Here is a 57,671-nt window from a genome sequence, read left to right as displayed (position 1 = left end):
CGCCTTGCGTCGTTCCTCGCGCACTTTTTCCTCGGCCAGCCAGCCGGCGACATCCGGTGTCTTGCTGCCGGGGTCGTAGAGACCGCAGCCGCTAATCAAGGCCAGCGCGACTTCACCTCGACGCACGAAAATCTGCGCTGCCGCCGGATTGATGCGGCGCAAGGTCTGGCTGAGCTGGTCGATTTCTGACCGTTCCGCCAGATCGCACTTGCTGAGCAGCAAACGGTCGGCCATCGCCACCTGCTTGACTGCCTCGGGGTGCTGCGCCAGTTGTCCGGCCGCATGGGTCGCATCGACGACGGTAACGACGCCATCGATACGAAAGCGCTCGGCAATGAAGAAATCTTCCATCAGCGTGAAGATCACTGGTGCTGGATCGGCCAGCCCGGTGGTTTCGATCACCACACGATTGATCGGAACGATTTTCCGCTGCAGGCTGCGCATGAACAGATCGGTCAGGCTGCGTGTCAGATCGCCGCGCACGGTACAGCAGATGCAACCGGAGTCGAGCATGATCAGGTCTTCGTCGATTTTGGTCACCAGATGGTGGTCGACCGCAACACTGCCGAATTCATTGATCAACACGGCTGCATTGGCCATTTCGGGCTGGCTGAGCAGGTGATTGAGCAGCGTCGTCTTGCCGGCGCCGAGAAAGCCGGTGAGGAGAGTGACCGGGATGCGTCGGTCAGTATCCTGGGAAAACATGATTCAGTCCTCCTCGCCTTCTTCGATTGACCACTGCGGGAACGGATCTTCATAACGCACCCATGCTTCCGGCCCCGCCGCCAGTTCGGCATCATTCAGCAGACAGGCATCGAAGGCCTGGCGCAAAGCGGCTTCATCCATCTCGATGCCGATCATCACCAGTTCCTGCTGAGCATCGCCATAGGGTTCCACCCAGCGATTCAGGATGATCCGACGGTTTCCCTCGTCCTGCGGCCATTGCGCTTCGGGTACGGCCACCCACCACAAACCGCCCAGTTCGTGTCGGATTACCGGGCCGGCCTGCGACCAGCTACCAACCAGACCGGGGCGTGAAGCCAGCCAGAAATAACCTTTCGAGCGGATGACGCCAGGCCATTCCTGATTGATCAAATGATGGAAACGCGCCGGATGAAAAGGCCGGCGAGCGTGGTAAACGAAGCTCGAAATGCCGTATTCCTCGGTTTCCGGAATGTGTTCGCCACGAAGTTCACGTAACCAGCCGGCCGCTTCTGCCGCCTGCTCGAAATCGAAGAGACCCGTACTGAGGATACGTTCCAGCGGCACCTGGCCGAACCGGGCATGGACGATGTCGGCCCGGGGGTTCAGCGTTTGCAGGATCGCTTCGAGGCGGGCAACGTCCTCCTGCGGTAGAAGGTCGGTCTTGTTGAGGACGATGACGTCGCAGAACTCGACCTGTTCGACCAGCAGATTGACCACCGTGCGCTGGTCGTCCTCGCCCAGGCTTTCACCGCGATCGGCGATGTAGTCCTGCGAACTGTAGTCGCGCAGGAAGTTGAAGCCGTCCACTACCGTGACCATGGTATCCAGCCGGGAGACGTCCGACAGGCTGGTGCCGTCCTCGTCACGGAAGGTAAAGGTCTCGGCCACCGGCAATGGCTCGGCGATGCCGGTTGATTCGATGAGCAGGTAATCGAAGCGCTTTTCCTTGGCCAGCCGGGCGATTTCGACCAGGAGGTCTTCACGCAGCGTGCAGCAGATGCAGCCGTTGCTCATCTCGACCATCTTCTCCTCGGCGCGCGACAACTCGGCGCCGCCTTCGGCGACCAGGCGGGCGTCGATGTTGACCTCGGACATGTCATTGACGATGACCGCAACGTGCAGGCCCTGCCGGTTGTTCAGGACATGGTTGAGCAGCGTGGTCTTGCCGGCACCGAGAAAGCCTGACAAGACAGTGACAGGGAGACGGGAATCGTTCTTGTTGGGTTGGTTGGTCATGTTTGGTTCTGATGAATGGGCAGTGGAATCGGGGCGCAGATGACTTCGATGCGGTCGCCCTTGACCGCGTTGTAGAAGCAGCTGCTCCGCCCGGTATGGCAGGCACCGCCGAGTTGGTCGACGAGCAGCAGGATGGCGTCGCCATCACAATCAAAGCGTGTTTCGACCACGCGTTGCCGGCAACCGGATGTTTCGCCTTTGCGCCACAAGGTCTGGCGCGAACGCGACCAGTAGCAGGCAAAACCTGAAGCCAGTGTTTCATCGATGGCGGTGCGATTCATCCAGGCCAGCATCAACAACTCCCGTGTATCGAACTGCTGGGCAACGGCGGCAATCAGACCTTGCCGATCGAATGGCAATTCGGCCAGCACTTCGGAAAGCGGCAAGCCTGCGCCGATGGGCGCGTCTTCAAGTCGGGTTAACATAGGGTCTTTTGAATACAACAAATGCAATGTTATAACATTACATTTGTCCCACCAAGAGCAAACGAATGAAAACCTCAATTTCCGACGTTCAATGTCCGCCACCTCAAGGCGATAATACCGACGCCCTCGATCGGGCCGAAGCCGCTTGCCGGGCGCGGGGCGCCAGTCTGACGGCGATCCGTCGCGATGTGCTGGCACTGCTTTACCGCAGCCCTACCGGCGTCAAGGCTTATGATCTTCTGGCCCAGATCAAGGAAGCCCGGCCCGGCGCTTCACCGCCGACGGTCTATCGCGCGCTAGATTTTCTGATTGAGCAGGGCCTGGCACACAAAATCGGGCGCATGAATCTTTTCGTTGCCTGCCGGCATGCTTCCCATCAAACCCCCAGTCTGTTTCTGGTCTGTCCGAAATGCAGCGGAGTTACGGAATTGCAGGAGCAATCGGTGATGAGTGCCCTGTCGAACAGTCTGGCCGCTACCGGACATCGCCTGGAAAGTCCTGAGGTGGAAATCAGCGCGCTTTGCCCGAAATGTGTCGGCGTGCGACAGGAATACAGCTCCACCTGAAATCTGACTGAATTAAACTACCCGCTTCCTCACTCTTCACCGCGCCCGGCGCGGATCGCCATGCGCCAGTCATCCGTGGTCATCGACTCGAAGCTGCCCCAGGTGGGGACCACCATCTTTACCGTCATGTCGAAACTCGCCGCCGACTGCGGCGCGATCAATCTCTCGCAGGGCTTTCCCGATTTCCAGGCCGATTCCTCGTTGTTCGACGCGACCGCGCGCGCGATGCGCGAAGGTCGCAATCAATATCCGCCGATGGCCGGGGTTCCCGAGTTGCGCTCGGCGATCGCCGACAAGGTGGCCGCGCTGTATGGGGCGAGCTACGATGCCGATAGCGAAATCACCGTCACCGCCGGCGCGACACAGGCAATCTTCACCGCGATCGCGGCCTTTGTGCGTGCGGGTGACGAGGTCATCATCTTCGAGCCGGTCTATGACAGCTATGTGCCGGCGATCGAAACGGTTGGTGGCAAGGCGGTGTATGCTGCGCTCGGCTTCCCCGATTACCGGCCGGACTGGCAGCAGGTGCGTTCGCTGATCGGTCCGCAGACGCGCATGATCCTCATCAATTCGCCGCACAATCCGACTGGCAGCCTGCTGGCCGCCGATGACCTCGATCAGTTGGCGGCGCTGACCCGCGATACCGACATCGTGGTGCTTTCCGACGAGGTCTACGAACACATCGTTTTCGATGGCGTGCAGCATCAAAGCGTTGCTGCGCATCCGGAACTGGCGGCGCGAGGGATCGTCGTTTCGTCGTTCGGCAAGACCTATCACATCACCGGCTGGAAGGTCGGTTACGTTCTTGGGGCTGCTGCGCTGATGGCCGAATTCCGAAAGGTGCATCAGTTCAACGTGTTTACGGTGAATACGCCCTGCCAGCTCGGAATCGCCGAATACATGTGCGATGCTTCGCGCCATCTCGGTCTGGCGGCGTTCTACGCAGGTAAACGCGAGTACTTTCGCAGCCAGTTGCAGGGCTCGCGCTTCGAACTGCTGCCTTGCCGCGGCAGCTATTTTCAACTGGCGCGTTATGGCGCGATCAGCGACCTGCCGGACCGCGAGTTTGCCCGCTGGCTGACCTGCGAGGCGGGAGTGGCTGCGATCCCGGTATCGGCTTTTCATCACGACGGTCGCGACGAGCGCGTCGTGCGTTTCTGCTTCGCCAAGCAGGAAGCCACCCTGGCTGCCGCCGGAGAAAGGCTGCGCGCGCTGTAAGGGCTGTTCACAGGCGCTGGCCATTCCCCCTATAATCGCCCGCCGAGTCGGGGTAGCGGGCTCGGAATTTCCAGAACCCTCCAGAACCAACTTGAAGGAGACGCCATGAGCATGGTGCAGGAGTTCAAAGAGTTTGCCATGAAGGGCAACGTCATGGATCTCGCCGTCGGCGTGATCATTGGCGGGGCTTTTGGCAAGATTGTCGATTCGGTGGTGGCTGATCTGATCATGCCTTTCGTTGCCTGGATCATGGGGGGCAAGCTCGACTTCTCGGGCATGTTCCTGGTGCTCGGCACCATCCCGGAGGGGACCGCGAGGACCCTGGATGCACTCAAGAAGGCGCAGGTTCCGGTGTTCGCTTACGGCAGCTTCCTCACCATCCTGGTGAATTTCATCATTTTGGCCTTCATCATCTTCGTGATGATCAAGCAGATGAATCGCCTGAAGCGGAGCGAGCCGCCTGCTGCGGTCGCGCCACCGCCCGAGCCGGCCGAGGAAGTGCTGTTGTTGCGCGAGATTCGCGACAGCCTCAAGAAGTAGGCGGCTGTCGACAGGAGGGATGACGTCGCCTGTCGTGCGCTCACCCTTCCTTGTTCACCTCGTCACCGCGGCGCTTCCTTCAGTTGGCAAGGCCTTTGCGGGTATCGCCGGCGATGACCAGCGTCAGTTGCTCGGGGTCGATGTATTTGCGGAAGGCGGCGTTGACTTCCGCCGGGGTGACGGCCATCAGCCTGGCCTCGAAGTCTTTCGAGAACTGCCAGTTGCGGTTGAGATCGAGAAAGGACTGCCAGCGAGAAGCGACTGCATTGTCCTGCGAGCGGGCAACGGCACGCGCCTGGATGATGCCCTTTCTGGCCGCGGCAACCTCTGTCGTGCTGAAACCGTCGCGGCGTGCTCGCTGTAGTTCTTCGAGAAAGGCCTGTTCGGCGCGGGCCGCGTTCTGCGGAGCCACCATCACCGCAACGGCCCAGATCGACAGTGGCTGGCGGCTGCCCATCGACAGGTTCGATCCGACGCTGTAGCTGAGGCCTTCCTTCTGGCGCAGGCGATCAGCCAGACGGCTCGACAGACCGGAATGGCCACCGAAGATATCATTCGCCACATAAAGGGCTGCAGCGTCGGGATCATCGTCGCGCAGCGGAATGTCGATGCGTGCGCGCAGGAAGGCATTTTCCTTGTCGGGCGTATCGATCACGATCCGTTGCGGTGGCACACGGCGGTATTCCCGATCGAGGCGCTGATAAGGCGATCTTGAGATATGCCCTGGGAACAGCTGCAGCAGTTTGTCATGGATCACCTGTTCATCGAAATCGCCAACGATGGCGATTTCGCCGCGAGCGGTCCCGATGAGATCGCGCTGATAGCGGATGACATCATCCAGGGTTACCTGGCGCAACTGTTCGATTCGTTCCTGCAGTGGGCTATGGTAACGGGGATCACCTGGCGGATAGGTATTGAAATGCGCGTTCAGGGCATCGCTCGATAGCGTGTCCGGGTTGTCGAGCTGGGATTGCAGTGTGGTCAATGTTTCCCGGCGGAGTTCCTCGAACTCGTCTGGCGGGAAACTGGGATCCTGGAGTAGTTGCGCGACCAGTTCCAGCGCTTCGGGCAGCTTGTCGCGGGTCGTTTCAAAGTGCGTCAGGCGGCCCTGGACTTTCAGACGGGTGAGTTGGTCGGCAATCTGCTGGCGGTTCAGGCGGCTGGTGCCGCGGGCGAGCATGGCAATTGCCAGCGTGCCGGCGATGTTGCGGTCCTGCAGCGAGTTTTCGTCACCCCATCGGAAACTCATCGCCACGTTCACGGTCCGTCCCCGGTTCCTTTTTGGCAACAGCGCAAGCTTCAGGTCACCGAAGGTCTGACGCCGGGTGCGTCGATCAAGGTTCTCGTATGAAGGATCGAAAGCTTCTCCGGCGTCGCCGTTTTTCTGCGGTTTGAAATTGGCCAACAGCATGGCGGCGCTCGGCGCCTGGGGAACCACGGCGCGCTGCGGCAAATCGTCGGGGATGAAGGTGCCAAGGACGCGGTTGTCACGAACGAAATACTTGGCGGCTGCCGCATCGAGCTGCGTCGTCCTGATCTGGTCGAGTTGATCGCGGCCGTAAAAGAAAAGCCGCCAATCGCCGAGCGCAATGTATTCGGAAAGCATCACCGCGAAGGCTTCGGGATCGGCCAGCGCCCGTTCGTAGGCGGTGCGTGACTGCTCGACCGCGCGCCCGAGTTCGGCAGTGGTCACGGCTTCCTTGGCGAAGCCGCCCTCGATTACCTCGATCATTTTGTCGCGCACACGATCGATCGCTTCGCTCTTGTTGACCAGTGCGCCGAAGACTACAAAGCCAGGTTCGCGAGCATCGATGCCGTAGGCAAACACCTCTGTTGCCAGTCCGGTCGGCACCAGAGCCCGGTACAGGCGACCATTTGGGGTATCACCGAGTACTTCGGTGGCCATGCTGACGGCCTCGGATTCAGGATGCAGGCTGGAAGGCGTGCGGTAGGCGAGGGCCACGAGCTGAACCTCGCCCTTGCGGCGAATCGTGAATTGACGCTCGCCATCGGCCGTCGGTTCGACTGTCCATGGTTTTGGCAGTACGCGTGTCGGTCTCGGTAGCTTGCCAAAGCTGGCGGCAATCATGCTGAGGGCCTGGCGCTCGTCGAACTTGCCGGCTACCGTCAGAACGGCGTTGTCGGGCTGGTAATATCTGCGGTAGAAGGCCTGCAGGTTTTCTATTTTGACGTTCTCGATGTCACTGCGCGCACCGATCGTGCTGTTCCCGTAATTGTGCCAGTCAAAGAGCATTGACTGCATGCGCTTCAACATCACGCTGGACGGATTGTTTTCACCCATCTCGAATTCATTGCGCACGACGCTCATTTCGCTGTCGAGGTCTTTCCGGGCGATGAACGAGTTGACCATCGCATCGGCACTCCAGGCGAGGGCCCAGTTGAGGTTATCTTCGCTAGCCGGAAAGGTGAGATAGTAATTCGTCCGATCGAGCCAGGTGCTGCCATTGATCTCGAAGCCACGCGCCTTGAATTGCCGGGCCGGATCGACGAAATTCTTCGATCCCTTGAAGATCAGATGTTCGAGCAGATGCGCCATGCCGGTCTCGCCATAGTTCTCCTGGTGCGAGCCGACCAGATAGGTCACGTTGACGGTGGTCGTGGGTTTGGTCGCATCTGGAAAGAGGATGCAGCGCAGGCCATTGACCAGCCGGTACTCGCTGATACCTTCGACAGTGGTCAGTTTCTCGACGCCTGGCGGCAGAGGGATCGAGGCGGATTGCCTGGCATCAACGGTGGGTGGCAGCATGCTCAGCGACAGCAGGCATACCAGAATTCTCATCCATTGATTCATCAGTCACTCCAAGAGATGCGCAGATTGCCGCCTGCGGCCTGGCGGGAAGCGATTATAGCTTGGCTGGCCAGAACGAAAACGGCCCGCTCAGAGGGAGGGCTGGGCGGGCCGGGTACAACGATCACTGTCACGCGGGGGGGGGGAGGGAAGGCATGACAGCGACGAAACGAAGAATAGCGAATGCAAGCCCGCTAATCTGTAGTTCCTCTGTCCCTGTTGTGTAACGGGATGTGATCTGCCTGCCAGCGATTGCAGTGGCTGACTCAGGACTCTGTCTCTCGATCGAGTGCGGAAGATCATCGTGTGCTGCTATTACCCGTTGCTCTTGCCTTTTCCCCACTGAAACTGGCATTATCCTAGCATAAGTCGCGGCGTGATGCCTGCGCGGGTGGTCGCCGGCGAGTCGCACGGCGGTTGAGGTAAAAACAAACCAACAAGGAGCGGGCAATGACTCAGGAACAGGATGACATCGGTGTGGTGACAGTGGTGCTGGAGCGCCTGGAAAAAGAGCGTCTGCCCAGAGCACTCGATCTGAAGGCCAAGGTGGATGCGGGTGAGCGCCTTGATGACATGGACATCGCTTTCCTGGAGCGTGTATTTGCAGATTCCGAAGAAGCGAAACCTTTTCTCGATCGGCACCCCGAATATCAGGATCTGGCGGCAAGAATGGCCAGTCTGTACGAAGAGATCACCGCCAAGGCGCTTGAGAACGAGAAGTCGGCCTGATTGTCGTTGAGGCAGCAAGGGGCGCTTCACCGAACTGCGATAGCGGAGGAGGAAGCAGCAAGGATATCGGGAAAGCGGGGAAATCGGGGAAAGCGGGAAGAACTCTGCTCGGTGCCCGGAATCGATCTTTGTCACAATTCCTTACAAATCGTCCCGGAGCCTCGTCATCGCCTGGCGCTTCCGGGCGTTATTCGTCCCATGAAGACGACAATTACCCCACTCTGCATCGCACTCAGCTTCGCGCTGGGTTGTTCAACTCCTGCTCTGGCCGACCCTGGCGACTACCGCGGTGGCTATCGGGGCGATTACCGCGGTGACTATCGCGGCCACTATTCGCCGCCACAGCATGATCATCATCGTGGCCATTCGAGTAGATACGGCTGGGTTGCGCCGGCTGCCGTGCTGGCCATTGCCGGGATCGCCGCAGGGGTTGCGGCCTCTAGCTATTACGCACCGCGTTCGGCGTATGTGGCGCCAGCGGAGCCGGTCTATGTCACCCCAGCACAGCCGGTCTATGTCGAGCCGCCGAGTGCTTTCTGGAACTACTGCGGATCACTTGGGCAGTATTACCCGAACGTTCGCCACTGTCCCGAAGGCTGGCAGTTGGTTCCCGCACGATAGGCTTCAGGGGTGCATGCACTGATTCGCGTTGCCTGACGGTGACGGAACGTTCGGGGATTCCCGGAAGGTCCGGCACGAAGCCAGACCCTTCAGTGTCCGGTTGAAGCGGCTTATCGGCTGACATCAACGACAACCCGCCCACGTACCTTTCCGTCGAGCAACTCGCGAGCGACGGCGATGGCTTCGGAAAGACCTATCTCACGCGTGATCGCGTCGAGCCGGGCGATTTCGAGATCCTTGCCAAGACGCGCCCAGGCCTCCTTGCGCACCGCTAGCGGCGCCATGACGCTGTCGATGCCGTAGAGGGTGACGCCGCGCAGGATGAAAGGCGCCACCGTTGCCGGAAAGTCCATGCCGCCGGCCAGCCCACAGGCAGCCACTGCGCCGTGATAACGGGTGGTCGCACAGGCATTGACAAGGGTATGGCTGCCGACCGTGTCGATGACGCCAGCCCAGTGTTCCTTGCCGATCGGTTTGCCCGGCGTGGCCAGCTCCTGGCGATCGATGACCGCTGCTGCACCGAGTCCTTTCAGATGCGCGGCTTCAGAGCTTCGGCCAGTCGATGCCGTCACCTGGTAGCCGAGCTTTGCGAGCAGGGCGATGGCCACGCTACCGACGCCGCCGTTGGCCCCTGTGACGAGAATTTCGCCGTCTTCTGGCCGGACGCCGTGCTTTTCCAGCGCGAGCACACAGAGCATCGCCGTGTAACCGGCGGTGCCAATGGCCATTGCCTGGCGTGCCGTGAAACTACCCGGCAGTGCCACCAGCCATTCGCCCTGGACGCGTGCCAGCTCGGCCAGTCCGCCACAATGCGTTTCGCCGACTCCCCAGCCATTGAGGAGCACACGCTCGCCCACCGGCCAGGCCAGGTTGCTGCTTGTCGTAACCGTGCCGGCAAAGTCGATTCCCGGAACCATCGGGAAGCGGCGAACGACCGGCGCCTTGCCAGTGATGGCCAGAGCATCCTTGTAATTGAGCGTACTCCACTCAACACGCACGGTGACATCGCCTGACGGCAATACGGCATCGTCGATCTGCTGGACTTCGGCCTGGTAAGTGGCGTTGTCCCTGGTGATCAGGATTCCCTTGAACATCGTGATTCTCTCCTTTGTTGTCGAGTTGAATTGGGCCGTGCCACGACAAAGTAGCAAAAAATGGCGGGCCAGGAGTGGCTTGCTGAAAGAAATATCAAAATTGATTCTCCACTGATGAACGACACGCAATCCACAGACCCCCTCCCGGTTTTCCACAATCCCGCCAGACTACTGTACGCCTGTAGACAGTCTATGCAGATAGTGCCTGCATGGGCTGTCAACTCTTCTCCTGTGCATCATTTCTCGGCGCATTTTGCGCAGAGCGCGGCATTCCTGTCCTACTCTTGGTATAATTTAAGGTTATGTGTCTAGGAACATGATTTGCCGTTGTTTTTGTTGATTTACCCGCCCTTGGAGAATGACGCATGGCCATCGAACGTACTCTTTCCATCATCAAACCCGACGCAGTTGCCAAGAATGTGATCGGCAAGATTTACTCCCGTTTTGAGACGAATGGCCTGAAGGTCATTGCCGCCAAACTGGCTTGGTTGTCGCCGCAGGAAGCGGGCGCCTTTTACGCCGTTCATAAGGAGCGCCCCTTCTTCAACGATCTGGTTTCCTTCATGATTTCCGGCCCGGTGATGATTCAGGTTCTTGAGGGCGAGAACGCTATCGCCAAGAACCGCGAACTGATGGGCGCAACCGATCCGAAAAAGGCCGATCCGGGAACGATTCGCGCTGATTTCGCCGAGTCGATCGACGCCAACGCAGTGCATGGTTCCGACGGAGAGGAAACAGCGAAGGTGGAAATCGCTTTCTTCTTCCCGGCGATGAACGTCTATTCCGGCCGCTAGGTCAGAGCCATTCGCCCAGATGACGGTCAATCTGCTCGACCTCGATGCCGCCAGACTGACGGCCTTTCTGGCCGATAACGGTGAAAAGCCTTTTCGTGCCAGACAGGTGCTGCGCTGGCTGCATCGTTTTGGGCAGCGTGATTTCGATGCCATGACCGACATTGCCAAGAGTCTGCGCGAGAAACTCAAGGCCCTGGCGGTGGTGGTGCCGCCAGGGCTCCTCGCCGATCGGGTCTCGGACGACGGAACGCGCAAGTTCCTGTTCGATGTCGGTGGCGGTAACGTCATCGAATCGGTCTTCATCCCCGAGCTTGATCGGGGAACGCTGTGCATTTCAACGCAGGCCGGCTGCGCGCTCGACTGTTCGTTCTGCTCGACCGGAAAACAGGGATTCAACCGCAATCTGACAGTGGCCGAGATCGTCGGTCAGTTATGGCAGGCCAGGCAGGCGCTGGGTGCTTGCCAGGAGCAGAAGGGGCAGTCCGAACGGGTGATCAGCAATGTCGTACTGATGGGCATGGGCGAGCCGCTGGCCAACCTCGACAATACGGTGACAGCACTGCGCCTGATGCTTGACGACCATGCCTATGGCTTGTCGCGCCGCCGGGTCACGGTATCCACCTCGGGTCTGGTGCCGGCGATGGATCGTCTGCGCGACGAATGTGCGGTGGCGCTGGCAGTCTCTTTGCACGCTCCAAACGACCGCTTGCGTGATGAACTGGTGCCGATCAACCGGAAATACCCCCTGCGTGAGTTGCTGGCCGCCTGCCTGCGCTATCTCGAGAAAGCGCCACGTGACTTCGTGACCTTCGAGTATGTGATGCTCGACGGGGTCAATGACACCGATGCGCTGGCGCGCGAATTGCTGGCCCTGACGCGCGACGTGCCGTGCAAATTCAACCTGATCCCCTTCAATCCCTTTCCGGGCTCGCGCTATCGGCGTTCGCCAGCGACGCGCATCCGGCGTTTCGTCGAGCTTCTGAGCGATGCCGGAGTGGTGACCACCACTCGCAAGACACGTGGCGAGGACATCGCTGCTGCCTGTGGCCAACTGGCCGGACAGGTTCTCGACAGAACGCAGCGGACGGGTCGGCGAAGCTTTGTTCTCCACCTTGATCGTCAGGAGGTCTGCACTTGAGGAGGAAGGCGTGCTGGGCGATCCTTGCCTGTCTGTGCATCGCGGCCTGCTCGTCGTCAGGCGTATTGCAGACGACGAAGCAGAAGGAAGTCGATGAGGCAGCAGATTCGCGTACCCCGACCAAACCTCGAGACGCCCGCACGCGCGCCAAACTGCATACCGAACTGGGTTCGCTCTATCTCCAGGATGGCAATCTGGCGGTGGCTCTTGAAGAACTGACCATTGCCATCGACATCGACCCCGACTACGCCAAGGCCTACGCGACGCGGGGACTGGCGGGCTTCCGGGTGCGCGAGATGCAGTCCGCCGACCAGGACTTTCGGCGAGCCTTGAGTCTCGACGCCAACGACCCCGAGATCAATAATAATTACGGCTGGTTCCTCTGCCAGGTGGGGCGGGAGAAGGAGGCGATCACGTTCTTTCAGCAGGCGATCAAGAACCCGCTCTATGAGACTCCCGAAAAGGCCTATCTGAACGCGGGCTCCTGTTACGCCAAGCTTGGCGAACTGGTCACTGCCGAGAATTATGTCCAGCAGAGCCTGCTGATCGCGCCGAATAACCCCCAGGCCTTGCTGCAACTGGCCAGCATCAATTATGAACGCGGTCATCTGGAACTGGCCAAGCAACAACTCTCGAGTCTATTGCGCAGGACCGAGCCAAGCGCCGAGGCTCTGTGGCTGGGGGTACGGATTGAACGCCGACTCGGTGAGCGTGTTGCCGAGGCCAAATACGTCAGTCAGTTGCGGCGAAGATTCCCGCTCTCGCCCGAGGCGCAGCAATTGCTGAGAGGCAACTTCGAATGAGTGAATCATCCCGTTTTTCAGCTCCGGCTGCGCCCGGTCTGCCAGCGGCGGATCCGTTCCGCGAGCAGTTGACGAGTGGTGAAACGCTGGCACCCGTGAGCGGAAGCGTCGGCCAACAATTGCGTACCGCTCGGGAAGCCAGAAACATGAGTCTGGCCGAGGTGGCACAGTCGCTCAAGCTGGGCCCCAGGCAGATAGCAGCGATAGAGGCCGAGGATTGGGCGTCATTGCCTGGTAATACCATGATCCGTGGCTTCGTTCGCAACTATGCGCGCCTGCTCAATGTGGATGCCGATACCCTGATGCACGGGCTGGATGCCGCACAACTGCAGCAAACAGCACAGCTCGAGGTGTCGGCCGGAACCACTGCCAGCCTCCCGAATCCCAGCAACCGGCGCCCACAGCGCCGGGATTATCTTGCCGTATTGGCGGGCCTGTTGCTGTTGGGACTGGCCGTGCTGGCCTATTTCTATGCTCCGGCGGATTTCTGGCAGGAAAAGCTGGCGGCGCTGCTCGCCCGTAACCCAGTTCCTGTCCAGCAGCCGGCTGCCCCACCGGTTGCGCCATCGCCAGCTGCGACCGGCGAGTCGGTGACGATCGTACCGACGCCGAATGCAACGGTGCTTTCGGATACGACAACCAATGGCCGTGGTCTGCGGCTGCGTTTCATGCAACCCGCCTGGGTCGAGGTCCGCGACGGTCGTGGCCAGATAGTTTTTGCCGAGTTGAGCCCGGCCGGTAGCCAGCGGGAAGTGACCGGGCAACCGCCGTTCTCTCTGGTGGTGGGCAATGCGACACAGGTGACGATCGAGTACCAGGGTCGGATGATCGACATTTCGCAGCGCATCAAGGGCGATGTCGCCCGACTGACGATCGAATGAGCCGGTGTCGGCCGAGGCACCCATCATGAGCCAGACATTACCCGGCGCGGGACGTCGGCGTACGCGTCCAGTCAGGGTTGGCCAGGTCACGGTGGGTGGTGATTCGCCGGTGGTCGTCCAGTCGATGACCAATACCGATACTGTAGACGTGGTCAGGACAGCGATTCAATGCGCCGAATTGGCGCGTGCCGGGTCGGAACTGGTACGTATCACCGTCAATACGTCCGAAGCGGCGGCATCTGTGGCGGCAATCCGCGCCCACCTCGACCGCATGGGTGTCGACGTACCGTTGATCGGCGATTTTCACTATAACGGTCATCGCCTGCTTGCCGATCACCCCGCTTGCGCCGAGGTGCTGGCAAAATATCGCATCAATCCAGGCAATGTCGGGCACGGTCGCAAGCGCGACGAACAGTTCGCGCAGATGATCGAGATTGCCTGTCGGTACGAAAAACCGGTGCGCATCGGGGTGAACTGGGGAAGCCTCGACCAGGATCTGCTGGCGCGCATCATGGACGAGAATGCGCTTCGCCCCAATCCCTGCGATGCGGTCGAAGTGATGCGAGAAGCAATGGTTGCCTCAGCGCTCGAATCGGCTGCTCGCGCCGAAGCCATTGGCCTGCCGGGAGAGTGCATCATACTTTCGTGCAAGGTTTCCGGCGTGCAGGATTTGATCGCTATCTATCGGGAGTTGTCGCGCCGCTGTGACTATCCACTGCATCTTGGTCTGACCGAAGCCGGCATGGGCTCCAAAGGCATCGTCGCGTCGACAGCAGCGATGGCGGTGCTGCTGCAGGAAGGCATCGGCGACACGATCCGTGTCTCTCTGACCCCCGAACCCGGCGGCAAGCGTACCCAGGAGGTGATCGTCGCGCAGGAACTGCTGCAGACCATGGGTTTGCGGGCGTTCACACCGATGGTTGTCGCCTGTCCGGGTTGCGGGCGGACGACCAGTACCTTCTTTCAGGAACTCGCGCAGTCGATACAGGCGCACGTTCGCCGGCAGATGCCGCAGTGGCGGGCCGACTATGATGGTGTCGAGAACATGACCCTGGCGGTCATGGGGTGCGTGGTCAATGGTCCGGGCGAGAGCAAGCATGCCAACATCGGCATCAGCCTGCCAGGTACCGGCGAGGCTCCGGCAGCACCGGTTTTTGAGGATGGTGTCAAGACCGTCACGCTGCGTGGTGAGCATATCGCCGAGGAATTCACCCGCATCGTCGACGCTTATGTGGCGCGCAGCTATCAGAGAAAGTCCGCAGGTTCGTAATGATTGCAAAAATCCAGTCGGTACGCGGGATGAACGATATCCTGCCGGACGAGGCCGAATTCTGGGACCAGTTCGAAGAAACCATCCGCTCATGGCTCAAGAGTTACGGCTACCGCCCGCTGCGCCTGCCGATCGTCGAGCCGACACCGCTGTTCAAGCGCGCCATCGGCGAAGTGACCGACATCGTCGAGAAGGAGATGTACTCCTTTGTAGATAGTCTCAATGGCGAGCCACTGACGCTGCGTCCTGAAGGGACCGCAGGTTGCGTTCGTGCCGTCATTCAGCACAACCTGATCGCGCAACAGCCGCAGCGGCTTTACTACCTGGGCCAGATGTTCCGGCACGAACGGCCACAGAAAGGACGCTACCGCCAGTTTCACCAGGTCGGCGTCGAAGCGCTGGGATTTCCCGGACCGGACATCGATGCCGAACAGATCCTGATGGGGGCTCGCCTCTGGGATGACCTCGGTCTTGAAGGCATCACCCTGCAGCTCAACACCCTGGGCCAACCTGCCGAACGTGCTTGCCATCGTGCAGAGTTGATCCGCTATTTTGAGGAGCACAAGGAAGCTCTCGACGATGATGGCAGACGGCGCTTGTACACCAATCCGCTACGCATCCTCGACAGCAAGAACCCGGCTTTGCACGACATCATCGTCGGAGCACCACGACTGATTGATCACCTGGGGGTCGAATCGCTGGCTCATTTCGAGGGCGTGCAGCAGGTACTGCGTGACGCTGGCTTGCCGTTCCAGATCAATCCGCGTTTGGTGCGCGGCCTCGACTATTACAACCTGACGGTTTACGAGTGGCTCACTGATCGCCTCGGCGCGCAAGGAACCGTCTGTGCCGGCGGTCGTTACGACGGTCTGGTACAGCAACTCGGTGGCAAGCCGGCACCCGCCTGTGGTTTTGCAATGGGTGTCGAGCGTTTGCTGGCCCTGATTCGCGAGGCCGGCGGCGAGGCCAGGGCGGCAGCCATCGACGTCTATGTGGTGCATCAGGGCAGTGCGGCTTCGCGTTTGGCTGCGCGCGTCGCCGAGGGCCTGCGCGACCATGGTATCGATGTCCTTTTCCATTGTGGCGGTGGCAGCTTCAAAACGCAGATGAAGAAAGCCGATGCCTCTGGCGCGGCTTTTGCCGTGATCATCGGCGATGACGAGGCCAACGCTGGCGAGGTGACTCTCAAGCCGATGCACCCGCTCGGCGAACAGCCGAACGAACAGACGCGGGTACGTGTCGACGATCTCGCTGACGCAATCATCAGCTCCATTTTGAACCAGGAAGACTCGTAATGGCAACTTACGACCTCGAAGAGCAGGAACAAATCGCCCAAATGAAGGCGTGGTGGCAGCAGTACGGCACTCTGCTGACCGGCCTCGTGACCGCGGCCTCGATCGGCATTGTTGGCTGGCAAGGCTGGAACTGGTATCAGCGCAGTCAGGCTGCACAGGCCTCTCAGGTATACAGCGTCATGCAGAAAGCCGTTCTCGACAACGATGCCCAGCGCATCAAGGCGGCGAGTGGAGAACTGCTCGAGAAATACCCGGGAACGGCGTATGCACCCTTGGCCGCCTTGACCGCTGCCAAGGTGACGTATGCCGCTGGTGATGTCAAAACCGCCAGGCTCCAATTGCTCTGGGTGGTGGAACATGGCAAGAACGAACTGCGGGATCTGGCGCGTTTGCGTCTGGCCAGCGTCCTGCTCGACGACCAGGCCTATGATGAGGCGCTCAAGCAACTCGATGGCGGGTCGAGTGCCGGCTTTGTCGTCCGTTTCCAGGACACGCGCGGCGACATCCTCGACGCTCAGGGCAAAACCGCCGAGGCGCGTGCGGCCTACCAGGCGGCTTTGGCCAGGCTGGATGAGGCCGAACCGGGTGGCAAGAACACCCTGCAGGACCGGCAGGCCAATGCTGCTTATCGTGAATCGCTGCAGCAGAAGCTGGATGCGCTTGGGGGGGCCAGTTGATGGGGTATTCCTTCCGCGCGGCGGCGGGGCTGTTGTTGCTTCTGGTCGGCTGTTCGACGCTTGATGCCCTGAATCCGTTTTCTGGCGCTAGCGGGCCGAAGATGGCTGAATTGCAGACGATCCAGCCAACGGATGCAGTGCGTGTGCTGTGGTCAGCAGACATTGGTAAGGCCGGCGACCATACCTTCGTTCCGGCGGTGGTGGGTTCATCGGTTTACTCGGCGGCCCTGGACGGTACGGTCGTTCGCCTTGACGATGGCCAGCAGGTCTGGAAAATCAACGCCGGGAAGCCCCTCTCGGGAGGCGTTGGTGCGGATCAGCGAATGGTCGTGGTCGGCACCGCCAAGGGCGAGCTGTTTGCTTTTGCTACGGCGGACGGCAGCCTGCTGTGGAAAGCCCGTGCCAGTAGCGAGATCGTTGCGCCGCCTACGGTCAGCTCTGGTCTGGTGATCGTGCGTAGTGGCGATCATCGCCTGACAGCCTATGACCCGCTCGACGGCAAGCGCAAATGGGTCTATCAACGTCCCAGCACACCTCTATCTTTGCGAGTGGTGGCCGGCCCGGTGCTGATTGACAGATATGTCTTTGCCGGTTTTCCCGGTGGCAAGCTGATTGCGGTGAGCGCAGAAAACGGCGCACCGTTGTGGGAGGGAACGGTTGCTTTGCCTAAAGGCGCCACTGAACTCGACCGTATTGCCGATGTCACCAGCGTGCCGGTGATCGATGGACGCATGATCTGCGCGGTTGCTTTCCAGGGGCGAGTGGCCTGTTTCGACCTGGGAAACGGCAACCTGATCTGGTCGCGCGATATATCGAGTGCTGCCGGTGTGGCGATCGACAGCCGCTACGTTTATGTTTCTGACGACAAGGGGGCTGTGCATGCGCTCGACAAGGCCAGTGGTGCCAGCCTCTGGAAGCAGGATAAGCTTTTCCTGCGACGGCTTACGGCGCCGTTGCCGATGCGCCATCTGATCGCCGTGGCGGATGTCAAGGGCGTCGTCCATTACCTGAGTCGAGACGATGGCTCGTTTGCGGCGCGTCAGACGACCGATGGCAGCGCGGTGCGAGCGCCTCTGCAACGACTGGGTAGCCACCTGGTCGTGCAGACCGCCAATGGGCGCCTGCTCGTGATCGAAACGCAATGAAGCCGAGTGTGGTTCTCGTCGGGCGTCCCAATGTCGGCAAATCAACGCTCTTCAATCGACTGACCAGGACCCGCGATGCCCTGGTCGCCGATCTCCCCGGCCTGACACGCGACCGTCATTATGGCCACGGAAGACTCGGCAACAAACCTCATCTGGTGATCGATACCGGTGGCTTCGAACCTCTCGCCAGGGAGGGGATCATGTACCAGATGGCGCGTCAGACAGAGCAGGCGATCTTTGAGGCCGACGTCGTGATTTTCGTCGTCGATGGTCGCAGTGGCATTACTGCCCTTGATAAGGAAATTGCCAACCGCCTGCGCAGGTCCGACCGTTCGGTACTGCTTGCCGTCAACAAAACTGAAGGGATGAGCCATGGACTCGTCGTCGCTGATTTTCACGAACTCGGCCTCGGCGAACCATTTGCGATCTCGGCGGCGCACGGCGAGGGAGTCAGGACGCTGATCGAGGAGGCACTCGCTCCGTATGAGGAACCGCCAGAGGACCACTTCGACGGTGGAGTGATCAAAGTCGCCATCGTCGGCCGCCCGAATGTCGGCAAGAGCACAATGATCAACGCGCTGCTCGGCGAAGAACGGGTCATCGCCTTTGATCAGCCGGGAACGACTCGCGATGCCATAGAAGTCGATTTCGAGCGCGGCGGTGGCCGGTATACCCTCATCGACACCGCTGGCCTGCGCCGTCGCGGCAAGATTTTCGAGGCCATCGAGAAGTTTTCGGTGATCAAGACACTACAGGCGATCGAAGACGCGCAGGTGGTGATTCTGGTGGTCGACGCACGTCAGGATATCTCCGACCAGGATGCGCACATCGGCAGCTTTATCCGCGAATCCGGGCGCGCGCTGGTGGTTGCCGTGAACAAATGGGATGGACTGGATGCCTACGTTCGCGAGCAGGTCAAGGGCGCCCTTGAAAGCCGCTTGTCGTTCATTGATTTTGCCCGTTTTCACTACGTGTCGGCGCTCAGGGCGCAGGGTCTCGAAACGCTTTTCCGCTCGGTGGATGCCGCTTACCGGGCCGCCACTGCCGATCTGCCGACACCCAAGCTGACGCGTGCGCTGATTGACGCAGTGGCTCGCCAGGCGCCGCCACGCAGTGGTCTGATCCGGCCTAAGCTGCGCTACGCGCATCAGGGTGGCAGGAATCCGCCGCTGATCGTGGTTCATGGCAATGCCCTCGACAAAATCCCGGAATCCTATCGTCGTTATCTTGAACATACCTTCCGTGAGGTGTTCAAGTTGCAGGGAACGCCGTTGCAAATCCAGTTCAAGGTCTCGATCAACCCCTTCGCCGACAAACCGGCCCCCGAGCAGAACCGGCGCAAGCTTAAGCCCGGAAAGCTTGCTTCCAGAAGCGAAGCCCAGCCAGTATCCGGCGGGAAAACCAGATCCAGGCCGCTATCCAGGTCTCGTTGATTGGCCGCTGCGAGAAGGTCGCGAGTGCCGGAAACCGTAACGAAGGCATGTACATAATCCCCCCAAATGCTCGCGCAAGGTTGCAATGGTGGCCTTTTCGACGGATGATGAAGGCCTCGGTAGCATGTTGCCGTTGCCAAGGGATGGGTCAGGTAAGCGGGCGACCGTCGTTTGACGCAAGGAGCGGTGATCGGCACGACAGGCCTGTGGCTGACGGTGCAGGATCAGTCGAACGGAGGCAGGGGAACAAACGTATCTGGAAAAATGGACGGTGATCAAGGTTCTATTCGTTTGCATGGGGAACATTTGCCGCTCGCCGACGGCCGAGGGCGTTTTCCGCCACCTTCTGCGTCAGAGGAACCTCGAAGACAGGATCGAGGTCGATTCGGCAGGGACGCATGGCTATCACGCGGGTGAGGCACCGGATCAACGGACGCAGCGTGCCGCAGCGGTTCGTCAGTACAAGCTGTCCGACATGCGGGCACGCAAGGTAGCATCGCAGGATCTCGAGTACTTTGACCTCATTCTCGCGATGGATCACAACAACCTTACAGTTCTGAAACGCATCTGTCCCCCGGACAAACATGACCGTTTGGGATTGCTGATGAGCTATTCAAAGAACTTCGACGACGATGAAGTTCCTGATCCCTACTATGGTCTTGGGCATGGCTTCGACCTGGTGCTCGACATGATCGAGGATGCCGCCAGTGGGCTGCTCGAGAGTCTCGAGCAGCGCCTCATAGAGGAGGAGAATCCAGGCGTCGAGGAAGGTTCGTCTGCAGGCAACGGCACGGACTGATCGTATCAGGGCAGGTTGCGCTCGCGCAGCCACTGCGCGAAATCGTCTGGCGGCAGTGGTCGGGAATAGAGGTAACCCTGGCCATTGTGGCATCCGGAGGCGTCGAGTTCGACGTGCTGATCGGTGAGTTCGACGCCCTCGGCGACGACGCTCATCCCGAGGTGGCGCGCCAGTGCAATGATCGCCGAACCAATTGCACGGTCATCGGCGTTGCTCGATATGCCGTCAACGAAGCTGCGGGCAATTTTGAGTTCGTGGATCGGGAAACGCTTGAGGTACGACAAGGAAGAAAAGCCGGTACCAAAGTCATCGATGCTGATCACCAGACCGAAAGCCACCAGTTCAGCCAGCATGCGCTGAGCTCGCTCGAAGTCCATCAGCACCCCTTCGGTGATTTCGATGCACAGCTGCTGCGGGGAGACGCGATGCGCATTGACGATCTGCATCAGATCGGCTGCCATGCCTTCCTTGCGGAAATGCCGAGCAGAGATGTTGACACTGATGCGTACCGCTGGCAATCCGGCCTTGTTCCACTGGTCGATCTGTCGGCAAACCTCTCCAAGTACCCATTCGTCGATCGACACGATCAGGCTGCTTTGCTCGGCGACCGGAATGAACACCACCGGATCCACGACTTCGCCGTTGTATTGCCAGCGCAACAGCGCCTCGGCTCCGACGACACGTTGGTTTTCGAGGTTGACCTGCGGTTGGTAATGAATGAACAGCTCGCCGTTTTCGATCGCACGTCGCAAACCCGTTTCCAGCGCCAGTCGACGCGTCGCCTGGTGAGCCAGGTCGGCGGTGAAGAAGCGAAAAGCGTTCTTGCCATGATCCTTGGCGCGGTACATCGCAGAGTCGGCATTGCGCATCAAGGCGCTGGCGTCGGCGGCATCCTCCGGAAACATGCTCAGCCCGATGCTGGCACTGATGAAGCATTCGTGCTCGTCGAACTGATAACTGGTACTCAAGGCGCTCAGCAAACGCTCGGCGGTCAGTGTTGCCTTGTGACGATCGGCGGTTCCGAGCAGGACCACGAACTCGTCACCGCCCAGTCGTGCCACCGTGTCTTCGGCACGCACGCAGTCGAGCAGACGCATGGCGGCCTGCTTGAGCAACTTGTCGCCGGTGGCATGACCGAGGGTGTCATTGACCACCTTGAAATTGTCGAGATCGATGAACACCACTCCGATACTCTCGCGTGATCGCTCGGCTCGTGCCAGAGCGAGATGCAGACGGTCATTGAACAATGCCCGGTTGGGCAGTCCGGTCAGTTCATCGTGGGTTGCCAGATACTCGACGCGCTGCTGCGACTCGCGCACCTTGGTAATGTCGCTGAACATGCCGACGTAGTTGACTATCTTGCCACTCTTGTCCTTGACGGTATTGATCGACAACCATTCGAGGAAAGTCTCGCCGTTTTTCCGTCGATTCCAGATCTCGCCCTGCCAGACGCCCAGGCGATTGACCCGATCCCACATTTCGACATAGAGCTCGGGTGGGGTCTTCTCGGATCGCAGAAGACTGGGCTTCTTGCCGATGACCTCCTGGCGTGTGAACCCGGTGAGGGTCGTGAAAGCGTCATTGACGGTCAGGATGCGTTGCTCGGTATCGGTTACCAGGACGCCTTCGGAAGCGCGATCGAAGACCATCGCCGCTAGCCGCAAACTTTCCTCAGCGCGCTTGCGGGCGGAGATGTCGGTGGCCTGGAAACAGAGGCCGGTGATTGCTCCGTCGTGGTCGAAGAGCGGAAAACGAACTGCCAGAAAGTGGTGATTTCCGCTAGTCAGAGGCAAGGTTTCTTCACCTTCGATCTCCTGGCGCAGACGCATCGCTTCAAGTTCGCTCTCACGGAAGATTTTCGATACGGCGTCGGGAAAGAGCTGCAGGTCGGTTTTTCCGATGACCCACCCGGCGGCGAAGCCAAAAGTCTGTTCAAACTTCGGGTTGACAAACTGGTAGCGACCGCTGGCGTCCTTGACGGCCATCAACGAGACCGAGTTGTTCATCACTGCCAGCAACCTGACCTGAGTTTCGCGCGCCGAACGCTCGATTTCGTACAAATTGGTGTTGTCGGCGAACAGCAGGATCGCGCCGGCACTGCGCTGCGAAGTGCGCAATAACGGTGCGATGTGCAGCGCGTAGTGGCGACGGTTGGCGTTCACGATCTGGCGGTCGAGGGCGTTTTGGGTGTCGATCACCTTCTGGCTGTCGGTGACCAGATCGGGCATGTCTGGCAGTGCCAGATCGCGCAGATGCCGGCCGATTTGTGGCTCGCCGAGCCTGAACAGCCGCGCAGCGGCGCTGTTGAAGCGCTGCAGGGCAGAGTTCTGGTCGAGGACCATCAAGGGATAGTCGACACTGTTCTGGATACATTCCAGTTCGATGTTGAGTTCTTGAGTCTCGGCGGTCTTGATCTGCAATTCCTCGTTGACCGTTGCCAGCTCTTCGTTGGTCGATTGCAGTTCCTCGTTCGAAGCTTCAAGTTCCTCGTTGGAGGCCTGCATTTCCTCGTTCGAGGCCTGTATCTCCTCATTCAGTGCCTGCATTTCCTCATTCGAGGTCTCGAGTTCCTCGACCAGCGTCTGCAGATGTTCGCGCGTTGCGGCCAGTTCGTCCTCGAGCTCCTTGTCGGTGACATTGTTACTGTCATCGGTGGAATTCTTGCCGGCAGATGCCGCAATCCACTCGATACAGACCATGAACAGCGCTTCATTGCCGGGAGCCAGGACCGGATGGACTGAAAGGCGGATGCCGCGATTCGGGTCGAGCGCCTTGATGTGGCGTGGCCGTCCGTGAGCCACAGTTTGCTTGACCTGGACCTGCCGCATCAGCACCTGGACCTCGGTGCGCAGCTCGCGACGGATCAACGAGATCAGGTCAAAAGCTGGTTTGCCGGGTGAAACGTTAAGCAGTCGGCTGGCGTCGCCATGGATGTGGCGGACTTCGAACTTGCTGTTGACTAGGATGCTGGTGGGAATGAAATATCGTCCTGCCGCTTCTAGCAGGATGTTCTCGAAACCCAGTGGGGTGGTCGGTTTGGCCGGCCTCTGATGCTGGTTCAGACCGGCTGCGGCAAGGGGCATTTCGGTACGTGGCAGCGGCAGTCGGGCAGCGATCCCGTGTCGGCGGTAAAGTCGCCCTTCCTTGTCGACCACGCCGAACAGCGCCTCCTGCTGGAAGATTCCCTCCGATTTTCCAAGGAACAGGTAGGCACCCGGATTGAGCGCGTAATGGAATACCGACAGCAGGCGGGCCTGCAACTCGCTCTGGAAATAAATTAGTACATTACGGCAACTGATCAGGTCGAGTCGGAGAAACGGCGGATCCTGTACCAGATCCTGGCGAGCAAAGATGACCACGTCGCGCAGGTTCTTGTTGATTTCGTAACGGTCACCGTGGGGCGTGAAATGGGTGCGGATGCGATTGCGATCCATGTGCGCCAGGCTGGAGGCAGCAAACACGCCACGCCGCGCCAGTGCCATCGCGTCGAGATCGATATCGGTGGCGAAGATCTGCAGACGGTACTGATCGAAGGAAGCTCCCAGACGTTCAGAAAACAGAATGGCCAGGGAATAAGCCTCCTCGCCGGTCGCACAACCGGCAGTCCAGATGCGGATATCGTCGCCGGGTTGCTTGTTGGCGAGAATGTCGCCAATCACCTTTTCCAGACGAGCAAAGGCGTCGCTGTCGCGAAAGAAAGCCGTGACCGAGATCAGGATGTCCTTGCATAGCCGGTCGAGTTCGACCGGCGTGTCATCGACCACCTTAAGGTAATCTTGCAGTGTACTGACGTGGTTTGCCGCCATTCGCCGCTCGATCCGTCGCCACAGTGTCGGCTCCTTATATTGCGAAAAGTCGACCTTGGTGCGGCTTCGTACCTTGCCAAGGAGCGTCTTGAGCGTTGCCGGTGCGCTTGCTGCCTGGGTGGCCACCGGAATCAGGCCACGGTTGAGGACGATCAGACTGATCTCGGCACCCATCGTCTCGGGGGGGAGAATCCAGTCGACACTACCGGTATCGATCGCCGACTGTGGCATGCCGCTATACTTGGCTGTTTCGGGATCCTGGGAAAAGGTGAAACCACCAGCCGCCTTGATCGCGTGAATTCCCGCAGCACCGTCAGAGCCCGTGCCGGACAGGATGATGCCGATCGTCGACTCGCCAATCTCCTCGGCCAGCGAGGCGAAGAAACGGTTGACCGATGGTTTGGGCATCGATTCCTTGGTGGGTTCGACGAGCCGGAAGTGGCCCGCCTGCAGCGTCAGATTGCGATTCGGTGGAGTGATATAGACCGTATTTGCTTCGGGCAACATTCCGTCCTCAATGTCCCGAACCAGCATCGTCGTCTCACGACCGAGCAACTGTGCCATCATGCTGCGGTAGGTCGGCGACAGGTGTTGTACGACGACGTATGTCAGCCCAAGATTCTTTGGCAGGCTCGGCAAGAGCAGACGGAGCGCTTCCAGGCCACCGGCAGAGGCGCCGATCCCGATGATGAAGGGTCTCTCGTCCGAGCGGACCGGGAGCACTGCGTCGCCAGGCGGTTTCGCTGCTGCAAGCGGCTTCTTTGAGACTGGGCGTCTTTTTACGGGTTCTTCTGCATTGCCGATGCTCATTGCCTGTTGTCCAATTGATATCGGGTCGTCGACTGCGCTTAATCATACCACGGGAGAGTACCGATGGCTGGATGCCGGTTTACCGGTTCACCAGTCTACCGGGGCTCTGCCCTGACTACGGGAAAAAGGCCAGTATGGGGACAGAAAACAGCCAAGTTCATCGATTTGGTCGCCGAGAATGGGGGGGCTGATCTGCGCGCGGCCGTGTCCTTCGACAAGCTGATGAAGTCAAGCATCCTGAAGCGATTTTGAGCTACCATCCTTGCTGAGGGGCTTCCTCGCTTGTGACAGGTCAGCAATTCTTTCTTGCTGGCAAATGGATTGAGGATTGACAAGGAGATTTTGGATGCTACAGCAATTGTTTGCAGTTTCTGCACTGGCTTTCTTCGGGTCTATCGGTAGCGCCGTGGCAGCGGAATATGGGACTCCAGCCGAAGCCAAAGCCCTGCTCGAAAAGGCTGTTATGGCTGTGAAGGCTGACAAGACCAAAGCGCTTGTGATGTTCACCAAGGGTGAAGGGGGATTCAAGGATCGTGACCTGTATCCCTATTGCGGTGGTCCGGATGGGTACTTCACCGCGCATCCGACGCTCCTCGGGAAGAGCCTCAAGGAGCTCAGGGACAAGTACGGAAGACCTTTGGGAGAGGAGGTCTACGCTGCGGCCAGGGATGGGTCGATTGCCGAGGTGTCATACATGTGGCCGCGCCCTGGTCAGACCGATCCGGTGGCGAAGGTGGCCTTCGTGACCAGGGTCGACGACCAGGTGTGTGCGGTCGGCTACTACAAGTAAAGATTTCTCTGAAGGCCTGTGCTCTTGCGACAGCGCAGCGCTCCTATATCCTGTAGAGTGACAAGACCCCGCGACAGCGGGGTTTTTCTTGTCTCAGTGCCTCAGTACACTTCTGGGATGAAGGTCTGGTCGGAAAGCGGCGGGCGAACATAACCCCCCTCCTCCTGACGGGGCGGCAGGACGATCGGCTCTGGTGTCAGGTCCTCGTAGTCGATCATGTTCAACAGGTGCGTGATGACGTTAAGGCGGGCACGCTTCTTGTCGTCGCCGTCGACGACATACCAGGGTGCCTGTTTGATGTCGGTGTGCGCGAACATGGCGTCCTTGGCTTTGGAGTATTCGACCCAGCGCGCACGCGACTCGAGATCCATCGGACTGAGCTTCCAGTGTTTTTCTGGATGAAAGATGCGCTTCTGGAAACGGCGTTCCTGCTCTTCGTTGCTGACCGAGAACCAGTACTTGATCAGGATGATGCCGCTACGAACGAGCATACGCTCGAATTCCGGGCAGGTACGCAGAAACTCCCGGTATTCCTCTTCAGTACAAAAGCCCATGACCCGCTCGACACCGGCACGGTTGTACCAGCTGCGATCAAAGAGGACCATTTCGCCGCCGGCAGGAAGGTGCTGGACGTAGCGCTGGAAATACCACTGCGTCTGCTCACGGTCAGTTGGTGCAGGCAACGCGGCTACCCGGGTGACGCGCGGACTCAGGCTTTCAGTGATGCGCTTGATGGTGCCACCCTTGCCGGCTGCATCACGCCCCTCAAACAGGACTACGACTTTCAGCTTCTTGAATTTGATCCACTCCTGGAGTTTGACGAGTTCGATCTGCAGCTTCGACAGTGTTTCTTCGTAATCCTTGGTCTTGATTGTCGGTTTGCGAGTGCTGCGTACGTTTTCGTTCAGATTGACTTTGCTTGGCGCGGTGGTGGGGGTGGCTACTTTTGGTTCAACAGCTTTCCCTCTTGGTGCTTTTTGAACCTTGCCCTGCACGGGTTTTGGTTCCGTCTTCTGCGAAGCAATTTTTGCTTCTGCTTTGGCAGGTTTCTTCTGCGCCGCAATTTTTGCTGCAGCAGCTGGTGGCGGGGCTGCCTGCACCGCAGTCAGCTGTTCGGTTTGGGTGCTTTCCGATACGACTTCTACTTCTTCTTGCACGGCTTTGACTTCACTCATTGGTACCTCCTTGGTGTGGCGAATAACTGGTGAGTGGTGAACCGTCTCGGGTTCAGGAATGCTGACCTGACCCGGACGATGTCCCACGACGCCGGCTGCCTACGGTATGCACGATCCGATAGGGCTTGTAAACAAATGAGACGAGTTTCACTTTGGCCATGAATTCCTGGCATAGTTCTACCCCTTGTTGCACGGGAGTTTTCCGGGCCGGGAATTATCGTTCTTTTCTCCGCAAAAATGAACCATCCAGTGCACAAAACGTGCAATCAATTGAGTAACAGGCAGTCTGGTAGCGGAATTGTGCGTGCACAACTTACGGGAATGCGTTTGTCATGCAGGCCGCGCGTCATTCAGAAGCCAGCCGGTGGCGTCACGGTATTGACCAGGAGTTGGCGTGCAGCGAACGATGCAGGGGCCGTTCGAGCTGCCCGAGCAGAGCGGCGGACGGGCAGTGCATCTGCCCGTCCATTGAAGACTCGGCGTGATCGACCGGTCAGTCAGACCCGTTGTCGAGAACAGTCTGCGCCGGCATACGCGGGTATTTTCAGGCGAGTTTGGCGAAGGCTTCGATGACTTCCGGTGGCGCTTGTACCATCTCGATCAGTACGCCTTCACCGGCGATCGGGAACTCTGCACTCGCCTTTGGATGCAGAAAGGTGATGTCGAAACCAGCGGCACCCTTGCGGATTCCGCCCGGCGCGAAGCGAACGCCGTTGGCCGTAAGCCATTCGACTGCCTTCGGCAGGTCGTCGATCCATAGACCAACGTGATTCAGCGGCGTCGCATGCACGGCAGGTTTCTTGTCGGGGTCGACCGGCTGCATCAGATCGACTTCGACCTTGAACGGTCCCTTGCCCATGGCGACAATGTCTTCATCAACGTTTTCGCGTTCGCTGACAAAGTTGCCGGTGATTTCGAGGCCAAGCATGTCAACCCAGAGTTGACGAAGCTTAAACTTATCGGGGCCGCCGATGGCGATTTGCTGGATACCGAGGACTTTGAACGGGCGTGGATTCATGTTTGTTCTTTCTCTTGGCAGGATTAAAGGGGGAATTGGTGTGTGGTGTTGTGCAATCTCAATCGCGGGCTGAACGACGTATGGCGGCAGCGGCAGCGATCTCGCCGCTGCGCGAAAAAGCCTCGACGTTCGCTTCGATAGTATCAGGGTCGTAAAGATAATTCACCATCAGTCCGTAGGATTGCTGCTGACCGCGTGCCGAGGTGTCGGCCAGATAATTGAGACGTTCGATGCGAGCGCCATTGCCCAGGTGAAAGCGGGCGACCGGGTCGTAAGGCCGTCCGCCTTTGCTGGTGGTCAGCAGGTAGCGTGCAGCCAGGCGCAGCAGGCCATGTTGCAGGGCGCGTGCCAGGCGCGCGTCAGTCATCCAGCGTGCGTCGGCAAGCAGCTTCGAAAGGTCGCTTGCGTCGGCCAGTTGCGGCATTTCCGGTGTCAAATGGCGTTTGATCCGTTCAAGGTCGGCGGCGCTGAAAGCATGAGGCCAGGACTCCGGGTTCTTTTCAGCCCAGTGCCTGAACGAGGGCAGGGGAGAGAGGGTGGCAAAGTTGACCAGACGTGGGTAATCGCGTTTCAGGTCGTCTACAACCCGCTTGAGCAGGAAATTACCGAATGAAACACCACGCAGGCCGACCTGAGTGTTTGAAATCGAATAGAAGATCGCTGTATTTGCCCTGTGCGCATCAAATACCGGTGCATGCTCGTCGAGCAGTGTTTGCACATTGTCAGCGAGATGTTCGGTCAACGCCACCTCAACGAAGATCAACGGCTCCATGGGCATGCGTGGATGAAAGAAGGCGTAGCAGCGACGGTCGGAATCGAGGCGGTTCTTGAGATCACTCCAAGAACGGATCTGATGTACCGCTTCATACTCGATGAGTTTTTCGAGTAGCGCTGCCGGTGAACTCCAGGTGATGCGCTGCAGTTCCAGGAAGCCGACGTCAAACCAGGCACCCAGTCGGGATTCTAGTTCGCGATCAAGCGAACGCAGAGCGGCATCCTTTTCGACAAAGCGCAGCAGATCGGCACGCAGGTCGACCAGGAACTTGACGCCGTGTGAGAGTGCGTTGAATTGCGTCAGGATGCGCAGGCGAGCGGATCGCATGGCGTTGCGCAGGGCAGACTCGGCAGTCCACTGCGCGTCGCTGCCAATTGCCTCCTGATAGTCGGCGTGCGCCTTGGCGACCAACTCCGGGTCGGGACCGAATTCGGTCGCAACAATTCGCAGAAAGCTGGCACGCCCCTCGTCGTTGAGACGTAAATAGGTTTCCGCAAGACGGCCGGCACGCTGCCTGGCCGAAACTTCTCCGCCGATGCCGCTGGCGCATTCATGAAGCAGATCACGAATGCGTACCAGTTGTTTGCCCTCCAGACTGCGCGTTGCACCGCCATCAGCGAGCAGTGTGCGCACGCGGCGCAGCCCCCGCACTACCATCCCTTCTGCCATTGCTTTCTCCTCACTCTCGCGGCCCTCGACGCGCTGACTCAGCTGCGCTGGTGGTTCGCAAAGACGACAAAAATGATCCCGGCAACAATCATCGGCAGTGACAACCACTGCCCCATGCTGACGGTGTAAGAAAACCCGAAGATTCCCTCATCCGGTGATCGAAAATATTCGGCGATCCAACGCAGGACCCCGTAGCCGATGAGAAAAACCCCGGATACAGCGCCGCGTGCCCGCGTCTGGCCTGAGTAGATCCACAGGATAACAAACAGGGCGAGCCCCTCGAGTCCGGCCTGGTAGATCTGAGACGGATGGCGCGGCAAATCGTCCACCCAGGGAAATACCATCGCCCATGGCAAGGAAGGATCAGCCACACGTCCCCACAGCTCGCCATTGATAAAGTTGCCGATGCGCCCGGCGGCCAGGCCGAGCGGCACCAGCGGAGCGATGAAGTCGGTGATTTCGAGCCAGGTCCTGCCCGTTTTGCGCGCGTACAACCACATTGCGAGCAGCACACCGAGAAACCCCCCGTGAAACGACATGCCTCCCCGCCAGACAGCGAAGATCTGCAGCGGCTGCGAGAGATAGTAACCCGGCTCATAGAACAGAACCTGACCGAGACGGCCTCCGGCGATCACGCCCAGGACACCGTAGAACAACAGGTCATCGAGCTGTTGCACCGTCCAGCCGGCTTGCGAAAGTTGCGGATGAGTGAGAATTCGCCGCCGGCCAAGCCACCAGAACTGGAGAAAGGCCAGGAGGTACATCAGTCCGTACCAGTGCACGCTCAGCGGGCCGAGTGAAAGCGCAACAGGATTGAACTGCGGATGAATTAACACGGAACGAACATCCTGGGGGCTTTCGGATAGAATTGGCATTATATCGCGCCACCCTTGGGCGTGTTCCAGATTGGAGATCGGCAATGCCACACTATCGTTCCCGCACCTCGACACACGGTCGCAACATGGCTGGCGCGCGCGCCCTTTGGCGTGCCACCGGCATGCAGGACGGTGATTTCGGCAAGCCCATCATTGCCGTCGTCAATTCCTTCACGCAGTTCGTTCCCGGACACGTGCACCTCAAGGATCTCGGCCAGTTGGTCGCGCGCGAGATCGAGGTTGCGGGTGGCGTGGCCAAGGAGTTCAATACCATTGCCATCGACGACGGGATTGCCATGGGGCACGATGGCATGCTGTATTCGTTACCTTCACGTGATCTGATCGCCGACTCCGTCGAATACATGGTCAATGCGCACTGCGCCGATGCGATGGTGTGCATTTCAAATTGCGACAAGATCACACCTGGCATGCTGATGGCAGCGATGCGGGTGAACATCCCGACGATCTTCGTTTCCGGTGGTCCGATGGAAGCCGGCAAGGTGAAATGGGGTGGCAAGGTGATTGCGGTCGACCTCGTCGATGCGATGGTCAAGGGCGGCGACAGCAATTGTTCGGACGAGGAAGTCGACACTTTCGAACGCTCTGCGTGCCCGACCTGTGGTTCGTGCTCGGGGATGTTTACCGCCAATTCGATGAACTGTCTGACCGAGGCGCTTGGCTTTTCCCTGCCCGGCAACGGTAGTCTGCTGGCCACTCATGCTGACCGCCGAGGGCTGTTTCTGCAGGCGGGGCGCCAGATTGTCGACCTTTGCCGCCGGTATTACGAGCAGGACGACGCCTCGGTATTGCCGCGTGCCATCGGCAGTTTCGCAGCCTTCGAGAACGCGATGACGCTGGACGTGGCGATGGGCGGTTCAACGAATACCGTGCTGCACATTCTGGCGGCTGCGCAGGAGGGGGGAGTGAACTTCACGATGGACGACATCGACCGCATTTCGCGCAGGGTTCCCTGTCTGGCCAAAGTCGCTCCGGCGACACCCGATTATCACATGGAGGATGTGCATCGGGCCGGCGGCATTTTCGCGATTCTCGGAGAACTCGATCGTGCCGGCCTGGTGCATCGCAGCGTGCCGACCGTGCATGCAAGAACGCTCGGCGAAGCGATCGACCGCTGGGATGTGATCCGTACAGAAGACCCGCAGGTGTTCGAGTTTTTCCAGGCCGCACCCGGCGGCATTCCGACACAGAAGGCTTTCTCGCAGAACCGGAGGTATCCGGATCTGGATCTCGATCGCGCGCGCGGCTGCATTCGCAACCAGGCCAACGCCTATACGCGAGACGGCGGCCTGGCCGTGCTCTACGGCAATATCGCGAGTGACGGCTGCATCGTCAAAACCGCCGGTGTGGATGAGAGCATCTGGGTGTTTACCGGCAAGGCGCGGGTTTTCGAAAGCCAGGACGATGCCGTGCAGGCGATTCTTGGCGACCAGATCAAGGCCGGCGAAGTGGTGGTGATTCGCTACGAAGGACCGAAAGGGGGACCGGGAATGCAGGAAATGCTCTACCCCACGTCCTACCTGAAGTCCAAAGGCTTGGGCAAGGTCTGCGCGTTGCTTACTGACGGCCGCTTTTCAGGAGGGACCTCGGGACTGTCGATCGGGCATGTTTCACCGGAAGCCGCTGAAGGCGGGGCGATCGGTCTGATTGAGGAGGGCGATCTGATCGAGATCGACATTCCCGGACGCCGCATCCATCTGGCTCTTGCCGATTCCGAACTGGCCACGCGTCGTACGGCGATGGACGCCAAGGCGGCGTCTGCCTGGCGGCCGCGAGCCGAGCGTCAGCGGGTCGTTTCCCAGGCCTTGCAGGCTTATGCGTTGATGGCCACCTCGGCGGCGACCGGCGCGGTGCGCGACCTGAGGCAGTTGCGGCGGATCTGAGGGAGCATGCGCCATGCAACGATGACAAGTGCTGGCAAGGTCAACGATCGCCGCTGTCGATGCGTTGATGAGAGGGTAACGCTGGCAGTATCGGCAAGACCGATCAGGAGGCTTTCCAAGCTGGCCAAACTGAAATACTATCGGAGCGTTGCAACCCCCCTCATCTGAACGGAGTAATAGCATGAAAGCGATCTACGTGTGTCTGCTGGCTGCTGCCGGCGTAATGTCTGCTGGTGCTGTCCAGGCTCAGGACGCCGAAGCCTTGGCCAAATCGAAGAACTGTCTATCGTGTCACGCGGTCGACAAGAAGGTCGTGGGCCCGTCATACAAGGATGTGGCCAAGAAGTACACGGCGAAGGATGAAGCGGCGCTGTCCACGAAAATCATCAAGGGCGGCAAGGGTGCCTGGGGTGAGATACCGATGCCGCCGAACCCGTCTGTTACGCCCGATGAGGCGACCAAACTCGTGAAGTGGATCCTCAGCCAGAAGTGAAGGCTGACTGAACAAGAAACCGGCTGCGTGCCGGTTTCTTGTTTTGAAGACGCACTTCAGGAAGAGGATATGCCGGTCGGGAAATCATATGCTGGTTGACAAGGTCCTGATGTGCTTGGACAATCGCGCGTTCGTTAGCCCAGTAAGAACACCATAGTGGAGATCAAAATCATGAATAATGTACGTATACCTGGTGTACTCGCCATTCTGGCTGCCTCGGTGGCCATCATTGGTTGTGGAAAGAAGGAAGAACCCAAGGCCGCTGCTCCGGCCCCAGCCCCGGCTGCAGCCGCCCCTGCGCCAGCACCGAAGCCCGAAATTGTCGTGAAAATCGGCCACGTCGCACCACTGACTGGCCCGATCGCTCATCTTGGCAAGGACAACGAAAATGGCGCCCGTCTGGCCGTTGACGATGCCAATGCGAAAAAGATCGAGATCGATGGGAAGGTCATCAAGTTCGAACTCCTCGGCGAGGATGATCAGGCAGATCCGAAAACTGGTACCGTCGTGGCCCAGAAACTGGTTGATGCCAAGGTTGCCGGCGTCGTCGGTCACCTGAACTCGGGTACCACCATTCCAGCATCGGCAATCTACAACCAGTCCGGCCTGCCACAGATTTCACCGTCAGCAACCAATCCGAAGTACACCCAGCAGGGGTTCAACACCGCTTTCCGGGTGATGGCCAACGACATCCAGCAGGGTTCCGTGATCGGTACCTACGCAGCCAAGGACATGGGTGCCAAGAAGTTCGCGATCATCGACGACCGTACGGCCTATGGTCAGGGTTTGGCTGATGAGGTCGAGAAAGCTGCCAAGGCGGCTGGTGCTACCGTTGTCGCGCGCGAGTTTACCAATGACAAGGCCACTGACTTCAAGGCCATTCTGACCAAGATCAAGGCCAAGAATCCAGATGTGATCTTCCTCGGCGGCATGGATGCGGTCGGTGGCCCGATGCTCAAGCAGATCAAGGAACTTGGGATCAAGGCCAAATTCACCACTGGCGACGGCGGCTGTTCGCCCGAACTGATCAAGCTTGCCGGTGCGGCGTCCGAGGGCGTGATCTGCTCACAAGCGGGTCTACCCCCCGAGAAGCTCCCGAATGGCCAGAAGTTCCTCGAAGACTTTACCAAGAAGTATGGTCAGATCCAGATCTACTCGCCGTACAGCTATGATGCGGTGATGGTCCTGGTCGACGCCATGAAGCGTGCCAACTCGGTTGACCCGGTCAAATATCTGCCGGAAGTGGGCAAGACCGCTTACGATGGCGTGACCGGCAAGATTGAGTTTGACGAAAAGGGCGACATCAAGAACGGCGCGATCACGGTTTTCGAGATCAAGGATGGCAAACTTACCACGCTGAAATCCGAAGGTGGTACGGCAGCCGGCAAATAAACTCTTCCGCTTGGCTGGGAGGGAATGGTTGCGGCCAATCCCTCCTGTTCTCCTGAATTCGCATCCGCTCAGCATCAACCGCGCCCTTGCTTCCGCACCCTCCCTCGTACGATCCTGAAGGCAAGAGGCGGAGACGATGGTTCGCCATCAGCGCCTTGTTGCGGAAAGCCTGACCATGGACACTCTTCTCCAGCAGTTGATCAACGGCCTCACTCTGGGTGCCGTCTACGCGCTGGTCGCTCTTGGCTACACGATGGTGTACGGCATCATCGGCCTGATCAACTTCGCCCATGGCGAGGTGGTGATGATCGGGACGATGGTCGCCTTTACCGTGATCGTTTTTCTCGCCGGTTCCGGCATGTCGCCATTGCTGATTCTCGGTATTGGTTTGCTGGTTTCTGTGGTGGTCTGCATGGTGCTCGGCTGGGCACTCGAACGGGTGGCCTATCGCCCATTGCGGCATGCCCCGAGACTGACCCCGCTGATTACTGCGATTGGTATGTCGATCGTTTTGCAGAATGTCGCGATGATCATCTGGGGTCGCAATTACATTACTTTCCCACCGATGATCAACAAGCAGATCTATGAAGTTGCCGGCGCCAGTTTCACCAACGTGCAGGTCGCGATCGTTTTCCTTGCTGCATTGGTGATGCTGGGGTTGATCTATTTGGTACACCGTACACGCATCGGCATGGCCATGCGGGCGACGGCGCAGAACCCGCACGTGGCGTCACTGATGGGAGTCGATATCAATCGCGTGATTGCCATGGCCTTCATCATCGGCTCGGCGCTGGGTGCGGTGGCGGGCTGCATGGTTGGTTCATATTATGAGATCGCGCATTACCAGATGGGTTTCATGCTTGGCCTGAAGGCTTTCACGGCAGCCGTTCTCGGCGGCATCGGCAATCTCGCTGGCGCCATGGCCGGCGGCCTGTTGCTGGGCCTGATCGAGGCCCTGGGTGCTGGCTATATCGGTGACCTGACCGGCAATTTCCTCGGCAGCCACTACCAGGACATCTTTGCCTTCATTGTGCTGATCATCGTCCTGATGTTTCGTCCTTCAGGGCTGTTTGGCGAACGTACTGGAGATCGCGCATGAACGGACACCTCAAGCTGCTCCTCATTCCTGGTCAGCGACCTTGGCTGGGTTTTCTATTGCTCGCCGCCGTCCTGGTGGCGGTGCCTTTTGTTGCCGCACTGGGTGGCCAGGCCTGGGTGCGTATTGCCAACTTTTCGATTCTCTATATTTTCCTGGCACTTGGTCTGAACATCGTGGTCGGCTATGCGGGGCTGCTCGACCTCGGTTATGTCGCTTTTTACGCGGTTGGTGCCTATACCTATGCTCTCCTGGCATCGCCGCATTTCGGTATTCACCTGCCATTCTGGGTGATCCTGCCGCTGGGTGCCGGCCTGGCTTGCATCTTTGGGGTTCTGCTCGGCGCGCCGACCCTGAAGCTGCGGGGCGACTATCTAGCGATAGTGACACTCGGTTTTGGTGAGATCGTCCGCATCTTCATGAACAATCTGAATGCACCCATTAACGTTACCAACGGCGCACAGGGAATTACCCTGATCGACCCGATCCGGCTGGGCGATTTTTCGTTTTCCCAGACCAGTACCCTCCTTGGCGTCTCGTTTTCCGGGCCGCAGAAGTACTACTTTCTCCTGGTCGCGCTGGCGTTGCTGGTGATCGTCGTCAATATTCGCTTGCAGGATTCACGCATCGGTCGGGCCTGGCAGGCGATTCGTGAGGATGAGGTGGCTGCCAAGGCCTGCGGGATCAATACCCGGAACATCAAATTGCTGGCTTTTGCCATGGGTGCCTCGTTCGGAGGGATTGCGGGTGGCGTTTTTTCAGCGATGCAGGGATTCGTCAGTCCAGAGAGCTTCTCGCTGATGGAATCGATCACCATTCTGGCAATGGTCGTTCTCGGCGGCATGGGCCATATCCCTGGCGTCATTCTCGGTGCGGTGCTGTTGACCGGTCTTCCCGAAGCACTGCGTTACGGTATCGAGCCACTACAGCGAGGGCTCTTCGGGCGCATGATCATCGACCCGGAGAGCTTGCGGATGCTGGTCTTCGGGCTTGCGCTGGTGCTCGTGATGCGCTTCCGGCCGGCTGGTCTCTGGCCCTCGTCGCAACGCCGCCGCGAACTGGCCGAGAGTGCGGATCAACCATGAGCGAGAAACCGCTTCTTCTTGAAGCCCGCGAGGTTGCCAAACATTTCGGCGGCGTGAAGGCCTTGCATGACGTTTCGCTGACCATTCGCCGGGGCGAGATCTATGGCCTGATCGGACCGAATGGCGCCGGCAAGACCACCTTCTTCAATTGCCTGACCGGTCTTTACAAGAATGAGAGCGGTTATTTCATCTTTGACGGCGTCAAGCTCCAAGCCGATGCACCGCACAAGGCAGCCGCGGTCGGGATCGCCCGCACCTTTCAGAACATTCGCCTGTTCGGCAACATGACGGCGATCGAGAACGTCATGGTTGGGCGCCATTTGCGCACACACGCGGGCGTCTTTGGCGCGATCAGCCGCAACCCGGCCACGCGTGCTGAAGAGGGAGCGATTGTCCGCCGCGCCGAAGAACTGTTGCACTATGTGGGAATTCATGAACGGGCCCATGACTATGCCAAGCATTTGTCCTACGGTGATCAGCGGCGCCTCGAGATTGCCCGTGCCCTTGCCACTGAACCCAAGTTGCTTGCGCTTGATGAACCTGCGGCCGGAATGAACGGCACCGAAACCGAGGCTTTACGCGTGCTTGTCGAGGGCATTTGCCGGGATGGCGTGACGGTCCTGTTGATCGAGCATGATGTCAAGCTGGTGATGGGGCTGTGTGGGCGGGTGGCGGTACTCGATTATGGCGAGAAAATCTGTGAAGACGTACCTGCCGTGGTGCAGAAGGATTCGCGTGTGATCGAGGCCTACCTTGGTGGGTCGGTAGCCTGAAGGGAACGATGAATCATGCTCGAAGTTAACGGTTTGCGCGTTTCCTATGGCGGTATCCAGGCTGTACGCGGCATCACCTTTCATGTCAACGAGGGCGAGATGGTGGCGTTGATCGGCGCTAACGGTGCCGGCAAGAGCAGTACCTTGAGAGCGCTGTCAAGATTGCTCGATCCCGCCGGTGGCAGTGTACGCTATCGCGGCAAGGAACTGCTGGCCTTGCCCCCACACCGCCTGGTCAGTGAAGGGATCGCCCTGGTACCAGAGGGCAGAGGAGTCTTCCCGCGCATGAGCAGCCTCGAGAACCTGCGCATGGGGGCTTACGCCCGCAACAACAAGAAGGAGATCGAAAGCGACCTCGAACAGGTTCTCGGGCACTTTCCTCGTCTCAAGGAACGGGCACAGCAACTGGCAGGGACACTCTCGGGCGGTGAACAGCAGATGCTGGCGATTGGCCGGGCGATGATGAGCAAACCGCGGCTGCTGTTGCTCGACGAACCGTCAATGGGGCTCGCGCCGATCATGGTGCAGAAAATCTTCGAGGTGATTTGTGCGGTGGCCAGCGAAGGGATGACCATTCTGCTCGTCGAGCAGAATGCCAAGCTGGCGCTGGAAGTCAGTCAACGTGGCTATGTCATGGAGAGCGGCGAGATCACGCTGACCAACGAGTCTAAGGCTCTGCTCACCGACCCGAAAGTGCGCGCCAGCTATCTGGGCGAATAGGGCACTGTCCAGGCTTGCAGCCGCTGGACGCCCAGTTCAGGCGGGCAGGCGGATGTCGCTACCGGGCCGTCCGGGGTCGTCCAACGTTCGAGCAAGAAGCGGGTGTTCAGCACCGCGAAGCGATCACGCAAGATTGATCAAGGGGGGTCATCAAATCGACCCCCGGTTCCTATGGAATCGCCTTATGAATACCACTTCCAACCCCGCATCCAGGACTCTCTTTTCGTACCGCAAATACTGGGCCAGCCGCTTTGGCACAGCACCATTCCTGCCGATGTCGCGTACCGAAATGGATCAACTCGGCTGGGACTCCTGCGACGTTATTATCGTGACCGGTGACGCCTACATCGATCACCCAAGTTTTGGCATGGCACTGGTTGGACGTCTGCTCGAGGCGCAGGGTTTTCGCGTCGGCATCATTAGCCAGCCCGACTGGCGGTCGGCAAAGGATTTTCGGGTGCTCGGCAAGCCGAACCTGTTCTTCGGCGTTACCGCCGGAAACATGGATTCGATGGTCAATCGCTACACCGCCGATCGCAAGCCACGTTCAGATGACGCCTACACACCGAATGGCGAAGCCAACCGGCGGCCCGATCATGCCGTCGTCGTCTATGCACAGCGCTGTCGCGAGGCCTTTCCCGGCAGCAATGTGGTGATCGGATCGATCGAGGCTAGCCTGCGCCGCATTGCCCATTATGATTACTGGTCAGACAAGGTGCGTCGCTCGGTGCTGCCGGATTCGAAAGCCGACCTGCTGATTTTCGGCAGTGCCGAGCGGGCAATCGTCGAACTTGCGCACCGTCTTGCCGCCGGCGAACCCATCGTCGCGATCCGTGATCTACGCGGCACCGCATTCATGGTGCCGCGCGGCTGGCTGCCGGGCGACGACTGGGCCGAGATCGATTCGAGCCAGGTCGATACATCGGGTCTGCTGGTTCGCCACCCCGACCCTTACGCGATGACTCCTGAGATGGGCAAGGAGATCGCCTGTGCGTCCCGGCCAGCACCATCGGAGACCCGCGCCAGATCAGACCGGACGCAGGTGATCCACTTCCAGTCGCATCCGCGCATGCCGAAGCTCGATCGGATGCGCAGCGCAATTCGCCTGCCGTCTTACGAAACCGTTGCCGCCGACCCCGTGCTGTACGCGCATGCTTCGCGTATATTCCACGTCGAATCGAACCCCGGCAACGCGCGCGCGCTGGTCCAGGCGCATGGCGAGCGCGATGTCTGGCTCAATCCGCCGCCGATTCCGCTGTCGACGCCGGAAATGGACGGCGTCTTCGCCTCGCCATTCCAGCGCCGGCCGCATCCGTCCTATGGCGATGCGAAGATTCCAGCCTTCGAGATGATCCGCTTTTCGGTCAACATCATGCGCGGCTGCTTCGGCGGCTGCACCTTCTGCTCGATTACCGAACATGAGGGGCGGATCATCCAGAGCCGCTCCGAGCAATCGATTCTGCATGAGATCGAGGAAATTCGCGACAAGACGCCGGGTTTCACCGGCATGATCTCCGATCTCGGTGGACCGACCGCCAACATGTACCGTTTGGCGTGCAAGGATCCGAAGATCGAATCGGCGTGCCGCCGCCTGTCGTGCGTCTACCCCGGCATCTGCGAGAACCTAGGCACCGACCACACGCCGCTGCTCCAGCTTTACCGCAAGGCGCGGGCGCTGCCGGGGGTGAAGAAGGTGCTGATCAGTTCCGGCCTGCGCTACGATCTTGCTGTACGCGATCCGCAGTACGTCAAGGAACTGGTCAGCCACCACGTCGGTGGCTACCTAAAGATTGCTCCCGAGCACACCGAAGACGGGCCGCTGGCACACATGATGAAGCCCGGAATGAGTTCCTACGAGCAGTTCAGGATCCTGTTCGAGAAATTTTCGAAGGAGGCCGGCAAGGAGCAATATCTGATCCCTTATTTCATTGCCGCGCATCCGGGCACTACCGACCAGGACATGCTCAACCTGGCCTTGTGGTTGAAGCGTCACCATTTCCGTCTCGATCAGGTCCAGACTTTCTTGCCGACGCCGTTGGCGATGGCCACCGCCATGTATCACAGCCGCAAGAATCCGCTGAAGAAGGTCGGCCGCGATTCAGAGGCCGTCGAAACCGTTCGCGGCACCCGCCAGCGCCGCCTGCACAAGGCTTTTCTACGCTATCACGATCCCGAAAACTGGCCCCTGCTGCGCGAAGCCTTGAAGCAGATGGGGCGCTCCGACCTGATCGGCAACGGCAGGAAGCAACTGATTCCGTTTATTCAGCCGCCTGGAACCGGGGCTCGCCGGACAATACGGAAGGTCATGCCTACCGGGTGATCGGCTTGTAGCGAATCCGTTTCGGTTTTGCCGCTTCCTCGCCGAGCCGGCGTTTCTTGTCTTCTTCGTACTCGTGATAGTTGCCGCCGAAGAAGGTCCATTGCGAATCGCCTTCGCAGGCGAGAATGTGGGTGCAGATGCGGTCGAGAAACCAGCGGTCGTGGGAAATGACCAGCACACTGCCGGCAAATTCAAGCAGGGCGTCTTCGAGGGCGCGCAGCGTTTCAACGTCTAAATCGTTTGACGGTTCGTCGAGCAACAGGACATTGCCGCCGGCAATCAGGGTCTTGGCCATGTGTAGACGCCCGCGTTCGCCGCCCGAGAGCTGGCTGACACGCTTCTGCTGGTCGCCACCCTTGAAGTTGAAGCGGCCGATGTAAGCGCGCGCCGGGGTTTCATACCGGCCAACAGTCAGCACGTCGGCACCGCCGGAAACCTCCTCGAAAACGGTCTTGTCGCCGTCGAGGCAATCGCGGCTCTGGTCGACATAGGCCAGCTTGACGGTATTGCCGATCTCGATTTCGCCGGAATCGGGTTGCTCCCTGCCGATCAGCATCCGGAACAGGGTCGATTTGCCGGCACCGTTCGGGCCGATGATCCCGACGATGGCGCCTGGCGGGACGCTAAAGCTGAGCTTGTCGAGCAACAGACGGTCGCCGAAAGACTTGCTGACCGCCCTGAATTCGATCACCTTGCTACCGAGACGCTCGCCGACCGGGATGAAGATTTCCTGCGTTTCGTTACGCTTCTGATATTCGATGCTCGACAGTTCCTCAAAACGCGACAGACGCGCCTTGCTCTTGGCCTGGCGCGCTTTCGGGTTTTGGCGCACCCATTCGAGTTCCTGTTTCATTGCCTTGATGCGGCCAAGTTCCTGGCGACCTTCGCTTTCCAGCCGTGCTTCCTTCTGCTCGAGCCAGCTCGAATAGTTGCCCTTCCAGGGGATGCCGTGGCCACGGTCAAGTTCAAGGATCCATTCGGCGGCATTATCGAGAAAGTAGCGGTCGTGCGTGACAGCGACCACCGTGCCGGGGAAGCGCACCAGAAACTGCTCCAGCCATTCGACCGATTCAGCGTCGAGATGATTGGTCGGTTCATCTAGCAGCAACATGTCCGGTTTCGAAAGCAGCAGCTTGCACAGCGCGACACGCCGTTTCTCGCCGCCGGAGAGATTGCCGATCAGAGCCTCCCAGGCCGGCAGGCGCAGCGCGTCGGCAGCGAGCTCGAGTTGGCTGTCGAGGTCCGAACCGGCACTGGCGATGATCGCTTCAAGGCGGGCCTGTTCTTCGGCCAGTTGATCAAAATCGGCGTCGGGCTCGGCATAGGCCGCGTAGACCTCTTCGAGCCTCGCCTGCGCCTGGAAAGCTTCGCCGAGGCCGGACTCGACTTCCTGGCGGACAGTCTTCTGCGGAGCGAGTTGCGGTTCCTGCGGCAGGTAGCCGATGTGCAGATTGGGCATCGGTATCGCTTCGCCGACGATGTCCTTGTCGACGCCCGCCATGATGCGCAGCACAGTCGACTTTCCTGAGCCGTTGAGACCGAGTAGGCCGATCTTGGCGCCGGGGAAAAAGGAGAGCGAAATGTCCTTGAGGATCTGGCGTTTGGGCGGGACGATCTTGCCCACGCGGTTCATCGTGAATACATATTGGGCCATGGCAGTCGATCCAGGGGGGCGGTTGGCAGACGCAAAGCGTCTGGAAAGTGCAAGTCTACCCGAGACTGGCGGCCAATGGCTCGCTACCCAGCGAAGAGGGTCGCAGGTCGGGTTAGCCGATAAGGCGCAGCCCGACTTCCGTTGGGCAAGATGTCGGGTTAGGCTGAGCTAACCCGAACTACGAACTGGCAGTGGCCTATGGCTCGCCATCACATTGACGAGTTCAACGCCTCTACTTGTCGACAAAGGCCCGCTCGATCACATAATCTCCCTGGGCGCCGATGTACGGTGAAACCTGGAAGCCGTGCGAGTCGAGCAAGGCGCAGCAGTCCTTGATCATCGCCGGGCTGCCGCAGACCATCGCGCGGTCGCGCGCCGGGTCGAACGGCGGCAGGCCGATGTCGGCAAACAGGAGGCCACTGTTGACAAGGTGCGTGATTCGGCCTTGGTGGCGGAAAGATTCGCGGGTCACCGTCGGGTAATAGATCAGCTTGTCGCGCACCAGCTCGGCGAAAAACTCGTGGCCGGGCAACTCTTTTTCGATGAACTCGCTGTAAGCCAGGTCCCTGATCCAGCGAACGCCATGGATCAGCACCACCTTCTCGAATCGTTCGTAGGTCTCGGGGTCCTGGATCAGGCTGATGAACGGCGCGAGGCCCGTGCCGGTGGCCAGCAGATAGAGGTTCTGGCCGGGGCGCAGGTCGCGCAGCACCAGCGTTCCGGTCGGTTTGCGACTGACCACCACCTCGTCACCGATCGCAAGGTGTTGCAGTTTCGATGTGAGCGGGCCGTTGGGAATCTTGATGCTGAAGAATTCCAGGTAGTCATCGTGGTTAGCGCTGGCGATGCTGTACGCGCGCGTCAGCGGTCGTCCCTCCTGCGGCAGGCCGATCATCAGAAATTGTCCGTTGATGAAGCGCAGGGCGGGGTCGCGCGTGGTGCGAAAACTGAACAGCGTTTCGTTCCAGTGATGAACCGAAAGGACGCGTTGTGCGGAATAATTGCTCATGGCCTTGACCCTGCTGTGCGGTGGATGCGAGTCATCGTAGTTGCGCATGCTATATTTGTAAAACAGATTTTATGAATAGAATATATCTGGATATTGGATATGAGGTTCACCTTGCGCCAGATCAGCGTGTTCGTGGCGGTCGCTCGCCACGAGAATGTCTCGCGTGCCGCCGCAGAGCTTGCGCTGTCACAGTCAGCAACCAGCACGGCGCTGGCTGAGATCGAGCGACAATACGACACGCAACTTTTCGACCGGTTCGGCAAAATGCTGCGTCTCAACGAACTCGGGCAGGCCCTGCTGCCACAGGCAGTCGAACTGATCGAACGGGCGGCGGCGATCGAAAGTGCGCTCGAGGGTCGCGCCGGCTACGGCAAGCTGCGTATCGGCGCAACGCTGACCATCGGCAACTACCTGGCGACGCTGATCGTCGCCGACTTCCTCAAACGCCACCCCGAGAGCACGCTGCAATTGAGCGTGCACAATACTGCCACGATCATCGATCAACTGGCTCGACACGAACTCGATCTGGGCTTGATTGAAGGATCATGCCGGCATCCCGATCTGATCGTCGAACCGTGGGTGGCAGACGAACTGGTGGTGTTCTGCGCGCCCGGCCATCCTTTGGCGGAGCAGGGGAGAGCATCGCTGGCCACCTTGGCCGAACAGGCATGGATCGTTCGCGAGCCCGGATCGGGGACGCGCGAGACACTCGACCAGGCGCTGCGCCATCAGCATTTTGCCTTGCAAATCCGGCTGGAATTGGAGCATACCGAAGCGATCAAGCGTGCTGTTGAGTTCGGCCTGGGTATCGGCTGCATTTCCCGACTGGCGTTGCGCGAGGCCTTCCGGCGAGGTAGCCTGGTCGCCATTGAGACTCCCGAACTCGACCTGCGCCGGCACTTCCACTTCCTCTGGCATGGCCGCAAGTTCCAGACCGCGGGCATGCGCGAGTTCGTCGCTCTGTGTCGAACGATGACCACAGGCATCGAGCGCAGCGATCAGATCCAGTGGTCGTTGATTCCCTGATGCCAAAGTCGCGTCGGCCAGGGGGTGAGAGTGAAAGTGTTGGTCGAAGTGCCTTGTTCGATGGAGCCATGACTGTTATCCTCCCCCGATCTTTCCCGCTTGCGGGAGGGAGCTTTGTGAGTGGCCGGCGCAACTTTCTCATGAACAGGCATGCAATGGAGGAGAAGCGGTGGATAGAGTGGCGGACATTGATAAGGCGATTGGCGCGCATACCCGGTGGATGTCGCAGCTCAGGGAAACCGTGCTTGAAGCGCACCCTGGCATCGAGTTGGAAACTATCCGGGCGGCTGACCAATGTGAATTCGGCAAATGGTTGGAGGGGACTTCCTGGTCTGCGGAAGATCGAATATCAGACGATTATCAGGAAGTCAGACGATTGCACGCCGAATTTCATGAACTGGCAGCGCAAGTGGTCGAGCTGGCGGCGTCTGGCAAGAAAAACGAGGCCTACGGGATGTTCTACGGTGAATACGTCACGTTGTCCGGGAGACTCGCGCTGACCCTGCGGACCTGGCAGGACAGGCTCTCGAGGGCAGCGCGGTAATTCTGCGGGTCTCGCGGGATTCCTTAAGGCCGGGGATCACCCTGCCGGACCGCTGCGGTGCTGCCCATGCATTCGGCAAGAAGGTCGAGGTGTTGCGCAGGTTCCGCCTGGCGCTTTGCTTCAATCCGGCTACGGTCTTTTCTGCCTGCCGAGCGCGGCACGGATGGCTGCGAAACCCCGGACACCAAGAAGGGCCAGGCCGCCGGCAACGACGCCCGCCAGCACGTCAAGCAGGGGCGGCAGCAGCGCCTTGAGCACGCTGCCGACGCCGGCAATGCTCCCAGCCAGCCCGGCGAGGTGTTCGATCAGGTGATGTAGCGGCGGTATGCCGTGTGTCAGGATGCCACCGCCAACCAGGAACATCGCTGCCGTGCCAATGACCGTCAGCGCCTTCATCAGGCGCGGCGCCGCCAGCAGCAGGCCCTTGCCGATCGTTTGTGCCAGTGCGCCGCTTTTGGTCAGCAGATGGAGTCCGATATCGTCCATCTTGACGATGCCGGCGACAACGCCATATACACCAACCGTCATGATCAGGCCGATCCCTGACAGCACGACCACCTGCGTGCCGAACGACTGGTCGGCGACGGTGCCGAGCGCGATGACGACAATCTCGGCCGAGAGCACGAAGTCGGTACGGATGGCCCCCTTGATCTTGTCAGCTTCGAGAGCCGGCAGGTCAACATTATCTTCGGCCAGCAGCGCCAGTTGCCGAGTGTGTTGGGCGTCGTCATCGTCACGGCCATGCAGCCAGCGGTGAGTCAATTTCTCGGCTCCTTCGAAGCACAGATAAATGCCGCCGAGCATCAGTAGCGGCATCACTGCCGAGGGCATGAAGCGGCTGATCACCAGCGCCGCCGGTACCAGGATGAGCTTGTTCTTCAGCGAACCGACGGCGACTGCCCAGACCACCGGCAACTCGCGCTCGGCCCGTACGCCAGACACCTGTTGGGCGTTGAGCGCCAGATCGTCGCCAAGGACGCCAGCGGTTTTCTTGGCGGCGACCTTGGTCATCAGGGCGACGTCGTCGAGGACCGAAGCAATGTCATCGATCAGGGCAAGCAGGCTGGCTCCGGCCATGGTGGCTCCAGATTTTAGGGTGAGTATTGCGTTCGAGCGCTACCAGGGTCGCGGTAGCCGGGAGTGAATTCTAGACGATCAGGCGATGCACGGTCGGCCATTATGCCCGGTGAGGTATTTATTGCGGCCATCATCAGGGCCTTTCCTGCCGCCAGGCTGTTTTGCGACTAGCGCGCCATGCGGACTTGGCGTTATTCTCCCCGTCCTTCACTGACGCAATTTTTGCTTTTTACCTCCCACTCAACTCACTGGAGACAATTGTGCCTGCACTGCTGCCCCAACCTGATCCCGATGGTCTGCTCGAATACTCGGTGGTCTATACCGATCGCTCCCTGAACCATATGTCGCAGCGCTTCCAGGGCGTGATGAAAGACATCGCGCGGATTCTCAAGACTGTCTACAACGGCAAGACGGCGATCATCGTACCGGGCAGTGGCACCTTCGGCATGGAAGCCGTGGCTCGCCAGTTTGCCACCGACAAGAAGTGCCTGATCATCCGCAATGGCTGGTTCAGCTTCCGCTGGACACAGATCCTGGAGATGGGGCGGATTCCCTCGGCCAGCATCGTGATGCAGGCTCGCCAACTCGGCGAGGAAAAACAGGCGCCGTTCGTTCCGCCACCGATCGAGGAAGTCGTTGCCCGAATTCACGCCGAGAAACCGGACCTGGTCTTTGCGCCGCACGTCGAAACCGCCTCCGGAATGATCCTGCCCAACGACTACCTGCGCGCCCTCGGTGAGGCCGTGCGCGCAGTCGACGGCCTGTTTGTCCTCGATTGCGTTGCTTCCGGTGCGGTCTGGATCGATATGGTCGCCAACTCGGTCGATGTACTGATCAGTGCTCCCCAGAAAGGCTGGACCGGTCTGCCCTGCTGTGCGCTAGTGGTGCTCGGCGAGCGCGCCCGGGAAAGGATAGACGCTACGACCAGCAGCAGCTTTGCCTGTGACCTCAAGAAGTGGATGCAGATCATGGAGAACTTCGAGAATGGCGGTCATGCCTATCACGCGACGATGCCGACCGACACGCTGGCGGCTCTGCGCGACGTGATGCGGGAAACCGAAAACTACGGTTTCGAGCGCGTACGCCAGGAGCAACTCGAAGTCGGCCTGCGCGTGCGCGCCTTGCTGACAGGCAAGGGTTTCAGGAGCGTTGCCGCCGAAGGCTTTCAGGCGCCAGGCGTCGTCGTCAGCTATACGGACGATCCGGAAATCCAGTCGGGCCGGAAATTCCTCGCCATTGGCGTTCAGACAGCTGCTGGCGTGCCACTGCAGTGTGGCGAACCGGCCGATTTCAGCACCTTCCGGATCGGCCTGTTCGGCCTGGAAAAGCTCCATAATCCCGACCGTACGGTACGCAATCTGGCCGACGCGCTCGATGCGGTGACGCGGATGCCCCAGCTGCCGGGAGCATGAGAGTACGAACATGAAATCCCGCTGATGCGGCTGCCCATGCACGAGCACTGTCATCTTCTTCTCATATCCGGGCAGGAGCAGGGCGGAAATGGCTGAAGCAGCGTTGCTGATCACCCGAGTTGGAGGGAAATGCGCAATGCCGCGCCAGGCGTTGGTATCCTTGCTTGTCATCGGGTTGATGCTGGCGGTGTCGGCTGCCGAGGCCGGCGGCCCCTGGCGGGCCAGCGAAGAGAATACCCGTGGCTGGCAGTTGATGACCCCCCAGGAACGGATCGACCATCAGGCCCGTATTCGGAGTTTCCGAACCCTGGAAGAATGTCGCGCCTACCAGCAGGAACACCATCAGCTCATGGAGCAGCGGGCCCGACAACGCGGGGTCGCGCTGCCCAGCGGTCGCCGGGACATCTGCGAACATCTCAAGCGCCCCGATGCCGTCGGTGAATAGCCTTTCACCGGATAGCAATCGATCGACGATGAACCGCCTGCGCTTTCTGTTGTTGCCGATCGTTGTTTCTTTCCTCGTTGGGGGGCCGGTTTTCTGGGCTTTTCCCGAAGGTCTTCGCTTCTGGCGAGCAACCGCGATCGTTCTGGGCTGGGTGGGTTGCGGTCTGCTGCTCGCCAGTCTGCTGCTGATGGTGCGCGAGGTGCGTCTGGCGATCTGGCTCGGTGGTCTTGAGCGGATGACGCTCTGGCACCACTACAGCGGCGTTGCGGCTTACCTGCTGCTGCTGCTCCACCCGCTGGCTCTGGCCGCCGATGGCTGGCAGGAATCGCCGCTGCTGGCCTGGCAGGTGATCTCGCCGTTTTCGGCGAACTGGACGATCTGGGTGGGCTGGGGAGCGCTGCTACTGCTGATGCTGGGGCTCGCCACGACCTTTGCCAGGCGTTTGCCTTACGGCCCCTGGCGCTGGCTGCACGGATTGTTGGGAATCGGCGTCATCGTCGGATTCGTGCATGTTCTTCTGCTCGGGATCAGCATTGCTGCTCTGCTCGCCACTCTGGCGGCCGTCCTGCTGCTGGTCTGGCGCCTGATCCGGGTCGACGCCGGCCTCGCCGCCAGACCCTACGTGGTCAATTCGGTTCACCCGGTTGCCCAGTCGATGGTCGAGGTTTCCCTGCTGCCGCTGGCCACGCCGATCGTTGCGCGGGCAGGCCAGTTTGTTCTCGTCGCCTTTTTCCACGGCCCGCAATACCGGGGATGCGGGGAATACCACCCCTTCACCATTTGCGCGACAGATCCCGGAGTGGCATTCAGAATTGGCATCAAAGCGCTGGGCGATTGCACGCAGCAGATGCAGAGGCTCGAACCGGGGGTGGCCGCGCGCGTGCAGGGACCTTTTGGCGAGTTCCTCGCCGAACGACCGGCGACTCCACAGATCTGGGTAGCGGGTGGTATCGGTATTACTCCGTTTTTAGCGATCCTCAGGAGCGAGGCGCTGAGCCAGCCGACGCGCCTGCTGTACCTGTTCCACAGCGCCGCGGATGCGGCTTTTCTAAATGAACTGCAAGCTCTTGCCGACCGTGATGCGCACCTCATCCTGGAAGCCGTGCCGACCGGCGCCGGCATTCCGAATGTAGAAAAACTCCTGCCGGCAAGCGACCTGTTGAGCGGGAACGAGTGCTATCTTTGCGGTCCGCCTGCCTTGGTCAAGAACATCTCACGCGTGCTGAGGGATCGTGGTGTAAGTGAGCAGAATATTCATTTTGAAAGGTTGGATTTCCGATGACCCGCAAACTCTTCGTTGTTTCTACCATCGCTTTCTGGATAGCAGTCACTGGCCTCGGCACCACATCAGTCTGGTGGCTGCCGACCGGACAGGCAAGCGCGCAGGCCAGGGAAAAAATCATCTCCCCGGCCGACCTCGCGAAACACACTTCACCGGAGAATTGCTGGATGGCCATTCGCGGCGCGGTCTATGACCTCAGCACCTACCTGCCGGAGCATCCATCCCGTCCGGACATCGTGCTGCCGTGGTGCGGCAAGGAAGCCAGCGAGGCGTACAACACCAAGATGAAAGGCCGGCCGCATTCGCCCTATGCTGACGAGCTACTCGCGAAATACCGCATCGGGTCGTTTGCCAAAGTCCCCTGAGCATGCGTCAACGCACATCGCCCTCCGCCTGTCCGTATCTGCTGCCCGTGCGCACGGCTGAAGGCCAGCGTTTGCGGCGGATTCCGGCTTTGTGTTCAAAGATCGAACAGGGGACTGAGGGTCACCTCCGTCTCCTGTTCGATTGGGTGCGACGCTGAATCAGCCCGAATAAACCCAGCCCCATCAAGGCCAGTGTGGTGGGCGCCGGAACATTCCCGGGCGGGTCGACGAAAATGCTGTCGTTGGCGCAGTTCTGCGTCCAGTGAATGTCGAAGGCCTTGCCATCCCAGCCGGCGGCAAACAGAAGACCGGTATCGATACTCATCTCGTAGAAATAATGGAGGTCGGTACTTCGCTGTCCATAGCCTGCCACCCCGACTGTCGTATACTTCAACTCGGCCTGTCCTACCTGCGTTCCACCGGTCATGTGCGTCGGATGAGCACGATCAGCGTTGCCTTTCTTGGCAAGGTTTCCCGCCGTGTCCCAGAGTCCGTAGGCCCACACCGGGTTCTTATAGACACCTCCCTCGACGCCAAATGTCTCGAAGGTGTAGGCACCCTTCTTGAAACCTTCGGCATGCAGAATGTTGATGCCGACATCGAAGCTGCCGTCCTTGTTGAAATCGATCGCGAAATCACCCGCGCCGTAACTGTTTCCCTGGTTCAAGGTCCGCGGGTTGTGGCCGGTCGCCAGGGCAATGTAGACCTTGCCGTCGGCCTTCTTCGCGTATAGCGCTTCGGCATCATAGGCCTGGCCACCCCAGCCGGGAGTCAGGTAGTAGGCGCCGACACCGATCTGATCTTCAATGGTGAACTGGATTCCGTCGGCAGGAATCCATGTTTTCGTATCCACTCCCCAATCGTCGAGTTTCCCGTCGATGATGAATGCAGCTGCCGGCAGGCTGCCTGCCACGCCCATGACGGCGATGGAGAATGAAAGGAGTTTTCTCATCATGTAATGCATTCAGCCAGGAATTTGTGTTTCGGGTAATCGAGCCTTCGTTGCTTGCAGGAGCGGCTGCGCGCCTCGACTTGGAGAGGGAGTGTCTCGTGAAACCACAGACGGCCGTTATGAATTACTGCACGGGGACTGACACGATTCCACTCCTTCAGGCATCCGCCGCGCTGGCGCCCGGGGTCGCAAACATTCCGGATTTCCTCACCTCCGATATGATTTTTCCTGGCAGAACGCGCAATGCGAATGAGGCTGTGGTTACGGAGAGGCTGGAGAGATTGCGACCTCGGCTGCCGTTGCGCCGGTCATGGCCAATAGTTCGCCCGGTGTCAGTTCGAAGACCGCATGTGGATGGCCGGCAGCGGCCCAGATCCGGTCAAAGTGCAGTAAATCCTGATCGACCAGTACGAGCGTTTGACCGCAATGTCCGACCGGACAGACCCCGCCGATTGCGTAACCGGTGCGCTGTCGCACGAAGGCAGCGTCGGCCTTGCCGAGCGGCCCGACCAGTGCGGCCACCTTGAGCTCGTCGACGCGGTTTGCGCCGCTGGCGATGATCATTACTGCCGCATCGTCCGAGAGGCGTCTGAAGACGATCGACTTGGCAATTTCGGCGACGCTGCAGCCAAGTCCTGCGGCTGCTTCGGCAGAGGTTCGGCCGCTCGCCGGTAACAGGACAACGGGCTTGCCGTGGCCGATCCGCAGCAGCAGATCAGCCACTCGCTGCGCACTATCAGGGAGTCTGGTGGCAGGTTCCACCGGTGTTGGCGGATGACCTCCGGCGCCGTCTGCGTCGCGCCCGACACCGCTTGCTGAAGAAAACTGCGAAGGCCTGTCGATGTTCATGATTGATCTCCTGTTTTCGACGCGCTGTTGTTCATCTGCCTGACAAGCCGCCACGCCATTCCGCCCAACACGAACACGCCGAGCAGCAGAACTCCCCACAGGACGTCAGTACGGTTGCGCGCCGAGCGGCCGGCTTGCGCCGCGGCGCTTTCAGCAGCCGTGCCGGTTTTACCGCTTTGTAGTTCGCCGACCTGAGCGGTTTGCTGTCCGGACGCAGGCTTGAGCCAAAGGGTTGCGCGAAAAGGTTCGCCACGTTGTCGGGTGAGGACTTTAGCCTGGATACCGGAAAGTCGGAAGCTGGATCGCGTATTCCATCTCGATGACTGCGACAGGAGACTGCGCGGGAGCCGATATGATCTTTGCCGCGCATACACGGTTTCCGGTAAATACCCGCCCCAGATTATCACATAGGAATCAGGCCGCCTCTTCTTTGGCAAGGGGAATCCTGTGCTATGCTGGTCGGGCGATTCCGGAGTGCACCCCGGACGGTATGATTTCCCCGGTTCAAGATTGCCGGTAACGGCGGCTCAAAAACCGGGCAGGGCATCGGGGTGCAGCAGGACGGCGTCACCAGGATGGGCACCCTCCAAGAGCCTGGAATCCTTGCCGAAACGGAATTGGACCATTTGGCACGCTTCAACGTTCAGAGGTCCTGGGAGGCCGATAGCACGCCGCCGGCACTTGCGGCGTTTAGCCGCAAGATCGGTAGGCCGTTTCCCCCGGAAGCGGTGCCAGGACTCCTGACATTTGATTTGCGCCGAACCGCGATTCCCTGCGGACGATTTTGATCCTACCATGTCTACCCGTGACTGGTGGCCGCCTCCGGTTACTTGCACCACGTCGTTCCCTGGTCCCCTCATCCCACTTTCTGGAGACTCTTCATGTCGGCTACCCCAGCTACCCCCATCAAACTCTATCGTCACCCCTTGTCCGGTCACGCCCATCGTGCGCAACTGATGCTGTCACTGCTCGGTCTGCCGATGCAACTCATAGACGTCGACCTGATGAAGGGGGCGCACAAACAGCCCGAGTTCCTGGCCCTGAACCCGTTCGGCCAGGTTCCAGTGCTCGACGACAACGGCACGATCGTCGCCGATTCCAACGCGATTCTCGTCTATCTGGCGCGCAAGTACGGAGGCGAGCACTGGCTGCCGAGCGACGCGGTCGGTGAAGCTGCCGTGCAACGGTGGCTGTCCGTGGCCGCCGGTCAGATTGCCTTCGGGCCGGCCGTGGCGCGTTTGGTGACAATATTCGGGGCGAAGAAGAATGCGGACGAAGCGATTGCCCTTGCACACACCGTGTTGAAGGTCATTGAACATGAGTTGTCGCGGCACGCCTTCCTCGTCGGTGACGGGATGACCATCGCCGATGTGGCGGCCTATACCTACCTCGCGCATGCGCCTGAGGGCAACGTATCCCTGGACGCTTACCCGAAGGTGCGCGACTGGCTGGCGAGAATCGAAGGTCTGCCCGGCTTTGTCAGCATGCAGAAGACCGCCGCTGGACTGGTGGCATGAGCACCGAAACCGGGAGTCGACGAGGATGAACGCGGCAACAGCTTCCCCCTGGCACCGCGGCGAACGCGAACTGCAACAGAGCGTCGGCGTCGCCGAACGCATGGAGGCATTTGGTCGCCAGGTCATCCGCGACTTCATGCCGGAGCAGCATCGCACGTTCTACCGGCAGCTACCGTTTCTGGTGATCGCCGCCGTCGACACGGCCGGCGATCCCTGGGCGACGCTCGTCGAGGGGCGCACCGGTCTGGCGCGGTCACCCGATGCGCGGCACCTGCAAATCAACGCCCTGCCCGGTCCGGGGGACCCCGCCCGCGGCGCGTTGATGCCGGGCGACGGCATTGGGGTGCTCGGCATCGAACTGCAGACGCGCCGCCGCAATCGCGTCAATGGCAGAGTGGTCGCGCGCGACGACCGCCGGTTGACGCTGCAGGTCGAGCATGCTTTCGGCAACTGTCCGCAATACATCCAGGCCAGAAGCGTCACGTTCTCCGGTGACCCCGCCGAGCCGTTCTCCAGTTCCGCTGAAATCCTGTCGACTCTCGACGCCGAGGCGACTGCCATGATCCGGGCTGCCGATACCTTCTTCGTCGCCAGCTATGTGGATCCGGAAGGAGTGGAGGGCAGACGGCAGGTGGACGCCTCGCATCGCGGCGGCAAGGCAGGTTTCGTCCGTATCGACGGCGATGTGCTGACCATCCCCGATTTTGCCGGTAACCTGCATTTCAACACATTGGGCAATCTGCGGGTCAATCCGAGGGCGGGGCTGCTGTTCATCGACTTTGCCAATGGCGACCTGCTGCAGCTGACCGGCCGTACCGAATTGCTCCTGGCCGGTGACGAAGTCAGCAGTTTCCAGGGGGCTGAACGGCTCTGGCGCCTGCATGTCCACAAGGCGGTGCGCCACCGCGGCGTGCTGAAGCTGCGCTGGCGCCCTGGAGAGGTTTCTCCCAATTCACTGCTGACCGGATCGTGGGAGGAGGCTCTGGCTCGCCAGCAGGCACAAGCGCTACGCAACCAGTGGCGGCGTTTTCGCATCGCGCGCATCACCAACGAAAGCTCGACCATCAAGTCGTTCCACCTCGAAGCCACCGACGGCGCCGGTTTGCCGCTCTTCAAGGCCGGGCAGCACCTGCCCGTCCGGCTGGCCCTTGCCGTGGGCGCCGCGCCGGTCATTCGCACCTACACCCTGTCGGCGGCACCGTCGGATGGCTACTACCGTATCAGCGTCAAACGCGAAGGACGCGTTTCGCAGTTCCTGCATGAGCACACCGCCATTGGCGATGAAATCGAGGCCCGTGCGCCGCTGGGCAATTTCGTCGTGGACCCGCACGAACTCCGCCCGCTCGTCCTCCTGTCGGCCGGGGTGGGCATCACCCCCATGCTCGCCATGCTGCGCGAGGTGGTGTACGAAGGCGTGCGTACCCGCCGCGTCCGCCGGACGTTTTTCGTCCATGCGTCGCGCACGCTGGCCGAACGGGCCTTCGACGGCGAACTCCAGGAACTGATCGCGCGTGCCGATGCTGCGGTCGAGGCGCTGCGCATTCTCAGCCAGCCCGAACCCACGGCCGTTCTCGGCGACGACTATGACCTTCAGGGCCGCATCGATCTGCCCTTCCTGAAGGCCATCCTGCCCTTCGACGATTTTGATTTCTACCTCTGCGGTCCGGCGGCGTTTGCGCAGGACCTGTACGATGGCTTGCGGGCGATGCGGATTGCCGACGAGCGAATCCACGTCGAGCAGTTTGGCCCCTCGTCACTGCGCCGACGGGAGCTGGATACGGTCACGGAAAGCCGCCTGCCCACCTTGCCGGTTGCCGAAGCTTCCGTCGCCGTCGTGTTTGCGCAGTCGGCCAAGGAGGCCCGCTGGCAGCCGGGCGGCGGCAGCCTGCTGGAACTGGCGGAAGCGCGTGGCCTGACGCCGGAATTCAGTTGCCGTGGCGGTTCCTGCGGTACCTGCAAGACCCGCTTGCTGGCAGGCCAGGTCAGCTATACGTCGCCGCCGGCCGTCGCACTGGCCACGGACGAGATTCTGATTTGCTGCTCGGTGCCGGCGGCAGGTGCCGGCAACGTGGAGGGTCTGGTGCTGGACTTGTAACGCATCGATGGCACCGATTCCCGGCAGTAGCGGGCATCGGCAACGATGGACCCGAGACAGGGGGGTTGCTCATGAATACACGGGAAGTTGATGTCGCCATTATCGGCGCCGGCACGGCCGGAATGTCCGCCTACCGCGCCGCGCTGGCGCATACCCGCAGCGTCGTGGTCATCGAGGGAGGTCCGTACGGGACGACCTGCGCCCGCGTCGGCTGCATGCCCAGCAAGCTGCTGATTGCCGCCGCCGAGGCCGCGCATGCGGCAAGGCACGCCGACGCCTTCGGTGTCGCCGTCGACTCGCTGCGGATCGATGGCGCCGCCGTCATGCGGCGCGTTCGTGACGAACGTGACCGCTTTGTCGGCTTCGTCACCGAGGCGGTGGAGCATTGGCCACCCGAGCACCGCCTGCGCGGTCACGCGCGCTTTGTCGATAGCCACACCTTGCAGCTTGGCGAGCACACGCGCGTAAAGGCGCGGCGCATCGTCATCGCCACCGGCTCGCACCCGAACGTACCGACCCACTGGCGCGAAGCCGCTGGCGATCGGCTGATCGTCAACGACGACGTCTTTGCCTGGCAATCGCTGCCGCAGTCGGTCGCCGTCCTCGGTAGCGGGGTGATCGCTCTGGAGTTGGCGCAGGCCCTGCATCGACTGGGTGTGCGCGTCTGTCTCTACGGCCGCAGCGCGCGCGTCGGCCCACTCACCGATCCCATCCTGCAGGCCGAAACGCGCAAGGTCTTCGCACAGGAGCTGTCGATGCGCCTGGGGGCGTCCGACCTGCATCTCCGGCGTGTCGGCAACGAGGTCGCCGTCCGCGTCGGTGACGAGGATGCGGCTGCTGAACAGCGCTACGAGTGGATACTGGCGGCGAGTGGCCGCCCCCCCAATCTGCAGGCACTCGACTTGCCGCAGAGCGGCCTGCCGCTGGACGCGCGTGGTGTCCCGCTGTTCGATCCCGGTACCGGCCAGGTCGCCGACAGCCACGTCTTCATCGCCGGGGACGCCACCCATGAACGGGAGATCCTCCACGAGGCAGCGGACGAGGGCCGCATCGCCGGTGACAATGCCGGCCGCTTCCCCGATGTGCGCGTACGTCCGCGTCGCGCTCCGCTGTCGGTGGTGTTCTCCGATCCGCAGATCATGCTCGCCGGACAGAGTCACGCGCAGTTGCTGCGCTCCGGGGTGGACTTTGCCGTGGGAGAGGTCTCGTTCGAGGATCAAGGGCGCAGCCGCGTGATGCTGAAGAATCGCGGTGCCCTGCATCTCTATGCCGAGCGGAGCAGTGGTCGCCTGCTGGGGGCCGAAATGCTCGGACCGGCGGCTGAGCATCTGGGGCACCTGCTGGCCTGGTCGGTGCAGCGAGGCGACAGCGTGCAGGCGATGCTCGACAGTCCCTTCTACCACCCGGTCATCGAAGAGGGCCTGCGAACGGCGCTGCGCGGGCTGCAACGTGCCTTGCGCATGGGGCCGCCGCCGGTCGAGCGTTGCCTGGACTGTGGTCCGGGCGCGTAAACTTCGGACCGGGCGCCCTGGTTCTGAAGTGGACGCTCTTGCTGGCGCCACGCCGGACAGCCGCCAACCTTGGGCTCACGAAGACGCCATCAGGCACTATCGCCAGGCGACCGAGCGCCAAGTCGTGCTGCGCGACTTGGCCGGCGAAGGCCGCGTCCGCAGCAACCTCGCCAACACGCTGCGCCGCCTCGGCCGGCTCCAGGAAGCGCGCCAAGCGAGCTTGCAGGCGCGCGACACGTACCTTGCCTACCGCCGCGACGGCGGCGAGAGCCATACCGGAGGTGCGCTGCTGGTGGCCGAAATCGCCCGCCTACTGCTCGCCGGCGAGCGACGCGCCCGGACTCGACTACGACGATGCCGCCGAAATCCTGCTGCTGCTCGACCGCCTGGCGGCCGCCGGGCGCTAAGCCCTGGGGTCGTCGAGCGCGCGATGGAGGTCATCGGAGCAATCGTGGTGGCGGCATTGTCTTGTGCACAGTGCAAGGGATGGTTCATCACGCAGCGTCGCGGCATCGGGACAAGATCTACGCTTCAGGCGCTGCACGTTTTTCTTGTGTTGATACCGCTTGACATGCTACGGGAAACCCGTAGAGATGAAATCCTGCGTACCGTGATCGAAACCCCGACATTCCAGAAACAGGCCGCGAAGCTGTGGTCCGAAGACGAGCGGCTGGCCTTCATCGACTGGATTGCCGCGAATCCGCTGGCCGGGGACGTGATCCCGGGTGCGGAGGGCGCACGCAAGGTTCGCTGGAGCCGTGCCGGGTCTGGCAAGTCTGGCGGGGCGCGGGTGATCTACTTCAATCTGAGCGCGCGGGAAGTCGTGCTGCTGGTGGCGGCGTATGGCAAGGCGGAACGCAGCAACATGCTGCCCGTCGAAATCGACAAGGTGGTGTGAGATGGAGATGACGCGAATGGACATCGAGAAGGTGGCAACGGCGATCGAGGCCGATGCCGGTGAAGCGCTGCCGGACCTGCGACAGGCGCTTGCCGAGGCGAGGGACGGGATGGGGCGGGTTACGACGCCCGAACAAATTCTGGTCCGCGAGGCGCGGAAGCAGTCGGGCCTGACGCAAGCGGCCTTCGCCGAGCGCATCGGAACCCCGCTGGCGACGCTGCGCGACTGGGAACAAGGACGCTTTGAGCCGCCGGGCGCGGTGTTGTGCCTGTTGCGCCTGATCGTCAAACATCCCGAGTTGTCTCAGGAATTGAGCGAAGCTTGAGATTCGCCGAACGGGAATCCGGCGTACACCGGCGTACACTTGTCCGCTCGCAGAACAAGAGCCAACACCGCTATGGGAAAGCCACGATGGCCGAGTATGCTTCCGGCAGCGAAACGCCCACCCCGTCGCTCACCTACTTCCTCTCGCACAGCAGCGGCGACGACGCCATCGTCCGCCAGATGCGCATCGCGTCCGCCGAGCTGGACACGTCCCTGACGATCGAATCGCGCGCCTTCCACGGCGGCGACCCGCTCGAATCAACGATCCGCGACGCGATAGCCAGCTCGTCCGGCGTTCTCGTCCTCGTCTCGCCGCGCGCCCATCAAGCCAGTTGGGTCGGCAAGGAACTGAAGCACGCGCTCGCCGTGCAGCGGCAGCGCGGCGGCGCCGACGCGTTCCCGGTCGTCCCGCTGCTCCTCGACGGCACGCCGCTCGGCGCGTTCGAGGCCTTGTTCGACGAAGCGCCGATCCACGTCACCATCGCCAGCACCGCGCCCGACGCCGCGCCGCACGCCCTCCTCGTCGCCTTGCGCCGGCGGCTGCCGATCGACGCCGCGCCGCAACCGCAACCGCCGGCCGAAGCGGTCGAAGAACTGCTGCTCAAACTCAGCGACCCGCGCGTCGTGACGCACGCCGTCGGCCGGCGGCGCGCGTGCGCGCGGGCGCGGCTGCTGCATGTCCCGGCGACGCCGGGGCAGCGCGAAGTGCACAGCGCCCGCTTCGCGCTCGAAGCACCGCTCGGCGTCATCGAAGCCGACGAGCTGCGCTGGTACCTCGAAGACTACGCCCTCTGGCCGAGCCCGCTGCTCGCCGAGCGCGCGCAGCGAATCGAAG

The 57,671-nt window shown here is 60.4% G+C and carries 52 protein-coding genes (1 of these 52 running past the window's edge); 36 read left to right on the top strand and 16 right to left on the bottom strand.

The window, feature by feature from the left end; translation table 11 throughout:
- The 3 genes in view from AW06_RS11750 to hisI are tightly spaced (at most 3 nt apart) and all read right to left on the bottom strand, a layout consistent with a single transcriptional unit that may run on beyond the window.
- A protein-coding gene (locus tag AW06_RS11750; protein WP_034950157.1) for a GTP-binding protein crosses the window boundary here: on the bottom strand, positions 1–705 show its 5' portion. 402 nt of this gene lie to the left of the window's left edge; only the first 705 of its 1,107 coding nucleotides appear in the window; the start codon lies at positions 703–705; its stop codon lies off the left edge, out of view.
- Between the two features lie 3 nt (positions 706–708).
- Complete coding sequence (gene zigA, locus AW06_RS11745) at positions 709–1,941, bottom strand: zinc metallochaperone GTPase ZigA (protein ID WP_034950155.1); 1,233 nt, start codon at positions 1,939–1,941, stop codon at positions 709–711.
- The gene (gene hisI, locus AW06_RS11740) at positions 1,938–2,366 is read right to left on the bottom strand and encodes a phosphoribosyl-AMP cyclohydrolase (protein WP_034950151.1); all 429 of its coding nucleotides are present in this window, start codon (positions 2,364–2,366) and stop codon (positions 1,938–1,940) included. Before hisI ends, zigA begins: the two co-directional genes overlap by 4 nt.
- Before the next feature lie 65 nt (positions 2,367–2,431).
- Between hisI and AW06_RS11735 the strand changes: the two genes are divergently transcribed.
- The 3 genes from AW06_RS11735 to mscL all read left to right on the top strand — a co-directional run bounded on the left by AW06_RS11735 (position 2,432) and on the right by mscL (position 4,690).
- On the top strand, positions 2,432–2,932 hold the full coding sequence (locus tag AW06_RS11735; RefSeq protein ID WP_034950149.1) for a transcriptional repressor: 501 nt from the start codon (positions 2,432–2,434) through the stop codon (positions 2,930–2,932).
- 60 nt (positions 2,933–2,992) lie between these two features.
- Positions 2,993–4,150, top strand: coding sequence for a pyridoxal phosphate-dependent aminotransferase (locus AW06_RS11730; protein WP_034950146.1), 1,158 nt, complete (start codon positions 2,993–2,995; stop codon positions 4,148–4,150).
- Positions 4,151–4,255: 105 nt separating this feature from the next.
- Positions 4,256–4,690, top strand: coding sequence for a large conductance mechanosensitive channel protein MscL (gene mscL, locus AW06_RS11725; RefSeq protein ID WP_034950143.1), 435 nt, complete (start codon positions 4,256–4,258; stop codon positions 4,688–4,690).
- A 79-nt stretch (positions 4,691–4,769) separates the two neighbouring features.
- Here mscL and AW06_RS11720 read toward each other — a convergent pair whose 3' ends face one another.
- Entirely contained in the window at positions 4,770–7,502 is a 2,733-nt protein-coding gene (locus AW06_RS11720; protein ID WP_034950140.1) for a pitrilysin family protein, read from the bottom strand.
- A 447-nt stretch (positions 7,503–7,949) separates the two neighbouring features.
- Between AW06_RS11720 and AW06_RS11715 the strand changes: the two genes are divergently transcribed.
- Together AW06_RS11715 and AW06_RS11710 are read left to right on the top strand one after the other, a co-directional pair.
- Complete coding sequence (locus AW06_RS11715; RefSeq protein WP_034950138.1) at positions 7,950–8,228, top strand: hypothetical protein; 279 nt, start codon at positions 7,950–7,952, stop codon at positions 8,226–8,228.
- A gap of 198 nt (positions 8,229–8,426) precedes the next feature.
- On the top strand, positions 8,427–8,849 hold the full coding sequence (locus AW06_RS11710; protein ID WP_034950135.1) for a hypothetical protein: 423 nt from the start codon (positions 8,427–8,429) through the stop codon (positions 8,847–8,849).
- A 110-nt stretch (positions 8,850–8,959) separates the two neighbouring features.
- Here AW06_RS11710 and AW06_RS11705 read toward each other — a convergent pair whose 3' ends face one another.
- Entirely contained in the window at positions 8,960–9,943 is a 984-nt protein-coding gene (locus AW06_RS11705; protein ID WP_034950132.1) for an MDR family oxidoreductase, read from the bottom strand.
- 365 nt (positions 9,944–10,308) lie between these two features.
- Between AW06_RS11705 and ndk the strand changes: the two genes are divergently transcribed.
- From ndk to AW06_RS11655, 10 genes are all read left to right on the top strand, one after another.
- Entirely contained in the window at positions 10,309–10,737 is a 429-nt protein-coding gene (gene ndk, locus AW06_RS11700) for a nucleoside-diphosphate kinase (RefSeq protein ID WP_034928282.1), read from the top strand.
- Positions 10,738–10,756: 19 nt separating this feature from the next.
- On the top strand, positions 10,757–11,875 hold the full coding sequence (gene rlmN / locus AW06_RS11695; RefSeq protein WP_034950130.1) for a 23S rRNA (adenine(2503)-C(2))-methyltransferase RlmN: 1,119 nt from the start codon (positions 10,757–10,759) through the stop codon (positions 11,873–11,875).
- Positions 11,872–12,678 carry a type IV pilus biogenesis/stability protein PilW gene (gene pilW / locus AW06_RS11690; RefSeq protein WP_246148219.1) on the top strand — a complete coding sequence of 269 codons (807 nt, stop codon included), beginning with the start codon at positions 11,872–11,874 and terminating at the stop codon, positions 12,676–12,678. The genes rlmN and pilW overlap by 4 nt, the downstream gene beginning before the upstream one ends.
- Positions 12,675–13,559, top strand: coding sequence for a helix-turn-helix domain-containing protein (locus AW06_RS11685; protein ID WP_034950124.1), 885 nt, complete (start codon positions 12,675–12,677; stop codon positions 13,557–13,559). Before pilW ends, AW06_RS11685 begins: the two co-directional genes overlap by 4 nt.
- Positions 13,560–13,584: 25 nt before the next feature.
- A complete protein-coding gene (gene ispG, locus AW06_RS11680; protein WP_034950121.1) occupies positions 13,585–14,829 on the top strand; it encodes a flavodoxin-dependent (E)-4-hydroxy-3-methylbut-2-enyl-diphosphate synthase in 1,245 nt (414 codons plus the stop codon).
- Positions 14,829–16,124, top strand: a complete 1,296-nt coding sequence (gene hisS, locus AW06_RS11675; RefSeq protein WP_034950120.1) for a histidine--tRNA ligase — start codon at positions 14,829–14,831, stop codon at positions 16,122–16,124. Before ispG ends, hisS begins: the two co-directional genes overlap by 1 nt.
- On the top strand, positions 16,124–16,801 hold the full coding sequence (locus AW06_RS11670; protein ID WP_034950117.1) for a tetratricopeptide repeat protein: 678 nt from the start codon (positions 16,124–16,126) through the stop codon (positions 16,799–16,801). The genes hisS and AW06_RS11670 overlap by 1 nt, the downstream gene beginning before the upstream one ends.
- Entirely contained in the window at positions 16,801–17,946 is a 1,146-nt protein-coding gene (gene bamB, locus AW06_RS11665; RefSeq protein ID WP_034950114.1) for an outer membrane protein assembly factor BamB, read from the top strand. Before AW06_RS11670 ends, bamB begins: the two co-directional genes overlap by 1 nt.
- On the top strand, positions 17,943–19,379 hold the full coding sequence (der, locus tag AW06_RS11660) for a ribosome biogenesis GTPase Der (RefSeq protein WP_273704628.1): 1,437 nt from the start codon (positions 17,943–17,945) through the stop codon (positions 19,377–19,379). Before bamB ends, der begins: the two co-directional genes overlap by 4 nt.
- Positions 19,380–19,650: 271 nt before the next feature.
- On the top strand, positions 19,651–20,178 hold the full coding sequence (locus AW06_RS11655) for a low molecular weight protein-tyrosine-phosphatase (protein ID WP_034950112.1): 528 nt from the start codon (positions 19,651–19,653) through the stop codon (positions 20,176–20,178).
- A 5-nt stretch (positions 20,179–20,183) separates the two neighbouring features.
- Here AW06_RS11655 and AW06_RS11650 read toward each other — a convergent pair whose 3' ends face one another.
- Complete coding sequence (locus tag AW06_RS11650) at positions 20,184–24,707, bottom strand: EAL domain-containing protein (RefSeq protein WP_171047190.1); 4,524 nt, start codon at positions 24,705–24,707, stop codon at positions 20,184–20,186.
- Positions 24,708–25,140: 433 nt separating this feature from the next.
- Between AW06_RS11650 and AW06_RS11640 the strand changes: the two genes are divergently transcribed.
- Entirely contained in the window at positions 25,141–25,584 is a 444-nt protein-coding gene (locus AW06_RS11640; protein WP_034950107.1) for a cache domain-containing protein, read from the top strand.
- 101 nt (positions 25,585–25,685) lie between these two features.
- On the opposite strand, the gene ppk2 is transcribed toward AW06_RS11640, so the two are convergent.
- From ppk2 to lgt, 4 genes are all read right to left on the bottom strand, one after another.
- Positions 25,686–26,759, bottom strand: a complete 1,074-nt coding sequence (gene ppk2, locus AW06_RS11635; RefSeq protein ID WP_324546060.1) for a polyphosphate kinase 2 — start codon at positions 26,757–26,759, stop codon at positions 25,686–25,688.
- 544 nt (positions 26,760–27,303) lie between these two features.
- Entirely contained in the window at positions 27,304–27,777 is a 474-nt protein-coding gene (locus tag AW06_RS11630; protein ID WP_034950105.1) for a VOC family protein, read from the bottom strand.
- 58 nt (positions 27,778–27,835) lie between these two features.
- Positions 27,836–29,221 (bottom strand): malonyl-CoA decarboxylase, encoded by a 1,386-nt coding sequence (locus AW06_RS11625; protein ID WP_034950103.1) that lies wholly within the window; start codon positions 29,219–29,221, stop codon positions 27,836–27,838.
- Positions 29,222–29,259: 38 nt separating this feature from the next.
- Positions 29,260–30,057 carry a prolipoprotein diacylglyceryl transferase gene (lgt, locus tag AW06_RS11620; RefSeq protein WP_034950263.1) on the bottom strand — a complete coding sequence of 266 codons (798 nt, stop codon included), beginning with the start codon at positions 30,055–30,057 and terminating at the stop codon, positions 29,260–29,262.
- A gap of 83 nt (positions 30,058–30,140) precedes the next feature.
- On the opposite strand from lgt, the gene ilvD reads away from it, so the two are divergent.
- The 8 genes from ilvD to AW06_RS11580 all read left to right on the top strand — a co-directional run bounded on the left by ilvD (position 30,141) and on the right by AW06_RS11580 (position 39,876).
- Positions 30,141–31,997, top strand: a complete 1,857-nt coding sequence (ilvD, locus tag AW06_RS11615; RefSeq protein WP_034950101.1) for a dihydroxy-acid dehydratase — start codon at positions 30,141–30,143, stop codon at positions 31,995–31,997.
- A gap of 181 nt (positions 31,998–32,178) precedes the next feature.
- On the top strand, positions 32,179–32,490 hold the full coding sequence (locus AW06_RS11610; protein ID WP_034950098.1) for a c-type cytochrome: 312 nt from the start codon (positions 32,179–32,181) through the stop codon (positions 32,488–32,490).
- A gap of 171 nt (positions 32,491–32,661) precedes the next feature.
- Positions 32,662–33,882 carry a branched-chain amino acid ABC transporter substrate-binding protein gene (locus AW06_RS11605; protein ID WP_034950095.1) on the top strand — a complete coding sequence of 407 codons (1,221 nt, stop codon included), beginning with the start codon at positions 32,662–32,664 and terminating at the stop codon, positions 33,880–33,882.
- Positions 33,883–34,057: 175 nt separating this feature from the next.
- Positions 34,058–34,981: a branched-chain amino acid ABC transporter permease gene (locus AW06_RS11600; RefSeq protein ID WP_034950260.1), complete on the top strand. Its 924-nt coding sequence runs from the start codon at positions 34,058–34,060 to the stop codon at positions 34,979–34,981.
- Entirely contained in the window at positions 34,978–36,063 is a 1,086-nt protein-coding gene (locus AW06_RS11595; protein WP_034950092.1) for an ABC transporter ATP-binding protein, read from the top strand. The genes AW06_RS11600 and AW06_RS11595 overlap by 4 nt, the downstream gene beginning before the upstream one ends.
- Positions 36,060–36,836, top strand: a complete 777-nt coding sequence (locus tag AW06_RS11590) for an ABC transporter ATP-binding protein (RefSeq protein WP_034950089.1) — start codon at positions 36,060–36,062, stop codon at positions 36,834–36,836. Before AW06_RS11595 ends, AW06_RS11590 begins: the two co-directional genes overlap by 4 nt.
- Positions 36,837–36,851: 15 nt before the next feature.
- Positions 36,852–37,556: an ABC transporter ATP-binding protein gene (locus AW06_RS11585; RefSeq protein WP_034950087.1), complete on the top strand. Its 705-nt coding sequence runs from the start codon at positions 36,852–36,854 to the stop codon at positions 37,554–37,556.
- 184 nt (positions 37,557–37,740) lie between these two features.
- A complete protein-coding gene (locus AW06_RS11580; RefSeq protein WP_273704627.1) occupies positions 37,741–39,876 on the top strand; it encodes a YgiQ family radical SAM protein in 2,136 nt (711 codons plus the stop codon).
- Here the strand turns inward: AW06_RS11580 and ettA are convergent.
- On the bottom strand, positions 39,866–41,530 hold the full coding sequence (ettA, locus tag AW06_RS11575) for an energy-dependent translational throttle protein EttA (protein ID WP_034950085.1): 1,665 nt from the start codon (positions 41,528–41,530) through the stop codon (positions 39,866–39,868). The two genes, AW06_RS11580 and ettA, sit on opposite strands and share 11 nt — an antisense overlap.
- A gap of 232 nt (positions 41,531–41,762) precedes the next feature.
- Positions 41,763–42,539, bottom strand: a complete 777-nt coding sequence (locus AW06_RS11570; protein WP_034950255.1) for a ferredoxin--NADP(+) reductase — start codon at positions 42,537–42,539, stop codon at positions 41,763–41,765.
- Positions 42,540–42,638: 99 nt separating this feature from the next.
- Here AW06_RS11570 and AW06_RS11565 point away from each other — a divergent pair, with 99 nt between their 5' ends.
- Complete coding sequence (locus tag AW06_RS11565) at positions 42,639–43,565, top strand: LysR family transcriptional regulator (protein ID WP_034950082.1); 927 nt, start codon at positions 42,639–42,641, stop codon at positions 43,563–43,565.
- Between the two features lie 169 nt (positions 43,566–43,734).
- Positions 43,735–44,109, top strand: a complete 375-nt coding sequence (locus AW06_RS11560; RefSeq protein WP_034950080.1) for a CZB domain-containing protein — start codon at positions 43,735–43,737, stop codon at positions 44,107–44,109.
- A gap of 129 nt (positions 44,110–44,238) precedes the next feature.
- Here AW06_RS11560 and AW06_RS11555 read toward each other — a convergent pair whose 3' ends face one another.
- Positions 44,239–45,186 carry a DUF808 domain-containing protein gene (locus AW06_RS11555; protein WP_034950076.1) on the bottom strand — a complete coding sequence of 316 codons (948 nt, stop codon included), beginning with the start codon at positions 45,184–45,186 and terminating at the stop codon, positions 44,239–44,241.
- A gap of 260 nt (positions 45,187–45,446) precedes the next feature.
- On the opposite strand from AW06_RS11555, the gene AW06_RS11550 reads away from it, so the two are divergent.
- The 4 genes from AW06_RS11550 to AW06_RS11535 all read left to right on the top strand — a co-directional run bounded on the left by AW06_RS11550 (position 45,447) and on the right by AW06_RS11535 (position 48,690).
- Positions 45,447–46,598: an aminotransferase class V-fold PLP-dependent enzyme gene (locus tag AW06_RS11550; protein ID WP_034950073.1), complete on the top strand. Its 1,152-nt coding sequence runs from the start codon at positions 45,447–45,449 to the stop codon at positions 46,596–46,598.
- Positions 46,599–46,686: 88 nt separating this feature from the next.
- Positions 46,687–47,043, top strand: coding sequence for a hypothetical protein (locus tag AW06_RS11545; RefSeq protein WP_273704626.1), 357 nt, complete (start codon positions 46,687–46,689; stop codon positions 47,041–47,043).
- Positions 47,044–47,071: 28 nt separating this feature from the next.
- The gene (locus AW06_RS11540) at positions 47,072–48,325 is read left to right on the top strand and encodes a ferric reductase-like transmembrane domain-containing protein (protein ID WP_034950066.1); all 1,254 of its coding nucleotides are present in this window, start codon (positions 47,072–47,074) and stop codon (positions 48,323–48,325) included.
- Positions 48,322–48,690, top strand: a complete 369-nt coding sequence (locus AW06_RS11535; RefSeq protein WP_034950063.1) for a cytochrome b5 domain-containing protein — start codon at positions 48,322–48,324, stop codon at positions 48,688–48,690. Before AW06_RS11540 ends, AW06_RS11535 begins: the two co-directional genes overlap by 4 nt.
- Positions 48,691–48,811: 121 nt before the next feature.
- On the opposite strand, the gene AW06_RS11530 is transcribed toward AW06_RS11535, so the two are convergent.
- The 3 genes from AW06_RS11530 to AW06_RS20480 all read right to left on the bottom strand — a co-directional run bounded on the left by AW06_RS11530 (position 48,812) and on the right by AW06_RS20480 (position 50,928).
- Positions 48,812–49,645, bottom strand: a complete 834-nt coding sequence (locus tag AW06_RS11530; protein WP_171047189.1) for a PEP-CTERM sorting domain-containing protein — start codon at positions 49,643–49,645, stop codon at positions 48,812–48,814.
- A gap of 258 nt (positions 49,646–49,903) precedes the next feature.
- Positions 49,904–50,491: a YbaK/EbsC family protein gene (locus AW06_RS11525; protein WP_138677209.1), complete on the bottom strand. Its 588-nt coding sequence runs from the start codon at positions 50,489–50,491 to the stop codon at positions 49,904–49,906.
- A complete protein-coding gene (locus tag AW06_RS20480; protein WP_273704625.1) occupies positions 50,488–50,928 on the bottom strand; it encodes a DUF3999 family protein in 441 nt (146 codons plus the stop codon). Before AW06_RS20480 ends, AW06_RS11525 begins: the two co-directional genes overlap by 4 nt.
- Before the next feature lie 444 nt (positions 50,929–51,372).
- On the opposite strand from AW06_RS20480, the gene AW06_RS11520 reads away from it, so the two are divergent.
- From AW06_RS11520 to AW06_RS11495, 6 genes are all read left to right on the top strand, one after another.
- Entirely contained in the window at positions 51,373–52,008 is a 636-nt protein-coding gene (locus AW06_RS11520; protein WP_034950057.1) for a glutathione S-transferase family protein, read from the top strand.
- Positions 52,009–52,033: 25 nt separating this feature from the next.
- Complete coding sequence (locus AW06_RS11515; protein ID WP_034950054.1) at positions 52,034–54,103, top strand: pyridoxamine 5'-phosphate oxidase family protein; 2,070 nt, start codon at positions 52,034–52,036, stop codon at positions 54,101–54,103.
- A gap of 71 nt (positions 54,104–54,174) precedes the next feature.
- Positions 54,175–55,614 (top strand): dihydrolipoyl dehydrogenase, encoded by a 1,440-nt coding sequence (locus AW06_RS11510; RefSeq protein ID WP_034950051.1) that lies wholly within the window; start codon positions 54,175–54,177, stop codon positions 55,612–55,614.
- A 601-nt stretch (positions 55,615–56,215) separates the two neighbouring features.
- The gene (locus AW06_RS11505; protein ID WP_034950249.1) at positions 56,216–56,512 is read left to right on the top strand and encodes a DNA-binding protein; all 297 of its coding nucleotides are present in this window, start codon (positions 56,216–56,218) and stop codon (positions 56,510–56,512) included.
- A gap of 16 nt (positions 56,513–56,528) precedes the next feature.
- Complete coding sequence (locus AW06_RS11500) at positions 56,529–56,837, top strand: helix-turn-helix domain-containing protein (RefSeq protein WP_034950049.1); 309 nt, start codon at positions 56,529–56,531, stop codon at positions 56,835–56,837.
- Positions 56,838–56,923: 86 nt separating this feature from the next.
- The coding region (locus tag AW06_RS11495; protein WP_273704624.1) for a toll/interleukin-1 receptor domain-containing protein at positions 56,924–57,671 on the top strand (748 nt) is incomplete at its 3' end.

This window comes from Candidatus Accumulibacter cognatus (genome assembly GCF_000584975.1).
In the GTDB taxonomy this organism is placed as follows: Bacteria; Pseudomonadota; Gammaproteobacteria; order Burkholderiales; family Rhodocyclaceae; genus Accumulibacter; species Accumulibacter cognatus.
Note: the sequence above shows the minus strand (reverse complement) of the source record. Positions and strands in the feature narration are given on the sequence as shown.

What these genes read in the sequence shown, in the direction of transcription:
- zigA (WP_034950155.1), bottom strand. Translation starts at nt 1,941, where the DNA reads ATGACCAACCAACCCAACAAGAACGATTCCCGTCTCCCTGTCACTGTC.
- hisI (WP_034950151.1), bottom strand. Translation starts at nt 2,366, where the DNA reads ATGTTAACCCGACTTGAAGACGCGCCCATCGGCGCAGGCTTGCCGCTT.
- AW06_RS11735 (WP_034950149.1), top strand. Translation starts at nt 2,432, where the DNA reads ATGAAAACCTCAATTTCCGACGTTCAATGTCCGCCACCTCAAGGCGAT.
- AW06_RS11730 (WP_034950146.1), top strand. Translation starts at nt 2,993, where the DNA reads ATGCGCCAGTCATCCGTGGTCATCGACTCGAAGCTGCCCCAGGTGGGG.
- mscL (WP_034950143.1), top strand. Translation starts at nt 4,256, where the DNA reads ATGAGCATGGTGCAGGAGTTCAAAGAGTTTGCCATGAAGGGCAACGTC.
- AW06_RS11720 (WP_034950140.1), bottom strand. Translation starts at nt 7,502, where the DNA reads ATGAATCAATGGATGAGAATTCTGGTATGCCTGCTGTCGCTGAGCATG.
- AW06_RS11715 (WP_034950138.1), top strand. Translation starts at nt 7,950, where the DNA reads ATGACTCAGGAACAGGATGACATCGGTGTGGTGACAGTGGTGCTGGAG.
- AW06_RS11710 (WP_034950135.1), top strand. Translation starts at nt 8,427, where the DNA reads ATGAAGACGACAATTACCCCACTCTGCATCGCACTCAGCTTCGCGCTG.
- AW06_RS11705 (WP_034950132.1), bottom strand. Translation starts at nt 9,943, where the DNA reads ATGTTCAAGGGAATCCTGATCACCAGGGACAACGCCACTTACCAGGCC.
- ndk (WP_034928282.1), top strand. Translation starts at nt 10,309, where the DNA reads ATGGCCATCGAACGTACTCTTTCCATCATCAAACCCGACGCAGTTGCC.
- rlmN (WP_034950130.1), top strand. Translation starts at nt 10,757, where the DNA reads ATGACGGTCAATCTGCTCGACCTCGATGCCGCCAGACTGACGGCCTTT.
- AW06_RS11685 (WP_034950124.1), top strand. Translation starts at nt 12,675, where the DNA reads ATGAGTGAATCATCCCGTTTTTCAGCTCCGGCTGCGCCCGGTCTGCCA.
- ispG (WP_034950121.1), top strand. Translation starts at nt 13,585, where the DNA reads ATGAGCCAGACATTACCCGGCGCGGGACGTCGGCGTACGCGTCCAGTC.
- hisS (WP_034950120.1), top strand. Translation starts at nt 14,829, where the DNA reads ATGATTGCAAAAATCCAGTCGGTACGCGGGATGAACGATATCCTGCCG.
- AW06_RS11670 (WP_034950117.1), top strand. Translation starts at nt 16,124, where the DNA reads ATGGCAACTTACGACCTCGAAGAGCAGGAACAAATCGCCCAAATGAAG.
- bamB (WP_034950114.1), top strand. Translation starts at nt 16,801, where the DNA reads ATGGGGTATTCCTTCCGCGCGGCGGCGGGGCTGTTGTTGCTTCTGGTC.
- der (WP_273704628.1), top strand. Translation starts at nt 17,943, where the DNA reads ATGAAGCCGAGTGTGGTTCTCGTCGGGCGTCCCAATGTCGGCAAATCA.
- AW06_RS11640 (WP_034950107.1), top strand. Translation starts at nt 25,141, where the DNA reads ATGCTACAGCAATTGTTTGCAGTTTCTGCACTGGCTTTCTTCGGGTCT.
- ppk2 (WP_324546060.1), bottom strand. Translation starts at nt 26,759, where the DNA reads ATGAGTGAAGTCAAAGCCGTGCAAGAAGAAGTAGAAGTCGTATCGGAA.
- AW06_RS11630 (WP_034950105.1), bottom strand. Translation starts at nt 27,777, where the DNA reads ATGAATCCACGCCCGTTCAAAGTCCTCGGTATCCAGCAAATCGCCATC.
- AW06_RS11625 (WP_034950103.1), bottom strand. Translation starts at nt 29,221, where the DNA reads ATGGCAGAAGGGATGGTAGTGCGGGGGCTGCGCCGCGTGCGCACACTG.
- ilvD (WP_034950101.1), top strand. Translation starts at nt 30,141, where the DNA reads ATGCCACACTATCGTTCCCGCACCTCGACACACGGTCGCAACATGGCT.
- AW06_RS11610 (WP_034950098.1), top strand. Translation starts at nt 32,179, where the DNA reads ATGAAAGCGATCTACGTGTGTCTGCTGGCTGCTGCCGGCGTAATGTCT.
- AW06_RS11605 (WP_034950095.1), top strand. Translation starts at nt 32,662, where the DNA reads ATGAATAATGTACGTATACCTGGTGTACTCGCCATTCTGGCTGCCTCG.
- AW06_RS11600 (WP_034950260.1), top strand. Translation starts at nt 34,058, where the DNA reads ATGGACACTCTTCTCCAGCAGTTGATCAACGGCCTCACTCTGGGTGCC.
- AW06_RS11595 (WP_034950092.1), top strand. Translation starts at nt 34,978, where the DNA reads ATGAACGGACACCTCAAGCTGCTCCTCATTCCTGGTCAGCGACCTTGG.
- AW06_RS11590 (WP_034950089.1), top strand. Translation starts at nt 36,060, where the DNA reads ATGAGCGAGAAACCGCTTCTTCTTGAAGCCCGCGAGGTTGCCAAACAT.
- AW06_RS11585 (WP_034950087.1), top strand. Translation starts at nt 36,852, where the DNA reads ATGCTCGAAGTTAACGGTTTGCGCGTTTCCTATGGCGGTATCCAGGCT.
- AW06_RS11580 (WP_273704627.1), top strand. Translation starts at nt 37,741, where the DNA reads ATGAATACCACTTCCAACCCCGCATCCAGGACTCTCTTTTCGTACCGC.
- ettA (WP_034950085.1), bottom strand. Translation starts at nt 41,530, where the DNA reads ATGGCCCAATATGTATTCACGATGAACCGCGTGGGCAAGATCGTCCCG.
- AW06_RS11570 (WP_034950255.1), bottom strand. Translation starts at nt 42,539, where the DNA reads ATGAGCAATTATTCCGCACAACGCGTCCTTTCGGTTCATCACTGGAAC.
- AW06_RS11565 (WP_034950082.1), top strand. Translation starts at nt 42,639, where the DNA reads ATGAGGTTCACCTTGCGCCAGATCAGCGTGTTCGTGGCGGTCGCTCGC.
- AW06_RS11555 (WP_034950076.1), bottom strand. Translation starts at nt 45,186, where the DNA reads ATGGCCGGAGCCAGCCTGCTTGCCCTGATCGATGACATTGCTTCGGTC.
- AW06_RS11545 (WP_273704626.1), top strand. Translation starts at nt 46,687, where the DNA reads ATGGCTGAAGCAGCGTTGCTGATCACCCGAGTTGGAGGGAAATGCGCA.
- AW06_RS11540 (WP_034950066.1), top strand. Translation starts at nt 47,072, where the DNA reads ATGAACCGCCTGCGCTTTCTGTTGTTGCCGATCGTTGTTTCTTTCCTC.
- AW06_RS11535 (WP_034950063.1), top strand. Translation starts at nt 48,322, where the DNA reads ATGACCCGCAAACTCTTCGTTGTTTCTACCATCGCTTTCTGGATAGCA.
- AW06_RS11530 (WP_171047189.1), bottom strand. Translation starts at nt 49,645, where the DNA reads ATGATGAGAAAACTCCTTTCATTCTCCATCGCCGTCATGGGCGTGGCA.
- AW06_RS11525 (WP_138677209.1), bottom strand. Translation starts at nt 50,491, where the DNA reads ATGAACATCGACAGGCCTTCGCAGTTTTCTTCAGCAAGCGGTGTCGGG.
- AW06_RS11520 (WP_034950057.1), top strand. Translation starts at nt 51,373, where the DNA reads ATGTCGGCTACCCCAGCTACCCCCATCAAACTCTATCGTCACCCCTTG.
- AW06_RS11515 (WP_034950054.1), top strand. Translation starts at nt 52,034, where the DNA reads ATGAACGCGGCAACAGCTTCCCCCTGGCACCGCGGCGAACGCGAACTG.
- AW06_RS11510 (WP_034950051.1), top strand. Translation starts at nt 54,175, where the DNA reads ATGAATACACGGGAAGTTGATGTCGCCATTATCGGCGCCGGCACGGCC.
- AW06_RS11500 (WP_034950049.1), top strand. Translation starts at nt 56,529, where the DNA reads ATGGACATCGAGAAGGTGGCAACGGCGATCGAGGCCGATGCCGGTGAA.